The 51,829-nt window shown below is 62.9% G+C and carries 55 protein-coding genes, 1 tRNA gene and 1 pseudogene; 30 read left to right on the plus strand and 27 right to left on the minus strand.

Going from position 1 to position 51,829, the window contains the following annotated elements; genetic code table 11:
• From EN993_RS03175 to EN993_RS03195, 7 genes and pseudogenes are all read right to left on the minus strand, one after another.
• Positions 1-738: GntR family transcriptional regulator (locus EN993_RS03175; protein ID WP_164757524.1), on the minus strand; the 738-nt coding region annotated here is incomplete at its 3' end.
• Between the two features lie 139 nt (positions 739-877).
• The gene (locus EN993_RS03180; protein WP_127262354.1) at positions 878-1,594 is read right to left on the minus strand and encodes an E3 binding domain-containing protein; all 717 of its coding nucleotides are present in this window, start codon (positions 1,592-1,594) and stop codon (positions 878-880) included.
• Complete coding sequence (locus EN993_RS03185; RefSeq protein WP_127262355.1) at positions 1,591-2,601, minus strand: C-terminal binding protein; 1,011 nt, start codon at positions 2,599-2,601, stop codon at positions 1,591-1,593. The genes EN993_RS03180 and EN993_RS03185 overlap by 4 nt, the downstream gene beginning before the upstream one ends.
• A 31-nt stretch (positions 2,602-2,632) precedes the next feature.
• Positions 2,633-3,919, minus strand: a complete 1,287-nt coding sequence (locus tag EN993_RS37615; RefSeq protein WP_245468615.1) for a transketolase C-terminal domain-containing protein — start codon at positions 3,917-3,919, stop codon at positions 2,633-2,635.
• A 186-nt stretch (positions 3,920-4,105) separates the two neighbouring features.
• A pseudogene (locus tag EN993_RS37620) lies at positions 4,106-4,432 on the minus strand (thiamine pyrophosphate-dependent enzyme); the annotation flags it as partial.
• A complete protein-coding gene (locus EN993_RS37625; RefSeq protein WP_245468617.1) occupies positions 4,333-4,941 on the minus strand; it encodes a thiamine pyrophosphate-dependent dehydrogenase E1 component subunit alpha in 609 nt (202 codons plus the stop codon). The gene EN993_RS37625 and the pseudogene EN993_RS37620, both read right to left, overlap by 100 nt.
• Before the next feature lie 220 nt (positions 4,942-5,161).
• The gene (locus tag EN993_RS03195; RefSeq protein WP_127262356.1) at positions 5,162-6,382 is read right to left on the minus strand and encodes a mandelate racemase/muconate lactonizing enzyme family protein; all 1,221 of its coding nucleotides are present in this window, start codon (positions 6,380-6,382) and stop codon (positions 5,162-5,164) included.
• A 119-nt stretch (positions 6,383-6,501) separates the two neighbouring features.
• Here EN993_RS03195 and EN993_RS03200 point away from each other — a divergent pair, with 119 nt between their 5' ends.
• From EN993_RS03200 to EN993_RS03215, 4 genes are read left to right on the plus strand one after another with little or no spacing between them, the layout of a single operon-like run.
• A complete protein-coding gene (locus tag EN993_RS03200) occupies positions 6,502-7,296 on the plus strand; it encodes an SDR family oxidoreductase (RefSeq protein ID WP_127262357.1) in 795 nt (264 codons plus the stop codon).
• Positions 7,297-7,300: 4 nt separating this feature from the next.
• Positions 7,301-8,041 (plus strand): transketolase, encoded by a 741-nt coding sequence (locus EN993_RS03205; RefSeq protein ID WP_245468608.1) that lies wholly within the window; start codon positions 7,301-7,303, stop codon positions 8,039-8,041.
• Positions 7,975-8,886: a transketolase C-terminal domain-containing protein gene (locus EN993_RS03210; protein WP_245468610.1), complete on the plus strand. Its 912-nt coding sequence runs from the start codon at positions 7,975-7,977 to the stop codon at positions 8,884-8,886. The genes EN993_RS03205 and EN993_RS03210 overlap by 67 nt, the downstream gene beginning before the upstream one ends.
• A gap of 8 nt (positions 8,887-8,894) precedes the next feature.
• Entirely contained in the window at positions 8,895-10,067 is a 1,173-nt protein-coding gene (locus EN993_RS03215; protein WP_127262359.1) for a mandelate racemase/muconate lactonizing enzyme family protein, read from the plus strand.
• Here EN993_RS03215 and EN993_RS03220 read toward each other — a convergent pair whose 3' ends face one another.
• From EN993_RS03220 to EN993_RS03245, 6 genes are all read right to left on the minus strand, one after another.
• Positions 10,068-11,099 (minus strand): substrate-binding domain-containing protein, encoded by a 1,032-nt coding sequence (locus EN993_RS03220; RefSeq protein ID WP_245468611.1) that lies wholly within the window; start codon positions 11,097-11,099, stop codon positions 10,068-10,070.
• A 156-nt stretch (positions 11,100-11,255) separates the two neighbouring features.
• Entirely contained in the window at positions 11,256-11,852 is a 597-nt protein-coding gene (locus EN993_RS03225) for an SDR family oxidoreductase (RefSeq protein WP_245468613.1), read from the minus strand.
• Positions 11,849-12,628: an SDR family NAD(P)-dependent oxidoreductase gene (locus EN993_RS03230; RefSeq protein WP_127262362.1), complete on the minus strand. Its 780-nt coding sequence runs from the start codon at positions 12,626-12,628 to the stop codon at positions 11,849-11,851. The genes EN993_RS03225 and EN993_RS03230 overlap by 4 nt, the downstream gene beginning before the upstream one ends.
• An 84-nt stretch (positions 12,629-12,712) precedes the next feature.
• Positions 12,713-13,708 carry an ABC transporter permease gene (locus EN993_RS03235; protein WP_109667096.1) on the minus strand — a complete coding sequence of 332 codons (996 nt, stop codon included), beginning with the start codon at positions 13,706-13,708 and terminating at the stop codon, positions 12,713-12,715.
• 60 nt (positions 13,709-13,768) lie between these two features.
• Positions 13,769-15,313, minus strand: a complete 1,545-nt coding sequence (locus EN993_RS03240; protein ID WP_127262390.1) for a sugar ABC transporter ATP-binding protein — start codon at positions 15,311-15,313, stop codon at positions 13,769-13,771.
• Between the two features lie 115 nt (positions 15,314-15,428).
• A complete protein-coding gene (locus tag EN993_RS03245; protein WP_127262363.1) occupies positions 15,429-16,391 on the minus strand; it encodes a sugar-binding protein in 963 nt (320 codons plus the stop codon).
• Positions 16,392-16,972: 581 nt separating this feature from the next.
• On the opposite strand from EN993_RS03245, the gene EN993_RS03255 reads away from it, so the two are divergent.
• On the plus strand, positions 16,973-18,079 hold the full coding sequence (locus tag EN993_RS03255) for a LacI family DNA-binding transcriptional regulator (protein ID WP_206532341.1): 1,107 nt from the start codon (positions 16,973-16,975) through the stop codon (positions 18,077-18,079).
• Positions 18,080-18,379: 300 nt separating this feature from the next.
• Here EN993_RS03255 and EN993_RS03260 read toward each other — a convergent pair whose 3' ends face one another.
• The 7 genes from EN993_RS03260 to EN993_RS03295 all read right to left on the minus strand — a co-directional run bounded on the left by EN993_RS03260 (position 18,380) and on the right by EN993_RS03295 (position 27,393).
• Positions 18,380-20,704: an ATP-binding protein gene (locus tag EN993_RS03260; protein WP_127262364.1), complete on the minus strand. Its 2,325-nt coding sequence runs from the start codon at positions 20,702-20,704 to the stop codon at positions 18,380-18,382.
• Positions 20,705-20,706: 2 nt separating this feature from the next.
• Positions 20,707-22,155 (minus strand): metallophosphoesterase, encoded by a 1,449-nt coding sequence (locus tag EN993_RS03265; protein WP_127262365.1) that lies wholly within the window; start codon positions 22,153-22,155, stop codon positions 20,707-20,709.
• A 371-nt stretch (positions 22,156-22,526) separates the two neighbouring features.
• Positions 22,527-23,666, minus strand: a complete 1,140-nt coding sequence (locus EN993_RS03270) for a hypothetical protein (protein WP_127262366.1) — start codon at positions 23,664-23,666, stop codon at positions 22,527-22,529.
• Positions 23,667-23,819: 153 nt separating this feature from the next.
• Positions 23,820-24,221, minus strand: coding sequence for a hypothetical protein (locus EN993_RS03275; protein ID WP_127262367.1), 402 nt, complete (start codon positions 24,219-24,221; stop codon positions 23,820-23,822).
• A gap of 533 nt (positions 24,222-24,754) precedes the next feature.
• Positions 24,755-24,831, minus strand: a tRNA-Arg gene (locus EN993_RS03280).
• 132 nt (positions 24,832-24,963) lie between these two features.
• Positions 24,964-25,884 carry a DUF1003 domain-containing protein gene (locus EN993_RS03285; protein WP_127262368.1) on the minus strand — a complete coding sequence of 307 codons (921 nt, stop codon included), beginning with the start codon at positions 25,882-25,884 and terminating at the stop codon, positions 24,964-24,966.
• 618 nt (positions 25,885-26,502) lie between these two features.
• Entirely contained in the window at positions 26,503-27,393 is an 891-nt protein-coding gene (locus tag EN993_RS03295) for a D-alanyl-D-alanine carboxypeptidase family protein (protein ID WP_127262369.1), read from the minus strand.
• A 237-nt stretch (positions 27,394-27,630) separates the two neighbouring features.
• Between EN993_RS03295 and EN993_RS03300 the strand changes: the two genes are divergently transcribed.
• The 3 genes from EN993_RS03300 to EN993_RS03310 all read left to right on the plus strand — a co-directional run bounded on the left by EN993_RS03300 (position 27,631) and on the right by EN993_RS03310 (position 29,896).
• Positions 27,631-28,731: a hypothetical protein gene (locus EN993_RS03300; protein ID WP_127262370.1), complete on the plus strand. Its 1,101-nt coding sequence runs from the start codon at positions 27,631-27,633 to the stop codon at positions 28,729-28,731.
• A gap of 110 nt (positions 28,732-28,841) precedes the next feature.
• Positions 28,842-29,462 (plus strand): nucleoside triphosphate hydrolase, encoded by a 621-nt coding sequence (locus EN993_RS03305; RefSeq protein WP_127262371.1) that lies wholly within the window; start codon positions 28,842-28,844, stop codon positions 29,460-29,462.
• A gap of 86 nt (positions 29,463-29,548) precedes the next feature.
• Positions 29,549-29,896 (plus strand): hypothetical protein, encoded by a 348-nt coding sequence (locus tag EN993_RS03310; protein ID WP_127262372.1) that lies wholly within the window; start codon positions 29,549-29,551, stop codon positions 29,894-29,896.
• 27 nt (positions 29,897-29,923) lie between these two features.
• On the opposite strand, the gene EN993_RS03315 is transcribed toward EN993_RS03310, so the two are convergent.
• Complete coding sequence (locus EN993_RS03315) at positions 29,924-30,628, minus strand: glutathione S-transferase N-terminal domain-containing protein (protein ID WP_127262373.1); 705 nt, start codon at positions 30,626-30,628, stop codon at positions 29,924-29,926.
• Between the two features lie 358 nt (positions 30,629-30,986).
• Here EN993_RS03315 and EN993_RS03320 point away from each other — a divergent pair, with 358 nt between their 5' ends.
• Complete coding sequence (locus EN993_RS03320) at positions 30,987-31,889, plus strand: VOC family protein (RefSeq protein ID WP_127262374.1); 903 nt, start codon at positions 30,987-30,989, stop codon at positions 31,887-31,889.
• 33 nt (positions 31,890-31,922) lie between these two features.
• Positions 31,923-32,525, plus strand: a complete 603-nt coding sequence (locus EN993_RS03325) for a sulfotransferase family protein (RefSeq protein ID WP_127262375.1) — start codon at positions 31,923-31,925, stop codon at positions 32,523-32,525.
• A gap of 116 nt (positions 32,526-32,641) precedes the next feature.
• On the opposite strand, the gene EN993_RS03330 is transcribed toward EN993_RS03325, so the two are convergent.
• Complete coding sequence (locus EN993_RS03330) at positions 32,642-33,850, minus strand: beta-ketoacyl-[acyl-carrier-protein] synthase family protein (RefSeq protein ID WP_126067207.1); 1,209 nt, start codon at positions 33,848-33,850, stop codon at positions 32,642-32,644.
• On the minus strand, positions 33,851-34,111 hold the full coding sequence (locus EN993_RS03335; RefSeq protein WP_127262376.1) for an acyl carrier protein: 261 nt from the start codon (positions 34,109-34,111) through the stop codon (positions 33,851-33,853).
• A 215-nt stretch (positions 34,112-34,326) separates the two neighbouring features.
• On the opposite strand from EN993_RS03335, the gene EN993_RS03340 reads away from it, so the two are divergent.
• From EN993_RS03340 to EN993_RS03360, 5 genes are read left to right on the plus strand one after another with little or no spacing between them, the layout of a single operon-like run.
• Positions 34,327-35,160 carry an urease accessory protein UreD gene (locus EN993_RS03340; RefSeq protein WP_127262377.1) on the plus strand — a complete coding sequence of 278 codons (834 nt, stop codon included), beginning with the start codon at positions 34,327-34,329 and terminating at the stop codon, positions 35,158-35,160.
• Between the two features lie 28 nt (positions 35,161-35,188).
• Positions 35,189-35,491, plus strand: coding sequence for an urease subunit gamma (locus EN993_RS03345; RefSeq protein ID WP_023693076.1), 303 nt, complete (start codon positions 35,189-35,191; stop codon positions 35,489-35,491).
• Between the two features lie 10 nt (positions 35,492-35,501).
• Positions 35,502-35,789 carry a DUF1272 domain-containing protein gene (locus EN993_RS03350; RefSeq protein ID WP_127262378.1) on the plus strand — a complete coding sequence of 96 codons (288 nt, stop codon included), beginning with the start codon at positions 35,502-35,504 and terminating at the stop codon, positions 35,787-35,789.
• A 1-nt stretch (position 35,790) separates the two neighbouring features.
• Positions 35,791-36,384, plus strand: coding sequence for a HupE/UreJ family protein (locus EN993_RS03355; protein ID WP_127262379.1), 594 nt, complete (start codon positions 35,791-35,793; stop codon positions 36,382-36,384).
• 9 nt (positions 36,385-36,393) lie between these two features.
• A complete protein-coding gene (locus EN993_RS03360; RefSeq protein ID WP_127262380.1) occupies positions 36,394-36,699 on the plus strand; it encodes an urease subunit beta in 306 nt (101 codons plus the stop codon).
• A gap of 20 nt (positions 36,700-36,719) precedes the next feature.
• Here EN993_RS03360 and EN993_RS03365 read toward each other — a convergent pair whose 3' ends face one another.
• Positions 36,720-37,211, minus strand: a complete 492-nt coding sequence (locus EN993_RS03365) for a hypothetical protein (RefSeq protein WP_127262381.1) — start codon at positions 37,209-37,211, stop codon at positions 36,720-36,722.
• A gap of 129 nt (positions 37,212-37,340) precedes the next feature.
• Positions 37,341-37,724, minus strand: coding sequence for a hypothetical protein (locus EN993_RS03370; RefSeq protein WP_127262382.1), 384 nt, complete (start codon positions 37,722-37,724; stop codon positions 37,341-37,343).
• 179 nt (positions 37,725-37,903) lie between these two features.
• Between EN993_RS03370 and ureC the strand changes: the two genes are divergently transcribed.
• The 8 genes from ureC to EN993_RS03410 all read left to right on the plus strand — a co-directional run bounded on the left by ureC (position 37,904) and on the right by EN993_RS03410 (position 44,124).
• A complete protein-coding gene (gene ureC / locus EN993_RS03375; RefSeq protein ID WP_164757525.1) occupies positions 37,904-39,619 on the plus strand; it encodes an urease subunit alpha in 1,716 nt (571 codons plus the stop codon).
• A 92-nt stretch (positions 39,620-39,711) separates the two neighbouring features.
• Positions 39,712-40,305, plus strand: a complete 594-nt coding sequence (locus tag EN993_RS03380) for a hypothetical protein (RefSeq protein WP_109667140.1) — start codon at positions 39,712-39,714, stop codon at positions 40,303-40,305.
• Positions 40,306-40,349: 44 nt separating this feature from the next.
• The gene (locus tag EN993_RS03385; protein WP_127262384.1) at positions 40,350-40,955 is read left to right on the plus strand and encodes a glutathione S-transferase family protein; all 606 of its coding nucleotides are present in this window, start codon (positions 40,350-40,352) and stop codon (positions 40,953-40,955) included.
• A complete protein-coding gene (gene ureE, locus EN993_RS03390; protein WP_127262385.1) occupies positions 40,952-41,536 on the plus strand; it encodes an urease accessory protein UreE in 585 nt (194 codons plus the stop codon). Before EN993_RS03385 ends, ureE begins: the two co-directional genes overlap by 4 nt.
• Positions 41,529-42,200: an urease accessory protein UreF gene (locus EN993_RS03395; protein WP_164548548.1), complete on the plus strand. Its 672-nt coding sequence runs from the start codon at positions 41,529-41,531 to the stop codon at positions 42,198-42,200. The genes ureE and EN993_RS03395 overlap by 8 nt, the downstream gene beginning before the upstream one ends.
• Positions 42,197-42,637 (plus strand): DUF3995 domain-containing protein, encoded by a 441-nt coding sequence (locus EN993_RS03400; RefSeq protein ID WP_127262386.1) that lies wholly within the window; start codon positions 42,197-42,199, stop codon positions 42,635-42,637. Before EN993_RS03395 ends, EN993_RS03400 begins: the two co-directional genes overlap by 4 nt.
• On the plus strand, positions 42,634-43,275 hold the full coding sequence (gene ureG / locus EN993_RS03405; protein WP_127262387.1) for an urease accessory protein UreG: 642 nt from the start codon (positions 42,634-42,636) through the stop codon (positions 43,273-43,275). The genes EN993_RS03400 and ureG overlap by 4 nt, the downstream gene beginning before the upstream one ends.
• An 81-nt stretch (positions 43,276-43,356) precedes the next feature.
• On the plus strand, positions 43,357-44,124 hold the full coding sequence (locus EN993_RS03410) for a class II aldolase and adducin N-terminal domain-containing protein (protein WP_127262388.1): 768 nt from the start codon (positions 43,357-43,359) through the stop codon (positions 44,122-44,124).
• 4 nt (positions 44,125-44,128) lie between these two features.
• Here EN993_RS03410 and EN993_RS03415 read toward each other — a convergent pair whose 3' ends face one another.
• Positions 44,129-44,761 (minus strand): HAD family phosphatase, encoded by a 633-nt coding sequence (locus tag EN993_RS03415; RefSeq protein WP_109667154.1) that lies wholly within the window; start codon positions 44,759-44,761, stop codon positions 44,129-44,131.
• A 257-nt stretch (positions 44,762-45,018) separates the two neighbouring features.
• Here EN993_RS03415 and EN993_RS03420 point away from each other — a divergent pair, with 257 nt between their 5' ends.
• Positions 45,019-45,978: a sugar-binding transcriptional regulator gene (locus tag EN993_RS03420; protein WP_109667747.1), complete on the plus strand. Its 960-nt coding sequence runs from the start codon at positions 45,019-45,021 to the stop codon at positions 45,976-45,978.
• Between the two features lie 64 nt (positions 45,979-46,042).
• On the opposite strand, the gene EN993_RS03425 is transcribed toward EN993_RS03420, so the two are convergent.
• Positions 46,043-46,228 (minus strand): hypothetical protein, encoded by a 186-nt coding sequence (locus EN993_RS03425; protein WP_109667750.1) that lies wholly within the window; start codon positions 46,226-46,228, stop codon positions 46,043-46,045.
• Positions 46,229-46,338: 110 nt separating this feature from the next.
• Here EN993_RS03425 and gcvA point away from each other — a divergent pair, with 110 nt between their 5' ends.
• The 6 genes from gcvA to EN993_RS03455 form a co-directional block, all read left to right on the plus strand.
• Positions 46,339-47,244, plus strand: a complete 906-nt coding sequence (gene gcvA / locus EN993_RS03430; RefSeq protein WP_109667156.1) for a transcriptional regulator GcvA — start codon at positions 46,339-46,341, stop codon at positions 47,242-47,244.
• A 226-nt stretch (positions 47,245-47,470) separates the two neighbouring features.
• The gene (locus EN993_RS03435; RefSeq protein ID WP_109667159.1) at positions 47,471-48,781 is read left to right on the plus strand and encodes a sugar ABC transporter substrate-binding protein; all 1,311 of its coding nucleotides are present in this window, start codon (positions 47,471-47,473) and stop codon (positions 48,779-48,781) included.
• Positions 48,782-48,905: 124 nt separating this feature from the next.
• Positions 48,906-49,778, plus strand: coding sequence for a sugar ABC transporter permease (locus EN993_RS03440; RefSeq protein ID WP_109667161.1), 873 nt, complete (start codon positions 48,906-48,908; stop codon positions 49,776-49,778).
• An 11-nt stretch (positions 49,779-49,789) separates the two neighbouring features.
• Entirely contained in the window at positions 49,790-50,614 is an 825-nt protein-coding gene (locus tag EN993_RS03445; RefSeq protein WP_127262389.1) for a carbohydrate ABC transporter permease, read from the plus strand.
• 50 nt (positions 50,615-50,664) lie between these two features.
• Positions 50,665-51,663: an ABC transporter ATP-binding protein gene (locus tag EN993_RS03450; protein ID WP_109667165.1), complete on the plus strand. Its 999-nt coding sequence runs from the start codon at positions 50,665-50,667 to the stop codon at positions 51,661-51,663.
• A gap of 2 nt (positions 51,664-51,665) precedes the next feature.
• Positions 51,666-51,829, plus strand: a 164-nt coding sequence (locus tag EN993_RS03455) for an SDR family NAD(P)-dependent oxidoreductase (RefSeq protein ID WP_127262393.1), incomplete at its 3' end; no start/stop codon positions are given.

Here is a 51,829-nt window from a genome sequence, read left to right on the forward strand (position 1 = left end):
GCTGAAGAGATCGGCCGGATGCCGCGCGATGGTGAACTCGATGCTCTGCTGGTCGGCCGACTGATAGAGCATCTCCACGCTCAGGACCGCACTGCCAAGAGCGACGCCGAGGTCTTCCGCGATGGCCTCGTCGGCGATCTCGGCGCGGACCGTGACATGCGCGACGTCCAGCCGCAGGCCGAGATGCCGTTGCACCGAGCGAAAGATCAGCACGTCGGAAAAATCGTCCCGCTTCAGCTTCGCTCCGACAGCAGGCGGGAAATAGCTGGTGATCTGCGCCTTCTTCTGCTCGCCCACCGACAGGATGCCGCGCAGGCAGTAGCCCGCCTCGTCCTTGGCCATGCCGAAATGGCGCTGGAGCACGGGGGAAACCTCCTTGCGATAGGATTTCACCGTCAGTTGCGCGTCTTTGGTGAAGGCCGCCATATCGGCGAAGTTCTTGAATTTCCAGCTCAGATTGACGGACGGATTGCGCGCCGTGACCACAGCCGGCTTCGCCGACCGTTTTCTGATCAGCCCGTCGGCCTCGAGGTCTCGCAACGCTTGCCGCACCGTGATCAGGCTAACACCAAAGTGCTCGGCAATGGTCGCTTCCTTCGGCAGTTCGCCGCCGACGGGGAAGGTGCCGTTGCCGATCGGCTCGCGCAATATGTCGGCGAGCTGGCGATACAGCGGCCCGTTCGTGCGGCCGAGCGTGCGCCGGGGAAGACTGTCGATGGTAGGAACGGAGTTATCCATGAGCCTCGTCGCGCCTGTGTCAAAGCTTTTATAATAGCTTCTTCGCTTCGAGGCTATGCTTGTCGCCCAAAAGTGGTTCCGGTTTTGGGATGACGACATGCATAAGGCCAAAAGCCAAGGCTGACGACCATCAACCGTCCTAGACAAAGAGGCGGAGCGGGTGTTCGATCGCCGATTTCAGAGCGGCGAGCCACGCTGCGGCGATACCCTCGTCAACGCTTGCCGCGTCTGTGACGAGCAGGCATTCGGCATGATCACTTGCTGAACTTACCGAGACAGCCAGGCGCATGGCGCGGCCCGGCAACAGCGGCAGCATCAGTGGCCGGATGCTGCTCGCCGGCAGCAGGCGGATGGAAAGCAGCGCCGGCATTTCCGCGTCGTCGCGACTGTCGGCCAGGGCTGCAAGCCGCGTTGCGTGCAGCGACGTCAGGGGCAGCTCAGGGACGGTCGCAAACACCGCTTGCCGGCCTGCCAGTTCCATCGCCACCGAAGTCTCGCCGGCCTTGGCGGCATCCGGGATCTCACCGCATACACGACCCACCGCGCGCAACAGCACGTCGTCAAAGTCGAACGCCCTCCCTGTGCTCTCCAGCGCGGCCAGCAGGTCTCGCAGCGCGGTCAGTGCGACTGACGCCGCAAAGGCGGCAATGCGGGGAGTGGCAACGGAAGGGGCGACGATATCGGGCAAATTCACGGGCGCGGCGACTGGAACGAAGCCCAGCACGTCGGCGCCCAGGATGCGGCCACCCGGTCCGCTGCCACGAAGGGTTTCAAGCGGAAGAGCGCGCTCGCGCGCCAGGCGGCGTGCATAGGGCGAAACAGCCAGCCGCGGTGTCTGCGCCACCGCCATGTTCATTTCAGATACTCTGCATTGACGCAGTTGGTGAGCCGGCCCTCGGCGAGATAGGCGTGCACAACCTCGATCGATTTCAGCCTGAGGTCGCGCATCGAGGCCGGGCTGTAGAAGGCGGCGTGCGGCGTGACGATCAGCCGATTGGCAATCCACGGCTCGCGGGCACGCCAGGCGGCCAGAAGCGGATGGTCGAGATCGCCAGGTTCGTTCGGCAGCACGTCCAGTCCAGCTCCGATGACCGTGCCCTTGCGCATCGCGGCTTCCAGCGCGTCGAGATCGACGATCGGACCGCGCGCCGTGTTGATGAGGACAAGCCCGGGCTTGGCGGCGGCGAAAGCGGCCGCGCCAAGCAGCTTGCGGGTTTCCTCGCTCAACGGGGCGTGGACGCTGACCACATCCGCCCGCGCCATCAGTTCGGCCAGCGAATGGACCCGCTCGTAGCCAGTCGACAGGTCGACACCGGACAGAAGATGCGGATCGTAGAAGACCACCTTCATGTCGAAGGCGGCGGCGCGACGGGCGGTGGCCAGCCCGATGCGGCCAAGCCCGATAATGCCGAAAATGGCGCCCTTGTGCCGGCGCACCAGCGGCGCCTTGGAGAAATGCCAGCCATCGGCGCCGTTGCCGGAGAGCTCCGCGCCGTAGGCGGAGGTGCCGCGCGTCAGCGCCAGCATCAGGCCGATGGCGTGGTCGGCGACTTCGGTCGTGCCATAGTCCGGCACGTTGCAGGCCGGAATCTTGCGCGCACCCCAGCCCGCCGTGTCGATGTTGTCGAAGCCGACGCCGGAACGCACCGCGATCCGTGCCTTGGGAAAGGCGGTCGGGGCGGCTGCGACATTGTGGGTGGGCGAATAGTTGATGACGGCATCGACCGTCTCGCAGACAGCCAGGTCGAGTACGGCTGCTTTGTCGTTGGTCGACCGGGCGAGGATGAGTTCGATGTCGGGATAGTGCTCGCGCTCGAGTTCGGCTTCGTCGGCGGCTTGCCAGTTGGCGCACAAGATCTTCATGCTTGCCCTTCGGAATGTTTGGGAGAGAGGACTATTTCTTGATACCGCCGATGCGGCCGCCCATCGGCACGACGGCGCCGACCGGCTGGTCGATCGCGGCAAGCGTGCCGCTGATCGGCGCCTCGATCTCGACCACGGCCTTGTCGGTTTCGATCTCGGCGATCAGTTCGCCCTCCTTGACCGCATCGCCGACCGCCTTCAGCCATTTGACGACGGTGCCCTCGCTGACGGTGAGGTCGCCGAACGGCATCGTTATCGGCTCGTCGTCGCTGGCGGCAGGTGCGGTCGTTGGCGCCGGCGTGGCGGGTTGCGGCTTGGCCGGGACAGGCGCGAGATTAGCCGGCACAGCACTTTTCAGGCCGACCGTGTACCAGTGATCCGGCACCGGCGGCTTGCCTGATATGACGTCGCGCACACCCTGGACGATGCGCGCCGTGTCGACCAGCATGGCGCGCTCCAGCACCGGCGCGAAGGGATGCGAGGTCGGCGCCGTGTGCAGTCTTCCGGGCGGAGCGTCGAGCTCGTCAAAGGCGAGTTCGTTGATCGCTTGCGCGATCTCGCCGCCAAGCCCGCACATCGCCCAGGCTTCATCGACGATGAGCAGGCGATGGGTTTTCCGCACACTGGCGACGATGGTGTCGATGTCGAGCGGCATGATGGTGCGCGGGTCGATCACCTCGGCCTCGATGCCCTCAATGGCCAGCGCCTGCGCCGCCTCCAGCGCGCGCTGCACCATCTGCCCGGCGGCGACGATGGTGATGTCGGTGCCGGCCCGGGCGATACGCGCGACGCCGAACGGCACATAATGTTCGCCGGTGGGCACCTCGCCCTTGGACGCGAACAGCGCCTTGGGTTCGAGCATGATAACCGGGTCACCGGCCTTGAGCGCCGTCTTCATCAGGCCCTTGGCGTCGGCCGGGGTCGAGGGCACGCAAACGATGAGGCCCGGCATGTGGGCGAAGACCGGGTGATAGATGCCGCTATGATGCGGGCCGGAACTGCGCAGCGCTCCGGCGCCGACCCGCACAACCATCGGCGCGCTCATCAGGCCGCTGGTCATGTAGCGCAGCTTCGCCGCCTGCAAAAAAATCTGCCCGGCGGTCTCGAAGGCGAAGTCGGCGAACATCAGGTCCGAGACGGTGCGGGCGCCGGTGGCCGAGGCGCCGACGGCGGCCGCGGTAAAGCCCTGTTCTGAGATCGGCGTGTCGACCATCCGCTCGGCGCCGAACTCCTGCCACAGGTTCTTTGTGTGGGCGAAGCTGCCGCCGCGTTCGCCGGTGCCTTCGCCGAAATAGAGGATCGCCGGATCGGCGCGCATCTCCTCGGCAATGCCGTCGCGCACGGCTTCGAGCCAGCCTTGCACGCGCGTCTCGCTGACGGCACGCCAAGCCAAGGCGGCGGGCGGGTTGATCGGATCGGCAAAGACATGCAGACGCACGGTCGCCGGATCGGGCTCGGGCGAGTTGCGGGCGAAGGCCAGCGCCTCCTCGACGACCTTCTCGATCCGGCTTTCGATGGCCGCCAGCGCTTCAGCATCGGCGACGCCATAATCCTCGACCAGCTTCTTGCGGAACATGTCGATCGGATCGCGCTTGATCCAGGAGTCGAGTTCTTCCTGCGTCCGGTAGGTGCCGATGACCGGATCACCCTCATGGTGGCCGACGGTGCGGTAGGTCTTGGCCTCGATCAGCGTCGGACCCTTGCCGGCACGGGCGCGCTCGGTGGCTTCCTTCATCGCCAGCCAGACGGCGAAGACGTCGTTGCCGTCGACCGCCACGCCAGGCATGCCGTAGGAGGCGGCCTTGGTGGCGATCTCGGGATTGAGCGTGACGGAGTTGAGCGGCGTCGCCGTGGCGTAGAGATTGTTCTCGCAGACGAAGACAGCGGGGCCCGCTGCACAGCGGCGAAGTTGAGCGCTTCGTGGAAGCCGCCATGGTTGGCGGCGCCGTCGCCGAAGAAGGCGACGCCGATGTCGTCGCGTCCTTGCTGGCGCGCGCTCATGCCGATGCCGACGGCATGGCCGATGCCGGCAGCGACGATGCCGTTGGTGCCGAACAGGCCGACCGAGCGGTCATAGAGATGCATGGTGCCGCCGCGGCCGCCGCAGATGCCGTCGGTCTTGCCGAACAGTTCGGCCATCACCCGTCCCGGATTGGCGCCCTTGGCCAGCGCGTGACCGTGGCCACGATGGGTCGAGGTGACCCAGTCGGTCGGGCGCAGATGCGCGCAGACGCCAACGCCGGTCGCCTCCTCACCGATATAGAGATGCAGGAAGCCGGGCGTCTCACCCTTGCGGCAGGCGATCTGGGCAATGCTTTCGAAGCGGCGCAACAGCACCATGCGTTCGAACAAATCGAGCAGGACCTTCCGGTCGGGGAGGTTTGGCGCACCCCTGGAATCCTCGCGTGCGCGCGCCGCAGAAATTGCCACCAAAGCCTCCCTGAACCCGTCTGCGCCGGTCGGCTCAGCGCCGGCGGCGAGCTTGTGGATCGCCCGCTTCGGTTCATCATAGATTATAATAGCATAATGTCTACTGGCTCAGAAAAGAGCCTGATGACGGCTAGATTTTGGTGATGCGCACCGTCGCGTCAGGCCGCTGGAACAACTCCGGCCGCAGGCTGAGACCAAGCCCCGGCCCTTCGAGCGGCGCGACATGGCCGTCCTTGACCGGCGGAATGTCGGCGACAATCTCGGTGTACCAGCCGGTGAAATAGGCGCGCACCGCTTCCTGGTAGTTGACGTTCGGCAAGGTGGCCGAGAGTGCGCAGCTGGCGGCATAGACGATCGGCCCGGTGCAGTCATGCAGGGTCACCGGCAGTTCGCTGGCCTCGGCCATGTTGGCGATCTTGCGCGCTTCCGAGAGCCCGCCGCACCAGGCAAGATCGATCATGATCACGCTAGCCGCGCGCTTGTCGATCAACTGCTTGAACATCTGCCGCGAGGCAAGCCGCTCGCTGGCGGCGACGGGTATCGAGGTGTGGCGGGCGAGCTCGGCCATGGCGTCGAGCTCGTTGTAGCGGATCGGCTCCTCCAGCCAGGCGACATCGTAGGGCTTCAGCGCCTCGGCGATGCGCAGCGCTGGCGGCAACGTCCACAGCCCGTGCAGCTCGACCATGATCTCCATGTCGCGGCCAACGGCGTCGCGGATCTTCTGGAAAGGCTCCAGCGCCTTGTCGAGGTCGGCAAGCGAGATGCGGGTGCCATTCGAGGCCTCGGCGGCGATGTCGAATGGCCATATCTTCATCGCGCCGATGCCTTCCGACTTCAGGCTCCTGGCGAGGTCGCCGGCATTGTAGCGCCAGGCAAGCAGATCCTCATACGGACTTTCGTTCGAATCGCCCGCCTTGAGCGACCAGTCCTCGCCACGCTCGAACAGCGCGTTCTTCTTCGTGGCGCGGACATGTTTGTAGCCGGCGCAAGTGTTGTAGATCGGCACGGTTCTGTGCGTGCGCCCACCAAGCAACCGCCAGACCGGCTCGCGGAGCGCTTGGCCGTAGATGTCCCACAGCGCGATGTTGACGGCGGAGTTGCCACGCACCTCGGCCCCGGAATCGCGCGCGCCGACATAGACGCTGCCCAGCGTTCGGTCGTGCAGCTCTATGTCGCGCGGATCCTTGCCCAGGAGATAGGCGGCGACATTGTCGTGGATGTAGGAAGCGACCGGCCCCGGCGCCCAGAAGGTCTCGCCGGTGCCGATAAGGCCGGCATCGGTGTGGACGCGCAGCCAGAATAGGAACGGGAACTCCGCCAGCTGCAGCGTTTCGAGCGCGACGACTTTCATCTTTTTTCTCTCCATTCCAACCGACCGCACGGTCGATGGGACAATAGCACATCCCCGTTGACAGCCATTTATGGTACCGGTATCAATCCCGTCAAGATGGCCACCAGGAGGGTGTTCGCTTGCCTACCGAAAATCAAAATACGACGCCAAGGAGAGCGCTGGTCACCGGCGCCGCCGGCGGCCTCGGCCGTGAGGTGGCGATCCAGTTGGCCCGGCGCGGCTCTGTCGTCGCGGTCACCGACATCAATGGAGAAGGACTGGCCGAGACCGTCAGGCAGATCGGCGAAACCGGTATGGAAAGCGAAAGCATCATCAGCGATTTCACGCTGGAGGGCGCGCCGGAAGCGGCGGTGAGAAAAGTGGTCGCGCGCTGGGGTGGCATCGACATCCTGGTCAACAATGCCGGCTATGGCGTGATCGAGCCGTTCCTCGACGCCACCTACAAATCCTGGACCCGCACGCTGGCGCTCAATGTCACCGCCCTTGCCATGGCCTGCAAGGCGGCGGGCCGGGTGATGCGCGAGCAGCGCTCCGGGCGCATCGTCAACATCACCTCGCCGGGCTCGCGCATGGCACTGCCTGACTACACCGCCTACACCGCCAGCAAGGCCGGCGTCGATTCCATCACCCGTGCCGCCGCGGTGGCGCTGGCCCCCTATGGCGTGCTGGTCAACAGCCTGGCGCCCGGCATGATGGACACCGAGATGCAGCGTTCGACGGAGGCCGATCTGGCCCGCGCCAACGGCCGCAACGATCTGCAGACCTTTCTCGACGAGCGCACCCGCCGCATTCCGCTCGGCCGCCGCGCCGAGATTTCCGAGGTGGCCGAAGCGGTGGTGTGGCTCTGCCTCGATTCGCCCGCTTACATGACCGCCGAGCGGCTCAACATGTCGGGTGGGCTCGACAAGGACTGATCCGATGCAGCGAAACTCCCCTCCCGGCAGCGCCGATATCGGCGCGCTCGAACGCAAGGCAAGGCGGCTGCGTCGCCACATGCTGACCATGGCGCGCGGCCAGGGCCAGGGTTATATCGGCCAGGGTCTGGGTATCGCCGATGCGCTGGCGGCGCTGTATTTCCACGAACTGCGCTACGACCCGCACAATCCAGCCTGGCCCGATCGCGACCGCTTCCTGCTGTCGACCGGGCACTATTCCATCGCGCTGTGGGCGGCACTTGCCGAGGCCGGCATCATTCCGGTCGAGGAGCTTGTCACCTACGGCGCCGACAACAGCCGGCTGGAGATGTCGACGCTCGACACCACGCCCGGCGTCGAAATGATCGGTGGCTCGCTCGGCCACGGTCTGGGGCAAGGCGTCGGCCAGGCGCTGGGCTTGCGCGTCGACCGTTCCGACGCGCGCGTCTTCGTCGAGCTTTCCGATGGCGAGATGCAGGAGGGCTCGACCTGGGAAGCGGCGATGTCGGCCAGCCATTTCAGGCTCGACGGGCTGGTAGCGCTGATCGACTGCAACGGCATCCAGGCCGACGGACCTGTCGTGCTCGACATGGAACCTGTAGCCGACAAATGGCGCGCCTTCGGCTGGGAAACATTCGAGATCGACGGCAACGACATGACGGCGGTGGTCGGCACAGCGTGGAGGCACCGTTCGGCCGGGCGCTCGCAAAACTTGGCCAGAGTCAGCCCGATATTGTCGGGCTGACCGCTGATCTCGGCAAATATACCGACATCCTGCCGTTCCGCGACGCCTTCCCGGACCGCTTCTTCAATGTCGGCATGGCCGAGCAGAATCTCGTGGCCGTCGCCGCCGGGCTGGCGCGCACCGGCAAGGTGCCGTTCGCCACCACCTATGGCGTGTTCGCGACGCGGCGTGCCTATGATTTCGTCGCCATCGCGCTTGCCCACTCCAACCTCAACGTCAAGATCGTCGCCGGCCTGCCCGGCCTGACGACCGGCTATGGCGGCACCCATCAGGCGATCGAGGATCTGGCGCTGATGCGCATGATCCCCGGTCTCACCATCATCGATCCCTGCGACGCGACCGAGATCGAGGCCGCAACCAAGGCGATCGCCGAGCATCAGGGACCGGTCTATATGCGGCTGCTGCGCGGCAGCGTGCCTATCGTGTTCGAACCCGGCTACATCTTTGATATCGGCAAGGCACGTCACCTTCGCCACGGTTCGGATATCGGTATCATCTCTACCGGCTTCATGACCGAGCGGGCGCTGGACGCGGCGGACGCCTTGCGCAAACAGGGGACCTCCGTCGGCGTGTTGCATGTTCCGACCATAAAGCCGTTCGATGCCGAAGCGGTGGCCGAGTTTGCCGACTCAGTTGGCCGTATTGTCACGGCAGAAAACCATGTCGTGGTCGGTGGATTGGCGAGCCTTGTCGTCGAGACCTTGTTCGATGCCGGTATTGCGAAGAAGGTAACGCGCATCGGCCTGCCCGACCGCTACATCGAATGCGGCGCGGTGCCGACCTTGCAAGCGAAATATGGCCTGACGACCGAGGCCGTCATCGCGACGATCGCTGCGCTGAGTTAGGGTTCCGCATGAAGATCACCGAGATCGAGACCTTTGCCGTCGGCGCCGGCTGGAAGAACTGGCTATTCGTCAAAGTGCATACCGACAAGGGCATTCACGGTGTCGGCGAAGGCACGCTGAACGGCTTCATCAAGACCACCGAAGCCGGCGTGCATGAACTCAAGCATCTCGCCATCGGCCAGGACCCGCGTCGCATCAATGCGCTAGCCAAACGCATGCTGGACAGTGTTTCGCTCGACGGCGGCCATATCCACCGCACGGTGATCGCGGCGATCGAGGTCGCCTGCTGGGACATACTGGGCAAGAGCCTCGGCGTGCCTATCCACCAGCTACTCGGCGGCCAGGTGCGCGACAGCGTGCTCGGCTACGCCAATGGCTGGTACCGTACCGAGCGCACGCCGGAGGCTTTTCTCGAGGCCGCCAAGGCAGTGCTGGCCAAGGGCTTCAAGGCGTTCAAGCTCGATCCGTTCGGCACCGCGCAAGGTTTTATCGCGCGCGAGGAGCTGGAGCTGTCCTACGCCATCTGCCGGGCCTTGCGCGATGAACTGCCGAAGGACACGCTGATCCTGATCGACGTGCATGCGCGCTTCACCGAGATCGCCGCCCTGCAGGCGGCGCAAAAATTCGCCGATCTCGACATCTACTGGTGGGAGGAGCCGACCTCGCGCGACCGCCAGGAAACCGTGCACGAAGTGGCGCATCGATCGCCGATTCCGGTGGCGACCGGCGAGATGTACGACACGGTCGGCCAATTCTACACGCTGGCGGCAGGCGGTGGCGTCAACATCTTCCAGCCCGAGCCGATGTCGCTCGGCGGCATCACGCCGTCGATGCAGGTGGCCAATCTGGCGCTCGCCCATGGCAGCCATATCGCGCCACATCAGAGCGGCGGGCCGGTGGCAACGGCTGTGTGCCTGCAGCTGGCCGCGGCCGTGCCGAACTTCCTCATCCAGGAGCATTTCGACGCCTTCAACGACCCGTGGACGCGCGACCTCGTCACCTGGCATCCGACCGTCAGTCCGGACAATGGCCATCTGTCGCTGCCGCACGCGCCGGGGCTCGGCATCGATCTCAACATCGAAGCGATAAAGGAGCACCCCTACGATCCCCACGCCTATCTCAACGTCCATGCCGAAGGCTGGGAAAAGCGCCTCGGGCGACGGGAAGAGCGGAAGAACTGATCAGGCGCTGTCGCGGTCGACGATCTCGAAGCCGAGGCTGGTGATGGTCGGCACCTTGGTGTTGCCGCCGAGCCGTGCCAGCAATTGCCGCACGGCGCGCCGGCCCATCTCGTAGCGATTGACCTTGACCGTGGTCAGCGGCGGATAAAGCTGGGCTGCCAGATCCATGTCGCCATAGCCGGCGATCGCGATCCTGCCCGGCACCGCCCAGCGGCGGCGGTGGCATTCCTGTACGGCGCCGACGGCGAGTGTGTCGCTGGAAAAGAAGATGGCATCGATATCCCTGTGGCGGGAGGTCAACGTCACCAGCGCATCGGCACCGCCTTGGGCGGTGATCGGCACCTCGACCTCCATGTCGTCATGATTCTTGATACCGAGTTCGGTGAGTGCGGCGTGATAGCCGGTGCGGCGCTGCTGCAGGCGGTCATTGCCGTGGATGGGCGTCGAGACGAAGCCGATGCGCTTGTAGCCCTTGGCCGCCAGATGCATGGTCATGGCATAGGCGGTCTCGAAATTGGAGACGCCGACCACCATGTCGATCGGCTTGCGGCCCTTGATCTCGGATATCTCTACCACCGGTGCGCCGCTGCTCTTGAGAAGCGCGCGGGCGACCTCGCTTTGTACGAAGCTCTGCAGGATCATGCCGACCGGGCGCCAGCCGAGCAGATTGCGGATCGATTTCTCCTCGGCTTCCTGCGTGAACTCGCCCTGCACCAGGAGCATCGAATAGCCGCTCTCATGGCACTCGTCGGACATGCCTTGCACCTGCTCGGCGATGCCCGAATTGATCAACGGCGGCACCACGGTGCCGATCATGCGGCCATTGCCGCGCATGCTCGACGCCAGCCGGTTGGGCACGAAGCCGGCCTGCTCGATGGCTTCGAGCACCTTGGCGCGCGTCTCCGGCGACACCATGTCCGGATTGGAGAGCGCGCGCGACACCGTCATCGGCGCGACGCCGACGCGCTTGGCGATCTCGCGGACGCCAAGGCGCTGCGGCTTCTTCTCGCCCGCCGGCGGTCTATCGGTCATCACCATGCTCCAAGAGGGCGCGATCCAGCACTTCCTGCGGATCACGCGACATCAGCCATTCATAGCGGTTGCGAGGGGCGCTTTCCAGCGACGCGCCAAGCTGTCCCCGAGGCCCGATAATTCGCGAGGGGCTCGCCGGCGTCGAGCACCAACAATTTAGAAATTGCGCCCATAGCCTGCCATCCATCCACCGTCGACCCCCAGCATCTGGCCCGTCGTATAGGTGTTCAGGGGATCGCAGAAGAACAGCACGGCTGCAACGGCTTCCTCGATGCTGCCGGCGCGGCCGACAGGGGTGTGGCTGAGCATCGCCTTGTCGCCGGAAACCATGGTTTCATCCTCAACCGCGCCGACGCCGACGGCATTGACCAGCACCTTCGGGCCGAACTCCATGGCCAGCGTGCGCATGCCGGCGAGGATCGAGGCGTTGTCCATGGAAAAGCGCGGGTGGCGGCGCATCGGCATGCCGGCGGTGGCCGACACCAGGAAGACGATGCGGCCGCTGCCACGCTCGGTCATGGTCACGGCAGCCTTGCGCGCATCGGCGTAAAGCGATCGCGGATCTCCCGCCACCGTTCCCGGCCGCAGCGGACAGGACATCAGCAGGATATCGGCGTCGCGCGCATGTGAGCCCTCGACCAGCAGGCCGCCATTGGCCAGCAGCGCGGCAAGCGCTGCCTCGGCGATCAGGTTACTGTCGCCATCAAGGGCAATCGCTGCGCCATCAAGGTCGATTTCCATGGCTTTACTCACATCATGTATCCTGCCGTCCAGCCGCCATCGACGGCCAGCACCTGGCCGTTGATGTAGCTGGCGGCCGGCGAGGCCAGGAACAGCACGGTTTCCGCGATCTCCTCCGGCTGGGCCGGGCGGGCGAGCGGGACATGGGCAAGGAATTCCTGCGTGCGGCCGGCGAACTTGCCGTCGTCGCCATAGAACAGTTTTGCCGTCAGCGCCGTCATCACCGAGCCCGGCGCGATCGCGTTGGTCAGGATGCCCTTGGCTCCGAGTTCGATGGCCATCGATCGCGTCAGATGGATGATGCCGGCCTTGGCGGCGACGAAGGGGCTTTGCAGCCGCATGGCGGCAAGCCCGACGACCGAGGCGATGTTGACGATGCGCCCGCCCCTGCCGGCGGCGAGCATGGGCGCCAATGCCGCGCGGCTCATGATGTAGAGACCGTCGAGATCGATGCCGGTGATGCGATCCCATTCCTCGGGGGGAAATTCGTCAATGGTGACGCGATGCGCCAGCGTGTTGACGCCGGCATTGTTGATGAGGATGTCGAGCCGGCCGTGGCGCTCCATGATGGCGGCGATCGCACTGTCTACCGATGCGGCATCGCGGATGTCGACTGGGCAGGCGATCGCATCGCTCAAACCGGCCGCGATCTGGCTCGCACCATCGCTGTTGATGTCGGCGACGACGACCGCGGCGCCATTGTCGGACAGGCGTTTGGCGATGGAACTGCCGATCGCGCCCGCGGCTCCGGTGACCAGCGCTACCTTGCCTCGCAAATCGCAGCGCATGTCTCGTCCGCCCCCGACCAAGTTCGGGTTATGCTATTATAATAATCTCAAAGCGCGGACAAGCTGTCGTGTCGCGGCCGGCGGTTATTCCGCGGCCGCGCCGGCGGCGCTTTTGCGGGTGGCATCGACCATCAGCCGCCGTTCCCGGAACACCCCCCATTGCTGGTCGACCAGCACGCCGATGAGGATGACGCCGCCCATCACCGCGAAGTTGAGCGAAGACGGAATGCCGAGCAGGTTGACGAGGTTCTGCAGCTCCTGCAGCAGCACCGTGCCGAGGATGACGCCGATCAGCGAGCCCTCGCCGCCGCGCAGCGAGAAGCCGCCGAGCACGGCGGCTGCGATGGCGTAGAGTTCGTAGAACTGGCCGTGGCTGGCCGGCGAGATCGAGCGCGTGTACATGGCGAAATAGATCGCCGACAGCGCCGTCAGCACGCCGCAGATGACGTAAGCCGCCATGACGACGCGGCCGGTGCGGATGCCGGAGTATTTCGCCGCCTCCTCGTTCTTGCCGATGGCGTAGAGATAGCGGCCGAACACCGAGCGGTGCAGCACCACCCACATGACGATGGAAATGACGATCAGCGCGATGAAGCTGTTCGGCACGCCGTAGGAGCGCCCGGCGGTGAGGAATTCGAGGTCGGGAAAGTTCTGGCCGAAGGCGAAGCCTGCGGTGCCGTCAGCGGTGTAGAAGCGGGCGACGCCGCGATAGATCAAGAGGCCGCACAAAGTGACGACAAAGGGCTGCAGCTTGAGCCTTGTGATCAGCCAGCCATGCACCAGGCCGATGATGGCGCCGAGCACGAGGATCAGCACGAAGGCCAGCGGCCACGCCACCTCGCGCACGGCGATGAAGTCGATGAACAGCGTTCCCAGCAGCGCGACCACCGAGCCGACCGACAGTTCGATGCCGCCGGTGATGATGACGAAGGCCTGGCCGATCGACAGGATGCCGAACAAGCCGATCAGGTTCGAGGTGTTGGCGAGGTTGATCGGCAACAGGAAGCGCGGATTGATGATCGCCACGATGGCGCCGACCACCAGGATCAGGATCAGCAGGCCGAGATCTTTCTTGCTCATCGTCTTCTCCCCAATGCCTGCCCGGGCAGGTTCCGCGAGACCTGCGGCAAAAACAAAAAACTATTTCGGCTGCTTGCCCACCGCCAGCAGCAGCACGTTTTCCTGGCTGAACCCGTCCTTGTCGAGAATGCCCGAAATCTGGCCCTCATGCATGACGGCGATGCGGTCGGACACGCCGATCACCTCTTCCATGTCCGAGGAGATCATCAGCACGGCGACGCCGGCATCGGCCAATGCGCGCATCAGGCCATAGATTTCCGCCTTGGCGCCGATGTCGATGCCGCGCGTCGGCTCGTCGAGGATCATCACTTTCGGATTCATGGCCAGCCACTTGCCGAGCACGACCTTCTGCTGGTTGCCGCCCGACAGCGTGCCGGTGCGCGTCTGCACCGACGGCGCCTTGATGCCGAGATTGCTCTTCTGCTTCTCGGCGGTGGCGGTCTCGGCGCTTGCCGAAACCAGGGAGCGGCGCGCATGCGCCGGCAGATTGGGCAGCGAAATGTTCTGGGCGATCGACAGGTCGAGCAGGATGCCGGTCAGCTTGCGGTCTTCCGGCACCAGGAAGATGCCATGCGCGACGGCATCGGCCGCGGAAGCCAGCGCAAGCGGCTTGCCGTCGAGCTCGAGCGCGCCGCCAAGCTTCGAGTCGATACCGAAAAACACCCGCGCCAACTCGGTGCGGCCGGAGCCGACAAGGCCGGCAAGGCCGAGGATTTCGCCGCGCCTGACATCGAGATCGACCGGCCGGCCGGGATAGGCCGGCGTGCGGATGGCCTTGGCCGCAAGGGCGACAGCGCCGGGCGGACGCGCCGCCTCGGAGGCTTTTTCGCGCTCCTTCAGCATGCGGCCGATCATCAGCTTGACCATCTGGTCGTGGCCGATGTCGCGCTTTTGCAAAGTGCCGGCCAGCATGCCGTCGCGCAGCACGACGACGCGGTCGGCGACGCGCTCGACCTCGTGCAGGCGGTGCGAAATGAAGATGACGCTGATGCCGTCGGCCTTCAGCGCCTTGATGACGTCGAGCAATTTGTCGGTCTCGGCGAGCGGCAGGCTCGATGTCGGCTCGTCGAGGATGACCAGCCGTGCCTCGATCGACAGCGCCTTGGCGATCTCGACCATCTGCTGCTGGGCGAGCGACAGGGTCGCGACCTGCGTGTCGGCGGAGAAATTGGCACCGACGCGCTTCAGCAGCGGCGCCACCATGGTGCGCAGCTTTGCGCGGTCGACGAGCTTGAGCGGCCCGGCGCGCAACGGCTCCCGGCCAAAGAAGATGTTGGCGGCGACATCGAGATTGTCGAACAGGTTGAGTTCCTGGTGGACGAAGGCGATGCCCGACCCCAGGCTGCCTTCGACGGAGAGCCTGTCATGCGCGGTGCCGTCGACGGTGATCGTGCCGCTGTCCGGCGTGGTGACGCCGCCGAGGATCTTCATCAAGGTCGATTTGCCGGCGCCGTTTTCGCCGACGAGGCCGATGACCTCGCCCGGCCTGACCTCCATGGAGAAGCCGTCGAGCGCGACGACGCCCGGATAGGTCTTCCGCACGTTCTCAAGGCTGAGGAACGGGGCGGTCACGGATGCAGCAATGGATGTGTCGGAATAATTCATCATGCCTGACAGCGATTGGCGGGCCGATCTTTTGGCAGACTGACGATCCTCGCGGTGTTCGTCAATGCGAGCAGCCGGCCCAAGCGACGTTGAGCCGGCTGAACTGCATTATGTCTTAGTTTCCGGACATCGCCTTCAGATTGGCGGCATAGGCGTCGACGTCATCCTTGCCGATGATCTTGGTCGGGATGATGATGAGGTTGCCTGCCGGGATGCCCGACTTGTCGCCCTTGAGATAGGCAGCCATCAGCTTCATGCCCTGATAGGCCCATTCGAAGGGCTGCTGCACGACGGTGGCGGCAACGGTGCCTTCCTTGACGCCGCCCAACGTGATCGGATCGTCATCGAAACCGACGACGGTGATCGAGCCGAGCTTGCCGGCATCGCGCAGCGCTTCATAGATGCGCGGCGTGTTGTAGGAGTAGAAGCCGACCATGCAGGTGACGTCGGGGCTGGCGACCAGCGCGTCCTCGACGTTCTTCTTGGCGCGCGCCTGGTCGATGTCGTCGCCGCGCACGTCGATCAGCTCGATCTTGGTGCCGGCCAGGCCATCCTTCATGCCCTGGATGCGCTCCTTGGCATTGTCGGCGCCGAGCAGGCCGACGAAGCCGAGGCACTTGCCGCCATTGGGCATCGCCTTCTTGGCGATTTCGGCCGCCTGCTTGCCGGCATCGACATTGGACGAGCCGATATAGGCGACGCGCTTGGTCTGCGGGGCGTCGCTATCGGTGGTGAACAGCGCCGTTTCCGAGGCGATCTTGTTGAGGCCATCGGTGGAGGTCTTCGGATCGACGGCCGAGACCATGATGCCCTTGACGCCGGCGGTCACCAAATCGTCCATCAGCCGCTGCTGGATGGCGACCGAGGACTGCTCGGGATATTTGAGCTCGAGCGTGTAGTCCGGCAGCTCGCCCTGCGCCTTCTTGACGCCGGCTTCGGCGGCCTTCCAGAAATCGGAAGCGCCGTTGACGACGAAGGCCAGCGTCGGCTTGTCGTCGGCGCGCGCGATTGCCGTGGCCGACAGGCCAAGCAGCAGCGCGGTCGCGGCTACGGATGCATTTCGTATCAAGGATTTCATGTTCAACCTCCCGTTTGGCTCAGTCGTTGGACCGGCCGATCTTGCACTGACCTGATTTTGCCGTTTGCAGCTTGGACGCCCTCCTCCTCAAAGGGGTTCCCGGCACCGAAAGAATGGCGTCGTTCCAGCCACGACAGCGACCTTAGAGACTCATCCTTCATTCGTAAATAGTCCGATTTGTCAGACATATCACATATTCGACACAAGGCTCGCGGAGGTAAGATCCGCTCGCCATCGGGCTATTTCTCGTACACTCCCGCCGCTCCGGACCAACCGGGCCGGACGCGACGGATTGACGGTACAGCGCATTTTTGTATTAGTAAACAGTATTAGTTTCGAGGTGCATTCTGAAGACATGACCGTGGTTTCGCGGCCTATTCGCCGACGAGCCGCCCTCGACTGCGCCAAGGCGAGAGCCTTGCGGCATTTGCGTTTCAACCTGTGCGGAGGCGTATGGCGGATGGACCTTGGGTCACTAATAGTTATAAATGCCCTTTGACGATTTCCATCAATCGACGGCGTCACGCCATCTTGCCGGCATGGCCGGCTGCCGCTAGGACAGACTGGGATTTGGGGGTGCCATGAGCGAGACGACGGATCCGGCCAGCGACACGGCGAGGCGACGCAAGGCGCCGGCCAAGGGCGCCAAGGGCCGCGTCACCATGATCGACATTGCCAGGGCGGCCGGCTGCTCGCAGGCGACCGTTTCCTTCGTGCTCAACAATTCGCCAGGCATCAAGCTGTCGCAGCAGACCCGCGACCGGGTGATCGAAGCCGCGCGGACCCTTGGCTACACCGCGCCCGCTTTCGAGGCCCTTCACCCGCCGATCCCCGCCTTCGAAGGCCTGGACGGGGTGATCGGCTTTGCCGTCGACCAGCTCGCCACCAGCCCGGAAGCCGTGGTCGCCATCGAGGGCGCGCGGCAGGCCTCGTGGAATGCCGGCAATGTGCTTCTGGTGGCGCAGACGCTGGGCGATTCCGTCATGGAGCCGCGCGCCATTTCGGCACTCACCAAGCGGGGCATTTCGGCGCTGATCTACATGACCATCTTCACCCGCGAGATATCAGCGCCCGACTATCTCTACGGCCTCGACATCCCCGTGATCCTGCTCAACTGCTACACGGCGGACTATGCCTTCCCTGCCGTGGTGCCGAGCGAGATCGCCGGCGGCCAGAGCTCGACCCGCCACCTGATCAGCCACGGCCACCGCCGCATCGCCACCATCACCGGCGAGCCGTGGATGCAGGCCGCCCAGGACCGGCTGAAAGGCTACCGCCGCGCGCTCGCCACCGCCGACATCCCGTTCGATCCCGACCTGGTGGTCGAGGGCGACTGGTCGGCCAGCGCCGGCTACGCCGCGACCGTCAAGCTGCTGGCACTGAAGGACAGGCCCACCGCCATCTTCTGCCAGAACGACCGCACCGCGATCGGCTGCTACGAAGCGCTGAAGGAAGCCGGCCTGCACATCCCTGGGGATATTTCCGTCGTCGGCTACGACGACGAGGAAATCGCCCGGCATTTGTTCCCGCCGCTGACCACCTCGATCCTGCCGCACATGGCGATGGGCCAATGGGCGATCGAGCAGCTGGAGGCACCGGCGGCGCCTGGACGGGGGCGGTATCCGATCACGAAGCTGGAGTGCCCGCTGGTGGAACGGGAGAGTGTGCGGGTGATGGCGGGGGGCTGACGGCGTGCGGGCTCGGCTGGCCTACAAGGGGCTACCGTAACCAGTTGGCCGCTTCTCAAAACAGCGTGATCATTCCTCAAGTCACGTTGTCATGGCGAGGTAGCCATCTTGGAGCCACTCGTCCGCAATGGGCCTAATTCGGGCACGAGCGCACCTGCTGATGTGTTTTTCGGTACCCGTTTTGACGCGGGCACCGGCGCAGAAAGTTACCCCTCAATCCTCAAAATGCATTGACTAAGACAACGCCTCAGAAAGAGTATGTTGGCGTGATGTTTCGGCGCTTACTCACAACATAATGGTTTACATCGACTTGGCGGCACCTGTTCTGATAAGGTCTGCCTTTATCTCAAAGCGCTTCTTCTCACCGGGTTTTGGGATGAAACTAGCTTGTATCGATGGTGGCACTGGAATGTAAATGCGGTCTCTCAGCATGATCGTGCACGTTCGGTGGGAACCGCCCCCGGCGCTCTCACTGACAAAGTCCATTGTCTGCATATCGTAGTAAACGCCAAACTCGCCTGAGTGGTGGATGAAGATGAACAGCGCTTTCTGTCCGCCCCAAACAACCGAGGTGGAGTGCGGCTGCGTGAAGAAATCACCGAATTCGGTGAAAGTCCTTGGAGCAAGCGCGATAAAGCACCTGTAACCGCGCAGGTCCGGTTCAGAGGGATCAATGGTTATCAGCTTTGCGGGCGAGCCAATTTCGGTACGCAGTATCGAGGGCTCGGCGATCCATTGGGTATGAGGGTTAGCCGGGTCTTGAACGGCTCTCTCGTTTTCGATGAGATCCGGCACGACATCACGAACCGGCGACGCACCTTCCACGATCTGAACGCTTGTTTGCGCCGCGAACTTCGATTTGTCGATCAGCGTCTCAAGTGTAATCCTTCCTTCGTGGTAGTCCTTCATGATCGAAGGCAGTTCATCGAGTTCGTCGCTATCGTACTCGAATGTTTCCCTCTTTCTGCGCATCGCTTCGATAAAGGCTTCCGCTCCCTGGCGAGTGCTGCTTGGAACAATTTGCGAGATGTGTGGGAATATAACGTTCCGCGCGAAGTCCTTTGCCAAGCTTCGAAACGCGTCAAGATGTGTCTCGTACACCTGAAGGAGCGTGATCACCGCCGTGGCCGTGGAGTTGAGAATAACCAGCGTCTTCCCGCTCCTTTTACTTTGGTCCACCACCACAGCCACGCCATGGGAAATCTCTCCAAACGCCACCTCGACGTCGATGAAAAAATCCTCGGAGATGATTGATACTAGACGGTATGAAACCGCCCATTTTGAACTGGTTAGGTCAATGCCTTCTTGCAGATTAACGACGGTTGGCCTGTCCGGGATAGCTTCGATCACTGGATGTCGTCCGAGGTATCCCTCCTGACAATGCCGCCGAGGATTGTTTCGCGACAAGATTAGCAGGAATGAGTCCTCGGAGGAGAACGTTTTGATGACGGTTGGATCGCTGCCACCATATAAACGAACAGTGCGCTGGCTGGATAAAACGACTGCATCCTTCAAGGATACATCCTCTTGTCCCGAAACCTCTATGGCTAAATTGCCCGCGAGGTCGTAGCGCCCATTTGAGCAGATCCATTGCATGAATGGGGTGCTCTGATTGCACTGCTCGGTGTTTGACAGGCGCTCGGAAGCGAAATTGTCAATTTCCGTCATCATCGACTGTAGCAGTTGCACGCCGTCCGACGTGAGTGCTTCGCGACCCGCCGTGGGCTGCAGGACTTGCATGTCAATCACGCCGCCGAAGGCGTAGATAGAGTTTATTGGAGCCATCGCAAGGCCGAACCCGCTTCGGGCGGTGTGGATGGCCCCGTCACCGCTACGCAGCGCCAAATGGCCCTTCAATGGTTGACCGTTCCAAAACAGATCGGTCAGGACTAAGCGCATGATGGCGTTACCCGAGATTGCGATATCACCTGTCGCTTGGAGGTTGGGGCCCACGCGAACCGCTTCCAGCCGCTCGTAATAGTTCGTCGGAATGGCAGGCACGGCCTGTTCCAGCGGGACCTGACTGATGAGTTCTTCGTTGACGAAGATCGGAACATCAACGAGCCTGACGAACTCCCGCAGGTACCGTTTTGCTTCCACCAAATTTATGGATCCCGGCGACATAAGCTCAGCCGTGATGACCGTACCGGGTTGCCCGATAACCTCGAGGCGCTGCATCGTCACGCAGTCCTCCCGCAGCGATAAAGTTTCCCGCTTTGCACTCGACAGGGTTCGCTCCGAGGCACGGGCACTTTCGGTCTCGACGATGACGATTTTCGCGATCCCGAAATTCGCCATCGCTCCGATACCAAAGGTTCCAACAACGCCGGCGGCGCGAGCTTCCGGATTATTCTTGCTGCTGCTACCGGCGGTCCAAAAGTGGCGCCTCAACTCGTCACGCGACATACCGATACCGTTGTCGGCGATCTTTATCCTATCATGCTCGATGCTGACGTCGATTCGGGGGTGGAAATTCCTATCGATCTGCATTCTTTCCCGTATGGCGTCGAAAGCGTTTTGCACGTTCTCCCGGAGCAATGCGAATGGTGATTGATAGATTTGCTTGGCAAGGAGCTCGATGATCCGTGAGGTCTCGACGTCAAACGGAATGAGTGTTTCGTCCATAATCACCGCCCTCTCCCCATCAAAAGCATCTCTCGGCGGACCTTGAAGGTGTCCTTATGTTCCTCCCGCAGTTGGCCGCTAGCGATAACGGCGTCTAGGCATTCGAGGTCTTTCAACTGATAAGCGGCCTCGGCGGCGGCCAGCGCCTCGTCCGAGTAATTTGTTGGCCAGAAGTTGGCCCGTATCGCCTGCCAATCACCGGCTGCTTGAAGGGCAGATAGCAAAACCCTGCGTGGGTAGGTTCCTGGCGAAGGCTTGAGAGCCAAGAGTTCCGTTGTTGCCGGAGTGGCTAGTCGTCGCCTAACTGACTCCTCTACCGCGATGGTCAGGTGATTTAGTCGTCTTTGATCAGGTTTCGCTGGCTGGCCGGCGCCGTTAAGGTTCGGGGACCACGTCAGCGGAACCTCGCCATCGACAAACCGCCCTCTTTTCATCGCCGAGAATTGGTTGCCTTCCGCCATCTCGCGAATGTGCAGGGTCGCGCTCGTAAGGTCGGCGTCAAACCGGACCATATTGTACTGTCGGTTCGTCCCTCGTGGCAGATCAGTCCACCCCGCGCACAGGGAACCAGCGCTAACCACGCACATCGTGGATCCGCCACCAATACTAACGGACAGATCAGTACTCTCGGCCAGATGCTGATGGCCGTGAAACCCGATTTGAAAACCAAGCCCAGCCATTTCCGTGATGGTCTCGATATTCAGGTAGTCGTCCCTACTAGGAGGACCGTGAATACTGTGATGCCAAACCGCCGCAAGCAACGAGGCGTTCAACCCTAGCTTTCGAAGCTCCAAGCTGCAACGAGAGACAACGCCAGTAGCGAGCTCCGCTTCGAATCGCAGGTGGTCATTCCGGTGAGTGGACTCGAACGCCGCCACTACCATGGCATTGTTGAAAAGTCGAAACAGGTGAAAGCCGCGAGTCCGGTCAATCGGAGCAGGCAGATCGACTCCGGAATAGAATTTCTCTAATGCGTCCCAGTAAGCTCCGAGTCGGCGCTTGTATGCTTCTTGATCGCTTACCCGGTAGAGACGCTGCTCTTCCCACGACCATCTCAACTGCCCGTCGCGCGCTATCAGCGCTGGCTTCAATGGCTTGGGATATCTGTCATTGGTGACGGGTTCAACGGACGAAACGGAAGTGTTCCAGCAAATGTCGTGATTACCAGGCACGATTACTACGACTGAACGATCACCATTTAGAAGAGCGTCGCAAAGGCGCCCGATTAAATCGAAAGCGTCGGCGTACTGCTGCCTCATCTCGTGATCGAAGTTCGCTTCTCCCAAGCGAACACCTTGGATGAGGTCCCCGCTCACGATCAAGGCTTGGGGTCGCTCGTGATTGAGCGCGAAACGATCAATATCGTTGAGGAGAGAAGCCAACAATGTGTCATTGTCTAGCGGATCAGCTTTGGAGCGGTGAAGGTCGGACAAATGAAGCAGCGTCGGCATGAAGCAAATCCAAACGGCTTGATGGAAAGGATGACAAATTCAGTAAAGGACCATGTTTCGTCGGTTCTGGCTGCTTTACGAAAAAATTCTGTAGCCGAAATCCACAACTTATGAGGAGTTTCTAGCTGAGACTTCGACCCGCCTTTTTGGTCTGGCCTGGTGGGCCAACAACACGGATTTTGTGATTGAGGGACTAAAGGTGCGGACGTCATAGGGACTCTTGTTTGAGCACCGCATTGTGGCTACTTTCGGCGTCTGGACCGTATGACAAGAATGGCCGAATGGGGAACGCGTTGCGGTCGACCTGCGACGGCCATCTGAATGCCGCTTTCCCAACTCCCCCGCCCTGCATCAGTTACACGATCTCCACATCATGGGTTCATCACGCCTATGTCGCGCAGATGGTCGAGGACCTCGTCGGTGAGTCCATCCGCGAAATAGAAGCGCTCGCCTGGCACGTTGCCGAAGAACTTGTCAAACCGGCGCACCGTTTCAGTCGCCGCCGCTGCCGTGCCTCCGGTAATGACGGTTATCCGCGGCTTGTCGCGCAACGCCAGTTGCACCCGCTTGAGCAGGTACTTGAACTCGAAGTCGGCGCTGGGCATCGAGTAGCCGAAGAAGATCCAGTGGGTAGCGTCGCGCATGTGCCTCTCGGCCGTGCGCCAGCTGGCCGCATGCATCGGAAAGTCCAAGGCCTTGCGGTAACTGAAGGTCGCGAAGCGGGTGCCCAGGGCGTGATTGCCGCAATGCGGGCAGGCGGGACCGCGCACAGGGTTCGATTGCCGTAGACGCGTGCGATTCGCCACCGCTCTCCAATCCTGTTCGCGGAATAGGATCTGTGCAGCCTTGCTAACGCTACTGGGCGGCATCCAAAAAACGTCGCGACACGCATCGCAGTAGAGCCAATTCACCGAACCATGTGGCTTGGTGAGCATCACCCTCGTGCGACTGTTCGGCCGCCGAGTGCGCAGTTGCCCGTTAGTCTGGAAGTCCACGCCGGTCGCATCGCAGCCATAATCGATCCTGTCCAACCCTTGGGTTCGGGCAAGTCCTGCCTCGATTACCGTGTCCCAGTTCATGCTGAGGACGGCAGTCTGGCTCTCATCGAACTCTCGGAAGAACCTTTCGAGCTGTCGCCAATCAGCGTTCGGCGATCGCTGGGCCCTCGTGTAGTGCTGCGAGAGCATCAGGATCATGCGCACTAACATGGCGCGGCGCACCAGGCGTAGTTCGGAAGCCGAATAGTTGCCGAGGTGGTGACCGGTGTTGGCGGACAGATCCACCAGCGTGAACACGTCCTCGAGTTCCGGCCAATCCTCGGCCAAGGCGCTTTGTCCCTCGGCGAACGTTGCGTTGACAAAATCCTCGACGAACCGCACCAAGGCGTTGCTTGGCCCGGTCAAATTCAGCCTCGTCGTGTTGAGCAAGGCCGAGGTGAAAGCGCTAGCCAAGGGCAGCCCAGCGTTACGCGAGAAGCCGGCACCGACGACTAGCAGGTTCTCATGTTCCATCTTGGCCACCTCCGGCATCATCCCTCTTGATGCTGCTCGGCACCGTGACTTCGAACCTGACCGCTCACTAGGTCATCGCGCACGCTCGACACCTGCGCTCAACCGGGATCGTCGATATGCAGCACCATTTCTGCATCGACATTAGCTGGTACGTCATGAGCAATAGTCATCGATCGAGTCGCCAAGGCCTTCGCCCGTTAATTCGCAGAAGTGCTTCAGAGCGCCCTTGAGACTGAAGAAGGTGAATTCACTTCGGTGATGGAAAAGGCCGTCATGGATTGAAATGTGGGCCACTGCCCAATTCTTTATAGCTTCGCCGGCAAAATGAGTGAGTACGATCAGGTCATCGTCCTTGAGATTCCGGTCGACGACGAGGCTCGTGGAGAGCTGGTTGCGCGCGAAGACACTGCTGAAAGAGAGGCGCGATTCATAAAGAAGAAGGGCGTCGTCGGTGAATTCCTCCGGGCACGCCGGGAATTCGGTTGGAACCTTCCAGCGGACTTGGACCGCGAGTGGGGTCAGAGATGGGTAGAGTGTTTCTGACTGGTTGAGCATTCTTCAATCCTCGCGGCGTGAGCGCCTCAACGGACAGCCCTTGCCCAGAAACAACACTTGGTAAAGACTTTGACCGCTAAGGTCAGGTCGCCGCTGCACTAAATGCATATATTTCTAGCGACTGCTATACCTGATCTAGTTTTGCGTGCCCGCCACGCTCGGACTATGCGATTTGACGGTCGACGCTTGCACCGTCAACAACATGTTTCGCTTGCGGACGAGGATGCTCTGCTGAACGCAACCACTTTATAAATCTCGCTAGACTGGCCAAGGCTTGCCGGGTGGCAAGTTCCCTAACGTGGGCAGGTTGAAACTGGCCGTTGTCTAAAAGCATCGTCACGGCCATAAACGTAGCTATTGCCGCAATCGGTAGTTTGGTTTGACGGGAAACGGGCGCCTGACTGGATAGCGTCTGGCCTATAGCTAATCCGAATATCCTGCCGACTGCTTCCGTGGTGCTTCCGCGACGTCTTTCCCGACCTCTTCCCATCAAGAAATGGTCTTGCTAACTACATGTTTTTGCAGTACAAAAGTGGCGCACCCGACAGGATTCGAACCTGTGACCTCTGCCTTCGGAGGGCAGCGCTCTATCCAGCTGAGCTACGGGTGCTTCCCGGTAATCCGGAAAACGAACCAGCCGGTGAACCGGCAAGTCACGGCTTCTTAGCGGAACCAGGCGCGGGCTTCAACGGGCAATTGGAGGAATGGCGCAGCGACCTGGCTCGGGCGTCCAGGCTGCGGCCTATGAGGTTGCCGCCTCACTTTTCACTGTGCGCCTTCTCCGCACCGCCCGCTTCGGCTTCTTCGCACCCGCCAGTTCGTGCATGGCGTCCAGCTGCATCTGCTGCATTTCGGCCAGCCGCGTCCATTGGCGCGAGATGAGGTAGTCGAGCTTTTCGTGCAGATGGCGCACTTCCAGCTCGGCCTTGAGGTTGACGCGGTAGTCGTTGAAGGAGCGCAGGCGGTCCTTGGACTCCTGCCGCCGCTGGCTCATCATGATGATCGGCGCCTGGATGGCGGCGATGCAGGAGAGCAGCAGGTTGAGGAGGATGAAGGGGTAGGGATCGAAGGCGCTGCTCATGCCGGCGATCAGGTTGATGCCGATCCACACCAGCAGCACGCTGCCGAACGAGATCAGGAACCACCAGCTGCCGCCGAAGGCCGCCATGTTGTCGGAGACACGGTCGGCAAAGGTCCGGTGTTCCTCAAACTCCTCCTCTGAGTTTTCGGAAATGGTGTCTTGTCTGGCGATCGATTCGACCACCTGGCGGTCGAGCTCGGAGAATTCGCCGTGCTCCTGCTGCAGAAGCTCCTCCATGTAGCGCATGCGGTAGCGGCCGAGCTCGGCGCGGCTGATGCGGGCGCCGGTCGGCAGGTCCGGGTGATCGGCGTGGATGCGGTCGGCGAGGCTCGGGCGCAGCGTGTCGATGCGCACGAGATCGCGCTTGCGGAATTTGCGGCCCGATATCGCCGACGGTTTTTTCTTGGGCTTGCCGCGTGATGCGCCTGGAGCGGATGGTTCCGAGTCGGGCACATCGGGCGTTTCGAGCTGCTCGTCCGAGGTCTGGTCGGCCTCGTGCTCGCCAATGATCGGCGCCTCGAAATATTCGCCGCCATTGTCGTTCTCTGCCGCCTGCTCGGGCGTTTTCGGGACGGTGCTCATGGTGCGGGCTCCTGCTGTGGTGCTGCGATGGACGATAAGCAGAGGTGGCGGCGCATAGCCAGCGCGGGACACGGATTTCGCATGCCGGACAAGTGGTTTTGATCGGAGAGGCGATGTGGCTGGCGACGGCGCGGTGAGGCATTGGAGATCGTCGTCATCCGTGGGCGACGCTCCGTCGCGAAGACCATGGGGTCTGCGCTGCGTTGCTTCGCTCCTTGCTCCGAGTCTGTGGAAGGACGGCACCGGCAACAAAAAACCCGCCTTGCGGCGGGTCACTGGCGCAAATCAGCACCATACGCAAGTTTATAGCATAGTTGCCGTCATCGGGCAATTGTCGAGGTCGGCGCCGCCCCTCATCGCCCTGCCGGGCACTTCTCCCCGTATAGTGACGGGGAGAAGGGGGGTGGCCGCAACGACGGTGTCCTTCTTGCAACGTTGATGATTGGCGAAACCGGCGACGAGAGCGCCCCTCTCCCCGTCACTATACGGGGAGAGGATGCCGGCAGGCAGGTGAGGGGCGGCATCAACGCCCGAAAAGGGAGATGGTGCGAGTTCGAAATCTGAATCGATTGCCCTGGCAGCCGGGGCAAGCCAGGCGCGAACCGCCCTGCTTCCTCACTACTGCTCGGCGAACATCAGCTTGGTCTTGGTGCCATCCATGGTCGGCGACAAACTCCGCTGGATCAGCGCTTCGACATGGTCGTTGCGCTGGCGGGCTGAGTCGGCGCCCATCACCACGACGATCAGGTTGCGGCCGTCGGCATTGTAGGAGGTGACGATGTTGAAGCCCGACGCCCTGATGTAGCCGGTCTTGATGCCGTCGACGCCGCGCACGCGGCCGAGCATGTCGTTGTGGCCGCGCACAAGCCTGCCGCGGAACATGAAGTCGCTTTCGGAGAAATAGTGGAATTGCTGGGGAAAGCGCTGATGAAGCGCCATGCCGAGCACCGCCATGTCGCGCGCCGTCGTCATCTGGCTGTCGTCGGGCAGGCCCGAGGCGTTGCGGAAGGTGGTGCTGGTCATGCCGATCTGGCGCGCCTTGGATGTCATCATGGCGGCGAACTGATCCTCCGAGCCGCCGAGATATTCGCCGACCGCCACCGCCACGTCGTTGGCCGATTTGACGACGATGGCGCGGATCGCCGAATCGACGTCGATACTCTCGCCGCGCCGGAAGCGCATCTTGGTCGGCGGCTGCGAGGCGGCATGGTCCGACACCGGGATCTGCGTCTCTTTGGTGACGCGACCGGCCTCCAGCGCCTCGAACAGCAGATAGAGCGTCATCATCTTGGTCAGCGAGGCCGGGTAGCGCTGCGCCGTCGAATTGACCTCGAACAGCTGCTTGCCGGTCCTGGCGTCGACGACGATGGCGGCATATTTCTGCGCCGGCGCCGGCACAGCCAGCACGCTGTCGGGCGGCGTCGTGGTGGTGCAGCCGGCAAGCAGCACCAGCAGGGCGAGTGCCGCAAAAACTCTCTGGATGAGCGGAAGGGGACGCAGGTTGGACAAGGGCAGGTCTGTTCTGGGGTCGGCTGTTGCTGAGATGAGACGAAGCTAACGTAACGCGGCTGTTGCGTCCATTTGGTTAATGCCGGTCATACAAAGGAATGTCATGCCCTCGCTTGGGTTCCTCGCCCCACAAGGGGGAGGGTGAAGGCAACCCTTGATGCAAAATGCCTGCCGCAGTGCTTGCGTAACCGCCGCCGAACGGGTTCTGTTTGCGCCTGCAGAATCGGTGAGAACGCAATGACCATCAGCACGATCAAGGCCAGGGGTATTTCGGTTTCGCTCGACCTCACGGTCGGCCACATCGCCGACATGGTCGTCGACGGTGGCGGGCGGCAGCTGAAGCCGCTGCACCGCGCGCCCTGGGTCGATGCGAACGAGACGCTGCCGGACAATTTGCCGGAAGGCACGGTTCGGCTGTCGGGCGATTTTCTCTGCGCGCCGTTTTCACGCAGCGATGTCGAGGAAGCGCCGCTGCATGGCTGGCCGGCCAACAGCACCTGGGATGTCGTCGAGAGCGCTGCGACAGGCGATGGCTGGCGCGCGGTCTACCGCCTGCGGCACAAGGTGATGGGCGCGAGCGTCGACAAGATCCTGACGCTGCGCGACGACCATCCCTTCCTCTACCAGGAGCATGAGTTTTGCGGCGGCCATGGCGCCATTTCGGTCGCGCATCACCCGATGACGTCGATGACCGGCGGCGGCAGGCTGGCCTTTTCGCCAAAGCGGTTTGCCGCGACGCTGGACGATCCGCTGGAGCCGGATCCCGCACGCGGCCGCTTCATGCTCGCCTATCCGGCACGCTCCGCCGATCTCAGCCATTTTCCCGCCGCCGGCGGCGGCACGCTTGATCTCACGGAATACCGTATGGACGACCGCCGCGAGGATTTCATCACCCTGGTCGAGGCCGATCATGGCGGGCCGGGCTGGACCGCGCTTGCGCGACAGGCCGAAGAGGACCTGGTGCTGGTGCTGAAGAACCCCGCCGAGCTGCCGATCACCATGCTGTGGCTCAGCAATGGCGGGCGCGACTACGCACCCTGGAGCGGCCGCCACCTTGGCGTGCTTGGCATCGAGGACGGCCGCGCTGCCGTCGGCCATGCCGCCTCGATCGGCGACAACTGGCTGAAGCGCGAAGGGGTGGCGACCGCCTTTGCGCTGGGCGAAGGCCAAAGCGTTTCCTTTCGCCATGTCATCGGCGCCATGCCGCTGTCCGGCGGCGAGCCGCCGCAGGAGGTCACGACGGCGGATGGCCGCATGCGGCTGGCAGCCGGCGGCTCGTCCTGGGAGGTTCCCTTCGACAGCGATTTCCTGCGCATCGGCCAGCCCGCGGCCGCCTGATGGGATTGCGCGAGCGCAGGGTTTGAAATTTCCACGAACTGCCGCCAAGATGTGGCCGAAATCATCATGCGGAACATGGTGGATCTGAAGCTCCTGCCAGCGAGGCTGTCATGTCCGAAATCGCCCATCTCGCCGCCACCATCTTCAAGCGTGCCGGCAAGGCAAACCGCTTCATCGTCGCCATTGCCGGGCCGCCAGGCTCCGGCAAGTCGACGCTGTCGGCGCGGCTGCATGACCTGCTGCCCGAAGGTGCTTCTGAAGTCGTGCCGATGGACGGCTTCCACTATGACGACGCCGTGCTCGAGCGGCGCGGCCTGCGCGCGCGCAAGGGCGCGCCGGAAACCTTCGACTTTGCCGGTTTTGAGGCCCTGCTGAAACGTATCCGGGCCGGCGAACCCGACATCGCCATCCCGGTCTTCGACCGCAACATGGAGCTGTCGCGCGCCGCCGCCTCGATCGTCGCCACCGAGACCAAATTCATCCTGGTCGAGGGCAACTACCTGTTGCTCGACGAAGAGCCGTGGTCGCGGCTGGCGCCGCTGTTCGATTTCTCGATCTTCGTCGACGTGCCGCGCAACGAGCTCGAGCGCCGCCTGCTTGAGCGCTGGCACGGGCACGGCCGCTCCGATGCGGATGCGCGCGCCTGGATCGCTTCCAACGACATGCCCAACATCGAGCGCGTGCTCGCCCGCCGCAGTGCCGCCGATCTGGTGATCGGCCTTTCCGCTTGATTCTACGGATTGCGCAAGGGGAACCTTAAGACTTTCAGGCCGTTATCGCCGACAAGGCAATTCTGCCAAAAGAGGGAGTCCGTGCGATGGCACAGAAGGCAAGAAAGCCCGCGCCCGCCAAGGGCAAGGCAACCCAATCCAAGGCAGGCGCCGGCCCGGCGATCACCGCCCGTTCGAAGGACGCCAAGCCGGCCTTTGGCAAGGCGGCGCCGAAGAAAGTGGTGCCGACAGCAGCAAAAGCCGCGCCGAAAGCCGCAAAGCCCAAAAAGGCTGCTAGCGCTGACGCCTCGATCTCGGGCAGCGCCATGCGCACGGTCAAGGCTGCGGCCAATGTAGCGGCGGGCGCGGTCGTCATCGCCGCCAGGGGCACCGCATCGTTTGCAGCCTCCATGGTCGGCAAGGGCGGCTCGAAAGCCAAGGCGAAGGCAAAGTAGCCTTCTCCAAGGCCTAGCTGACTTGCGTCAGGCTTTGGCGGGTATGGTCAGGCCCTTCTGCACCGCTGGCCGCGCCAGACCGCGTTCCAGCCATGTTCCCACATTGGTGAAATCGTCGAAGCCGACGAGTTCGCGCGCTTCGTAGAAGCCGATCAGGTTGCGCACCCAGCCGAGCAGCGAGATATCGGCGATGGTGTAGTCATTGCCCATGATCCACTTGCGCCCCTTCAGCCTGATGTCGAGCACACCGAGCAGTCGCTTTGATTCATCGCGATAGCGCTCCAGCGGGCGCTTGTCGGCGATCTCGCGGCCGGCGAATTTGTGGAAGAAACCGACCTGGCCGAACATCGGCCCGACTGAGGCCATCTGGAAGAACACCCACTGGATGGTCTCGTAGCGGCGCGCGGCGTCGACGGGCATGAGCAGGCCGGTCTTTTCGGCGAGGTAGAGCAGGATGGCGCCGGATTCGAACAGGCCGATCGGCTTGCCGTCGGGACCGTTCGGATCGATGATCGCCGGTATCTTGCCGTTGGGATTGAGCGACAGGAATTCCGGCGTCCAGCTTTCGTTCTGGCCGATGTTGACCCAATGCGGCTCGTAGGGCAGGCCGAGCTCTTCCAGGGCAATCGATATCTTCACGCCGTTCGGCGTTGTCGCGGAATAGAGCTGGAGCTGGTCGGGATGCCTGGCCGGCCAGCGTGTTGCAATCGGAAAGGCGGACAGGTCAGCCATGGAAAACTCCTGAATGGGGATTTGGCGTCGAGCGGCGCGGTTTTGGCGGGTCCACGCAGAATTAGGGGCGCGGCCGATCCTGATCAATATGTCAGCAGCAGTTTCGCCGTGCACGGACAGTCGCAGGAATTTGTGGGTATGGCAGCACGCCTCTCGCGATGGCCATCAACGCGGCGGCAGTCGGCGCGTCAAACTACCCACGGACGGGTCCACCATGTCATGGATTGCCCGCCGGACATCCAAGTGACAACAGGGGCGGCAACGGCCGGCTACCCCTGGCGAGGTCGACCCGAATTATGCGCAAGACAGGCATATCTTTCGCGGCTAATGTTCCAGCGCCGCAGGGAGGCAACGGCCGATGACGAGGCAAGAAACTCTGGCCAACGCCACCCGTCTCGGGCCGGTCCATCTGCGCGTCGTCGACATTCCAGCCGCTTTGCCGGTCTGGCGTGACGTCGTCGGCCTCTCGACGCTGACCAGGGACAGCGGGATCGTCGAACTCGGCGTCGACGGCAAGACCCTTATCGTGTTGCACGCTGGAGCAACAACCGTCCTGCCGCCAAAGTCCCGCGATCTGTTTCATGTCGCCATTCATGTCACGACACGCAAGGAATTGGCCCGGGTCGCAGCCCGGCTGCGTGCCTCAGGCCTGAGGCACGGCGCCCAGGATCATCTGATCTCGGAATCCCTTTACGTTTCCGATCCATCAGGCAACGGGATCGAGATCTGCTTCGACACGCCCGGGCGCCTCGCCTCCAGGGAAGAGACGGCTGGCGGCGGTGTTTCGCTTGTCGCCAAGGACGGCACAAGGCATTCCGGCCTCGAACCTCTGGATATCGATCGATTGCTGCAGGAGCTTGGCACGGCGGACCGTGTCAAGGTTCCGCTGGCGGCGGACAGCTTCATCGGCCACATTCATATGCGTGCGCGGTCGCCCGAAACGTTGATGGCGTTCTACCTCGGCGTGCTTGGCTTCAAGCCACATATCCAGTCTGCAACGTTTGGCCTGTTCGACTGCGGCACCGGGGAACGCCCGCACATGGTGGCATTCAACATCTGGGCTCGCGACGAGTTGAAAGAGCCACCGCTCGGCGCGGCAGGTCTCGAGCATTTTACCATCGTGCTTCCTACCCAGGAAGACCTCTCGGCCATCGCGCGACGTCTCGACGATGCGCACATGCCCTCGCTGCAAATGAACGGGGCGCTGGACCTCTCCGATCCCGAGGGAAACCGCCTGCGGGTGGTGCTCGCAAGCGATTGACGTGACGGCTGTGGGCCTGAGCCAGGAGGGACAATGGTGATAAGGGTAATCGGAACGGGCTTTGGCCGGACAGGAACGGACTCGATGCGCGAGGCGCTGACGATCCTTGGCTTCGGTCCCTGTCACCACATGTTCGAAGTCATGGCCAATGACGACCAGAAGCGGCTTTGGCGTGCGCTGGCGAAGGGCGCGGCACCAGACTGGAACCAGCTGTTTGCGGGCTACGCGTCCTGCATCGACTGGCCCTCGGCGTACTATTGGCGTGACCTGATTGAGTTCTATCCCGACGCACGGGTCATCCTGACATACCGATCGCCGGAAAGCTGGTGGACAAGCTTTGAGAAAACGATCCTGGCAGGTATCAGCCAGAGCACGGATCAGGAATCGCTGGGTCTTGCCTTGATCTCCAGGCAGGTCTTCGACAGCCGGCCGCACGATCGCGCCAATGCCATGGCCGTCTACGAAGCCAATGTAAGGGCGGTCGTTGCGACAGTGCCGTCAGGTCGGCTGCTGGTCCACAATCTGGGAGACGGATGGGAGCCGCTCTGCCTGCATCTTGGCGTGCCAGTGCCGGACCAGCCCTATCCCAATCGGAATAACACCAAGGACTTTCAGTCGGCTCTTGCACAGAACTAATTTGATCGTCCTGCAAGGTCGCTTGGCGGACGTTCTGCACGCGACCGTTACGCCTCGTTCAACTAGCCGCAATATCAGGCAGATGTAACCACGGGTCCGGTCAGGATCGCCTGGGATCAGACAGCCTTGAAGGCCAGCACCGCATTGGTGCCGCCGAAAGCGAAGCCGTTGCTGATCGCGGTGCGCACCTTGCGCTCGCGCGCCACATTCGGCGTGACGTCGAGGTCGCAATCGGGATCGGCCTCGCGAAAATTGGCGGTCGGCGGCACGATGCCTTCGCGGATCGCATTCACGCAGGCGATCATCTCCAATGCACCCGATGCGCCGAGGCAATGGGCGTGCATCGACTTGGTCGACGACACGGAAAGCTTGTAGGCATGGTCGCCGAAGACGCGCTTGATCGCCGCCGTCTCGATCTGGTCGTTGGCCTTGGTGCCGGTGCCGTGGGCATTGAGATAGTCGACATCCTCGGGATTGAACCCGGCGTCGGCCAGGCAGGCGCGCATGGCGGCCGTTGGTCCGTCGATGGTCGGCGCGACGATGTCGGACGCGTCGGCGGAGAGGCCGGCGCCGGCAATTTCGGCAAGGATGGTGGCGCCGCGCGCCATGGCGTGCTCATAGGTCTCCAGCACCGCCATGCCGGCGCCCTCGCCGAGCGACAGGCCCTGGCGATCGGCCGAAAATGGCCGGCAGGTGTCGGGCGCCAGCACGCGCAAGGCTTCCCAGCCCTTCAGGATACCCCAGACCAGTGGCGCATCGGTGCCGCCGGCGACCATGACGTCGGCACGGCCGAGCCTGATCTGGTCGACGGCCGAGGTGATGGCGTGGTTGGACGACGAGCAGGCCGAGGTGACGCCGAAGACCGGGCCGCGCAGGCCGAGATTCATGCTGACGTGGCCGGAGGCCGCACTTGGCATCACCTTTGGCACGGTGAAGATGCCGGCGCGATTCTTGCCCTCGATCAGGATAGCCCGATAGCTTTCTTCGATCGCCTCCCAGCCGCAGACGCCGACACCAACGACGGTGCCCATCCGATAGGTGGTGGCCTCATTCGAAACCAGGCCGGACTGCTGCATGGCTTCCCTGGCTGCGATCGTCGCCAACAGGCTGAAGCGGTCCATCGACACGGTCTGCTTGCGGTCGATGCCGTGATCGGGAAGTGTCTTGATTTCGCAGCCGACCTTGACCTTCAGGTCATGCAGCTGCGGACTTGTGATCTGGCCGATGGCCGAGCGGCCGGCGCGCATCTCGTTCCAGATCGCAGGCGCGCTGGTGCCGAGCCCGCAAATGCCGCCCATGCCGGTGATGACAACGCGCTGCCGCATTCAGGTCAGGCTTTTTTTCGCGATCAGCGCGCGGACGGCTTCGACCATATCGCCGACATTCTTCAGATTGCTCCAGGCGTCGACCGTGTTCATCTCGATCTCGATGCCATACTCTTCCTCAAGATCGAAGATGATCTCCGTCAGTTCGAGCGAATGGATACCAAGCGAGGTCAATTCGGTGGTGGTGGTGATTTCTTCGCCGCCCGGCTCGGCATGAGCCTTGATCTTCGCGATGATATCCGTTGCCAGCTGGTCGGCCATTCGGTTTCTTCCCCACTATGTCACGTTTCCCGACGCCAACTGAGCAGCGCCCCTTTTTCTCCTGGTATCAAGCCGCCGTCGTCGTTTTATACCCCCGCCAAGCGCTGCATGACCGTACCAAGGTGGTTCCCTCTATAGAAACCGAAACGTTGTCAAGCAACAAGCTATATCGAACTCCAGGTCGACAAAGCCGCCGGAGTGCTTAACGTGCAGGCATGGATACGGTTGAACATGGCGGGATTTCGACGCAGCGCGTTGCGGGCGTGGCGCGGCTTTCCTGCGCTCTCAGTGAGGGTCGCACGCGCCTGCGGCGCCTCTATCAGGACGGTGCCGCCAAGATAAGGATGCCTTCTGTCTCGGCCGATCCGCTCGAAGCGGTGCTGATCAACACCGCCGGCGGGATGACCGGCGGCGACCGTATCGCCTGGGACGTCGATGTCGGCGCGGCTGCTTCGGCGTCGATCACGACCCAGGCCTGCGAGAAGATCTACCGAGCGGCATCCGACCGTGCCGAAGTGCGGGTCAATCTGTCGGTCGGCGAAAACGGCCGCATCGCCTGGCTGCCGCAGGAAACCATCGTTTTCGACCGGGCAGCCTTTGTCCGCACGCTCGACGTCGAGCTTGCCGTCGGCGCCGAGGCGCTGGTGCTGGAAGCCGCCGTCTTCGGCCGCCTGGCGATGGGCGAACGCGCCACGCAGGGGCATTTCCACGACCGCTGGCGTGTGCGCCAGGATGGCTCCCTCATTCATGCCGAGGATTTCCGCATCGGACCCGATATCGCCGCCACGCTCGACCGCCCGGCGGTAGCCGGTGGCGCGACCGCGATGGCGACGCTGCTTTTGGTGTCGCCGCGGGCCGAAGCCCTGCTCGATCCGGTTCTGGCGATCGTCGGCGACCACGGCAGCGCCAGTGTCTGGAGCGTGCAGAAATCTGGCAAGCTTCTTGCGAGGCTCTACGCTGGGGATGGCTACCAGCTGCGCCAACGGCTGGTTCCACTCGTCGAATTGCTCAACGGAAGAGCGGGGTTGCCCAAATTATGGTCACTGTAGGCCTGTCGCTACCAGCTTGGGAAAACGCATGAACCTGACGCCGAGGGAAAAGGACAAGCTGCTGATCGCCATGGCGGCGATCGTGGCGCGCAAGCGGCTTGAACGCGGCGTCAAGCTCAACCATCCGGAGGCGATCGCGCTGATCACCGACTTCGTCGTCGAGGGTGCCCGCGACGGCCGCCCGGTCGCCGAACTGATGGAGGCCGGCGCCCACGTCGTGACCCGCGCGCAAGTCATGGAAGGCATCGCCGAGATGATCCACGACGTGCAGGTCGAGGCGACGTTCCCCGACGGCACCAAGCTGGTGACCGTGCACGAACCGATCCGGTGAGGAGAGAAGAATGCTTGAGCTGCGCCCCAACTGCGAATGCTGCGATAAGGACCTGCCGCCGGAGGCGGCGGACGCATTGATCTGCACCTTCGAGTGCACCTTTTGCATCGACTGCGTGGAACAGGTGTTGGGCGGCGTCTGCCCCAATTGCGGCGGCAATTTTTCGGCGCGGCCGATCCGGCCGGCGGCGATGCTGAAGAAATATCCGGCGTCGACCAGGCGCGTTCTCAAGGCCGAAGGCTGCGGCCCCCCGCAAGGCCGCGTGAACAGCACGACCGGCCCAACGAAAGGCAAATAGAATGATCCCTGCCAAACGCCTATGCCTGTCGGCGATCCTCCTGCTGGCCGCTTCCATACCGGCCTATGCCCATGTCGGCATCGGCATCGGCACCACCTCCTCCTTCGCGGCCGGCTTCATGCACCCGCTCTCCGGCCTCGATCACATGACGGTGATGATCGCCGTCGGACTGTGGGCCGCGCTCAAGGGCGGCAAGGCGATTCTTGCCTGGCCGGCGGCCTTTGTCGGCGTCATGCTGGTCGGCGGTGTGCTCGGCATGCTGCATATGCCGCTGCCCTTCGTCGAGCCGGGCATACTGGCATCGGTCGTGGCGCTCGGACTGCTGGTGGCGCTGGCGGTCGATCTGCCGGTCTCGGCCGGCGTCGCCATCATTGGCCTGTTCGCGCTGTTCCACGGCCACGCCCACGGCACCGAAGTGCCGGAGAATGCCGGCGGGCTTGAATACATGGCCGGCTTTGCCATCGCCACAGCGGCTCTCCATGCCACCGGCATCGCCGCCGGGCTCGGTCTTGGTATCCGGTTCCGTGGCCTGGCCCGCGCCGCGGGTGCCGCCTGCGCTGCGGTTGGTCTCGGCCTCGTCTTCGGCGTTCTGTGAGGGGTGGCGATGATCCCCGGCGAAGTCATTACGGTGAGCGGCGACATCGAGCTGAACAAGGGCCTGCCGACCGTCACCCTGAAAGTCGCCAACAGCGGCGACCGGCCGATTCAGGTCGGCAGCCACTACCATTTTTTCGAGACCAATAAGGGGCTGAAGTTCGACCGCGAGCGTGCCAGAGGCATGCGCCTCGACATCGCCGCCGGCACGGCCATGCGCTTCGAGCCAGGACAGGAGCGCGACGTCACGCTGGTGCCGCTTGGCGGCAAGCGCGAGGTCTACGGATTTCAGCAGAAGGTGATGGGCAAGCTGTGAGATCTCCCAGCGTGCTCAGCTCAGTTCGACGGCTTGGCCGCAGCGTAGATGACGATCTTTCCGGGATCGCCGAATTCGACGGCGAGAATATCCTGCGCAAGCACGCGCCGCGATTCGATGGCGTTGAACAGCAGCGCGTTGGCCTCGATCTCCTTGCGCAGCTCCGCGATGTCGTCCTGATGCTGTCTGACCTTGCTCTCGATCGCTGGCGGCGGGCCGCCTTCAATGCGCGCGGCGTCCGTGAGGAACACGATATCCACCTTGTCAAGCTTGGACGTCTTGCGCACCGTGCCGATGTTTTCACGCGTCCGGTCGATTGCCGTGTTGACGTTTCCGGCTTCGGCGGTGGTCTTGGCTTCTTCCTGCTTGACCTGCGAGCCGATGATGCGGTTGACGGTCTCCGTGCTTTCCAGCCCTTGCGCCTTCGGTCCGGCAGCAGAACCTGCCACCGCCAGGAATGCCATGGCGGTGGCCGCCTGCAGCCGTCTTTTGGGAGAAAAGGTGGTCGCCATCGCTCGCTCCTGAGAGACGTCGTTTCGGGGCGCGGTTTAGCGCGAAAGAAGCAAAACGATTCCCGTCCGGCGAAGGTTCCTTTGCCGATGCGGCCGGCGGGCTGGATACCGGCCCGCCGCGCCGCTTTGTCAGCTCGCCTTCTTGGTGATCAGGGTCAGTGCGCCATTGGGTTGCATGCTGGCGGCGACGACTTGCGCCGAACTGAGCCCCTTGGCCTCCAGCGCCGACTTCACCTTGGGCGTGGCGTCGATCGAGCTACGCAGTTTCTTCAAGCCGTCATCGCCACGCTGGGCAATCACCTGGTTGACCTGTGTCTGGGTGTCCTTTGGCAGCTCGGTGATGTCGACGATGTTGACGCTCTGGATCGTCGGCACGGCCGACTGGGCGCTAGGGGCGGCTGGAGCAGGCGCGGTCGGCGCCGGAGCGGGCTGTTGCGCGGGCTGCTGTTGGGCACTGGCGGCACCCGCCAGCATCAGGCTGGCGGCGGCGGCAAGAACTATCGTTTTGCGCATGGATTTTCCTTTCCATCGATTGGCAAACGGTCGGTTTGGGGTGACGCCCCAAGCTCAACCGCCAAATGGGATCAGAAGGTGTCGCCGAGCGGGTCATTCCATGACCATTGGATGGCGGCAATGTGCAGCCGGGCTTCAATCAAACCGCATTTTGGCAAACCGCATTTCGGGAGCAATCGCTGATGGCCAGAATTACCCGCGCCGCCTACGCGCAGATGTATGGCCCGACGGTCGGCGACAGAGTGCGGCTTGCCGACACCGAGCTGTTCATCGAGGTGGAGAAGGATCTCACCATCCATGGCGAGGAGGTGAAATTCGGCGGCGGCAAGGTGATCCGCGACGGCATGGGCCAGAGCCAGGTTTCCAGAGCGCAAGGCGCTGTCGACTCCGTGATCACCAACGCGCTGGTGGTCGACGCCAGCGCCGGCATCTTCAAGGCCGATATCGGTCTGCGAGATGGGCGCATCGCTGCGATCGGGAAGGCCGGCAATCCTGATACTCAAGATGGCGTCACCATCATCATCGGCCCCGGCACCGAGATCATCGCCGGCGAAGGCAAGATCCTGACCGCCGGCGGCTTCGACGCGCATATCCACTTCATCTGCCCGCAGCAGATCGAGGAAGCGCTGATGAGCGGCATCACCACCATGCTCGGCGGCGGCACCGGCCCGGCGCACGGCACGCTGGCGACCACCTGCACGCCGGGGCCATGGCACATGGCCCGCATGATCCAGTCCTTCGATGCCTTCCCTATGAACATCGGCCTGTCGGGCAAGGGCAATGCTTCGCTGCCTGCAGCACTCGAGGAAATGGTGCTGGGCGGCGCCTGTTCGCTGAAGCTGCACGAGGACTGGGGCACGACGCCGGCGGCGATCGACTGCTGCCTGTCGGTCGCCGACGACTACGACGTGCAGGTGATGATCCACACCGACACGCTGAACGAGTCCGGCTTCGTCGAAAACACTGTGGCGGCGATCAAGGGCCGCACCATCCACGCCTTCCACACCGAGGGCGCCGGCGGCGGCCATGCGCCTGACATCATCAAGATCTGCGGGCTGCCCAACGTCATCCCGTCCTCGACCAATCCGACGCGGCCCTACACGGTCAACACGCTGGCCGAGCATCTCGACATGCTGATGGTCTGCCATCATCTGTCGCCGTCAATCCCCGAAGACATCGCCTTTGCCGAAAGCCGCATCCGCAAGGAGACCATCGCGGCGGAAGACATCCTGCATGACATCGGTGCCTTCTCGATCATCTCGTCGGACAGCCAGGCCATGGGCCGCGTCGGTGAAGTTGCGATCCGCACCTGGCAAACCGCCGACAAGATGAAGCGCCAGCGCGGCTCGCTGCCGCAGGAAACCGGCAACAACGACAATTTCCGCGTCCGCCGCTACATCGCCAAATACACGATCAATCCGGCCATCGCGCATGGGCTGTCGAAGGACATCGGCTCGATCGCGGTCGGCAAACGCGCCGACCTGGTTCTGTGGAACCCGGCCTTCTTCGGCGTCAAGCCGGACATGGTGCTGATCGGCGGCATGATCGCCGCCGCCCCGATGGGCGACCCCAACGCCTCGATCCCGACGCCACAGCCAATGCACTACCGGCCGATGTTCGGCGCCTATGGCAAGGCCAGGACCAACTCATCGGTGACCTTTGTTTCGAAGGCAGCGCTCGAATCCGGCCTGCACGGCAGGCTGGGTGTCGACAAGCAGTTCGTCGCCGTCGAAAACACCCGCGGCGGCATCGGCAAGCATTCGATGGTGCTCAACGACGCCACGCCGCATGTCGAGGTCGACCCGGAAACCTACGAGGTCCGCGCCGACGGTGAATTGCTCACCTGCGAGCCGGCGACGGTGCTGCCGATGGCACAGCGGTATTTTCTGTTCTGAAGCGGCGATCCGACCGGGCGAGCATTATCCGTTGCAGCCCTTGGTGGGAGGCAGCAATATGCGGCCAACCAACAGCTGCATTGTGATCAAGCATGGCCACCGAAATCGCTTCCGCCCACGACATCTTCCCGCATATCCGCATCGTCATGGGCATGGTGATCGGGCTTGGCGTCGCCCGCCTGCTGTCGGGGGTGGCGCGCATCGTCCAGCATCCCGGCCAGTACAAGCTCTATACCGTGCATCTGGCCTGGGTCGTCTCGGTGCTCCTGATGCTGGTGCATTTCTGGTGGTGGGAGTTCGGCCTCTACGCCATCGAGACCTGGACCTTCGGCAAATACCTGTTCATCATTTTCTATGCGATCACGCTGTTCCTGCTCTGCGCGCTTTTGTTTCCCGATTCGATGCTGGACTACACGAGCTACGAGGATTTCTTCTATTCGCGCCGGGCCTGGTTCTTCGGCCTGCTGGCGGCGACCTACCTGCTCGACGTGGTCGACACGCTGCTGAAAGGACCGGAGCATTTCGCCCGCTTCGGCAACGAGTACCTGTTCCGCACGCCGGTCTTCGTCGCGCTCTGCATCGCCGCGATCCTGGTGCGCGATCGCCGCTTCCACATCGCCTTTGTCACGGCGGCGCTCATCTATCAGATATCGTTCATCCTGCGGCTCTTCGACACCATCGTCTGAGCGAACGCGATGGTCTAGGTTGTTCGGGAAAGGCAGGTTTGCGCATGTACAAAGCCGTTGGATCGCGTGGATCCCGGGTCAGCCGCGTTCTCTGGATGCTCGAGGAACTCGGGCAACCCTATGAATTCGTCGAGGTGAAGCTGCGCTCGCCGGAAGCCTACACACTCAACCCTTCGGGCAAGGTGCCGATCCTGATCGACGGCGAGCTGACGGTGACGGATTCGGCGGCGATCTGCGTCTATCTCGCCGACAAGCACGCGGACAAGGGCATGGGCGCCAATCCGGGCCTTGCCGGCCGCGCCGAGATGGATTCCTGGATGCATTTTGCCCAGAGCGAGTTTGAGGCGCCGCTGTGGAACAAGCTGCGCCACCGCTTCCTGCTGCCGAAGGAAATGCGGGTCGATGTCGGTCCTGCGGCGACCTATGACTTCGTCTCGGAGCTTAAGGCGCTAGATCGCCGGCTGGGCGACAAAACGTTTGCGCTGGGCGAGCGGTTTTCGGCAGTCGACGTGCTGTTGGGCGACATGGGCAACTGGGCCCGCGCCGGAAAATTCCCGATCGAGTCCGAGCGCGTCAACGCCTATTTCGACCGCGTGCTGGCGCGGCCCGCTCGCGCACGAGCGCAGGCTAACGGAGGCTCCATGAAATGAAGCTCAACCTCAACACCGACTTCACCAAATTCCCGCGCGCCATCTCGGTGCTGACCCCGGGCAACGCCGGAACCACCCTGCCGTCCGGCCGTGCCGTGCTCGCCCATGACGAGCGGCATCTGCGTCGCCGGGCCATCGAACTTGCCGACGGCAGCAAGGTGCTGGTCGATCTGCCCGAACCCGTCGCCTTGAATGATGGCGACCGGCTGGTGCTGGAGGATGGCGGCCATATCGAGATCATCGCGGCGCCGGAAGATGTCTACGACATCCGGGCTCGCGACAGCGTGCATCTGGCCGAGCTCGCCTGGCACATCGGCAACCGTCATCTTGCGGCGAGCATCGAAGCCGGGCGCATCCTCATCCTGCGCGACCATGTCATCAAGGCGATGCTGGAGGGGCTCGGCGCGACGGTGATCGACGTTTCCGAGCCGTTCAAGCCGGTGCGCGGCGCCTATTCCGGGCAAAGCCACGATCACGGCCATGCGCATGCCCATAACCACGCCGAAGCGCACAGCCATTCTCATAGCGAATCGCATTCCCATTCGCACAGTCATGCTGGCCACCACCACGACCATGACTGACCAGCCCTCGCACATCGCCCTGCTGCGGCTGATGGCGTGGTTGTCGCCTTCCTTTCCGGTCGGGGGCTTTTCCTACAGCCATGGCCTCGAGCGCGCGGTGCATGACGGGCTGGTTGCCGATGCCGAGAGTCTCGCCGGCTGGCTGGAAACGCTGGTCGAGATGGGTTCGGGCTGGAACGACGCCGTGCTGTTCGCTGAGAGCTGGCGCCGCGCACGCCACACTGGCGATCTCGATGAAATAACGGCACTCGCCGAGGCGCTGGCCGGCTCGCGCGAACGCCACACCGAGACCATGCTGCAAGGCGCCGCCTTCCTCAAAGCGGCAGCGGCCTGGTCAAATCCGGTGCTGGAGCGCTTGCCGGCCGAATGCGCCTATTGCGTTGCCGTCGGCGCCATTGCCGGCGGCAATTCAATTGCGCTTCAGAATGCGCTGTCCGCCTTCCTGCAGACCTTCTTTTCCAACCTCGTCCAGGCTGCGATCCGGCTTGGTGTCGTCGGACAGAGCGGCGCGACCATGTTGTTAGCCGGCTTCGAGCCATTGGCCCTGGCGACCGCAGCCCGCGCCGCGCGCTCGACACTGGATGATCTCGGCGGCTGCGCGTTCGTTTCCGATGTCATGGCGATGAAGCACGAAACCCAGTATTCGCGATTGTTCCGCTCATGATCCTTCTCGCCTTCTCGCTTTCGACCATCCTGCTGCTGATCACCGCCCTGCATGTCTATTGGGGCCTTGGCGGCATCTGGCCAGGCCAGGATGCGGCCTCCTGCGCTCGTGCCGTTGTCGGTTTTCGCGGCGTCGAGGAGATGCCGACGCCGTTCGCCAGTTTCGCCGTTGCCGCCTGTCTCGGCCTGGCGACGCTGTGGCCGCTGGCGCTCATCGGCTTCTTTGCTTCGCCCTTTCCCAAGGAGGGTCTCGCCGCCACTTCGCTGCTCATCGGGCTGGTGTTCCTGGGACGCGGCATAGCCGGTTTCACGCCATGGTGGCGGCGGCTGACGCCGGAACAGCCTTTCGCGCGGCTCGACCTGCGCTACTATTCGCCGCTGTGCCTGTTGATCGGGCTCGGCTTTGCCATCCTCGCCATCACAGAGTTTCCCGCATGACACAGACAAATGGCCCGCTGCGCGTCGGCATCGGTGGTCCGGTCGGTTCGGGCAAAACGACTCTGACCGAAAAACTGTGCAAGGCGCTGCGCGACGAGTTTTCTATCGCGGTCGTCACCAACGACATCTACACCAAGGAAGACGCCATGATGCTGGCACGGCTGCAGGCGCTGCCCGAGGATCGCATCATGGGTGTCGAGACCGGCGGCTGCCCGCACACCGCGATCCGCGAGGATGCCTCGATCAATCTGCAGGCGATCGCCGAGATGAACAGGAAATTCCCGGATCTCGACATCGTCTTCATCGAATCCGGCGGCGACAACCTCGCCGCCACCTTCTCGCCCGATCTCGCCGACCTGACGCTCTATGTCATCTCGGTTTGCCAGGGCGAGGAGATCCCGCGCAAGGGCGGGCCAGCGATCACCCGCTCCGATTTCCTGGTGATCAACAAGAGCGATCTCGCTCCTTACGTGAACGTCAACCTCGATGTCATGGAGAGTGACGCCGGTCGCATGCGCGGCAAGCGGCCGTTCGGCTTCACCGATCTGTCGCGCGGCAAAGGGCTGCAGGAGGTGATCGATTTCATCGTCGAGCATGGCGGCCTGCGAGCCGGCGCTGCTGCCAGCACGGTTGCATGAGATAGCCATCCCTGCACCAACCAAAACCGGTTGCGGGCATGGGCTGGTCACGGCATTCTTGCCAAAACCGGAGGAATTTCGATGAGCATCGCCCGCCTGCAAAAGGAAACGCTGACCAACCTGCCCTTCTATGAGGAGCGCGTCGATCTTGCCGCTGCCTTCCGCTGGACGGCGCGGCTCAACATGCACGAGGCTGTCGCCAATCATTTCTCGCTAGCCGTCAATGACGACGGCACGCAGTTCCTGATGAATCCCAACCAGGTGCATTTCTCGCGCATCAAGGCGAGCGACCTTTTAATGATCGATGCCAACGACCCGGATACGCTCTCAGGCCCGGACGCGCCCGATCCGACGGCGTGGGGACTGCACGGCGCCATCCATCGCAATGTCCGCCACGCGCGCTGCGTCATGCATGTCCATTCGATCCACGCCACGGTGCTGGCATCGCTCGCCGACTCTCGCCTGCCGCCGATCGACCAGAATTCGGCGATGTTCTTCAACCGCCATGTCGTCGATGCGCATTATGGCGGACTGGCCTTCGAGGAGGAGGGCGAGCGCTGCTCGCAGCTTCTCGTCGATCCCAAGGTCAAGGTGATGGTGATGGGCAATCACGGCGTGCTGGTCATCGGCGATACGGTCGCCGATGCCTTCAACCGCATGTTCTATTTCGAGCGCGCCGCCGAGACCTACATCAAGGCGCTATGGACCGGGCGCCCGCTGCGCACGCTGTCCGATACTATCGCCGAAAAGGCGGCAAGCGAGATGGACGACTATCCCGGCCAGGCCGAACGCCATCTCAGCGAGCTGAAGGCGATCCTCGACGAGCAGGAACCGGTCTACCGGAATTGATGGCCTACAGGCCTAGTTCTGCCCGGAGCTGATCGGCGCTGTTGATGACGACGGCGCCGGGCGGGCCTTCCATCGGCGCTTCCGGCCAGAAAATCGTCTTCATTCCCGCCGCCAGCCCCGCCATGGCGCCCGGCCAGCTGTCGTCGATGGCCACGGCCTGCGCGGGATCGACATCGGCTAGATAGGCGGCGCGCAGGAACGGCTCGGCATGCGGCTTGCCTTCGCGCACGTCGTTACGGCTGATCGTCTTCATGCCGGGGTAGGTCAGGCCGACCATGCTCAGATTGGCGTCGACGATCATCCGGTCCGAATTCGAGACCACGGCCTGCGCCACGCCCCTTTCGCGCAGCTCATTGAAGATCTCGATCGCACCGGGACGCGGCTGCAAGCGCTCGACCAGCGGCAGATAGTGCTCGTATTTGCGCACGATCCAGTCGTCGAAGGGCAGATCCAGGCCGAACTCGTCGCGCATCATCTCGTAGACCGGCCAGGCGGCAACGCCCAGCACGCGCTCATGCAGATCATCAGGCGGCACGAGGCCGACATTGCGCATCGCGGCCACCAAGGCTGCCTCGTGCAGCGGTTCGCTGTCGACCAGCGTGCCATCCATATCCCAGAAAACCGCTTTCGGTGTCATGCAGCGCTCCTTTTTGCGATCCCTTAAAGGGTTTGAGCCGGGAGATAAACCTTCGGGATCGAAGAACCGGCCGCCTACCGGGACCGCAACCGCGCTTCTTTGCCTGACACCGACATCTTGGAAGAAGGAAATTTGGCCCCGCCTGCGCCGGCGGGCGGCAAGCAATTGCCCTGGAGATTGACAATTGCGCAGCGGGCCGTTCCCTGCGAAAGTGGGCGTGGGCCGCTCTCATGACCGGCGGTTTCGGGAGGCAGGACGTGAATACCCGGCAGGATGGTGGCAGCAACAGGCTGGACGACGCGGCGCGCGCCGGCTGGCTTTATTATGTTGCCGGCAACACACAGGACCAGATTGCCGCCACGCTCGGCATCTCGCGGCAGACAGCGCAGCGGCTGGTATCACTGGCGGTGTCCGAGGGCCTGATCAAGGTTCGCGTCGATCATCCGATCGCCAACTGCCTTGATCTGGCGGCACGGCTGAGATCGCGCTTCGCGCTCGATCTGGTCGAAGTGGTGCCGAGCGATCCGAATTCATCCTCTACGACGATCGGCATCGCCGAGGCGGCTGCCGCCGAGATCGAGCGGCGGCTGCGGTCACCGACCCCGATCGTCATGGCGATCGGCACCGGGCGCACGCTGAAGGCGGCGATCGAGCAGCTGCCGCCGATGGAATGTCCGCAGCACAAGGTGGTGTCGTTGACCGGCAACATCTCGCCGGACGGCTCGGCCGCCTTCTACAACGTCATCTTCACCATGGCCGACAGGGTCAAGGCGCGCTCCTTTCCGATGCCGCTGCCGGTCATCGCCTCATCGCCGGAGGAGCGCGAGATGCTGCTCAACCAGCCGATGATCCAGCCGACGCTGGCGCTGGCGGCCGAGGCCGACGTCACCTTCATCGGCATTGGCGATCTCGGCCCCAAGGCGCCGCTCTATGAGGACGGCTTCATTTCGGAGAGCGAATTGAAGGCGCTGCAGAAGGCCGGCGGCATTGCCGAGATCGTCGGCTGGGTGTTCGACCGCGAAGGCCGCATGATCGAGGGCATTACCAACGACCGGGTGTCGTCGGCTTCGCTGCCGTCGCGCGAAAAATCGCTGGTCATCGCATTGGCGATGGGCGAACGAAAGCTGCCGGGCATACTGGCGGCCGCCAACCGGCGGCTGATCAATGGCCTCATCACCGATGAGCGGACCGCCGCTGCCCTGCTGGCCAGCGTCTGACGGGGTCGCCTTTGTTTGTGGGGCATGGCAGCTTAGCAACAGATTTGCGATAAAGTCAGCCGAGCTATCTGTGCCGGCCGAAAGGGTCGTTGCCATCGAGGAAGCCGAGGTCGCGCTGCAGATGCGGCGACAGATCCCTGACGTCCAGATGTGCCCTCCTTTTTATCGCGAACCAGCCAAATCCGTCCGTGAGCCACGAAATCCAACGATGATCCGGGGTGGGAGTGCATTTTTGCTGCGCCATGGTCATGATCGTCAACCTCCGCTATCCTGAACCCGAATGATGGGTTGATGCTGTATGTCGGTCTTGCCGGCCGCCTTAGCCAATCGAACATTGATCATGGCCCATAAGGAGGCCTTATGCCTGACCTCAGCTCGCGACAGGTTTCGCAACTCCCCCCGTTGCAGGCGATCAGGGTGTTCGACGCGGTGGCGCGGCATCTTTCCTTCACCAAGGCCGCCGGCGAACTCGGCATGACGCAGGCAGCGGTCAGCTATCAGATCAAGGTGCTGGAAGAGCGCGTCGGCTCACCGCTGTTCCTGCGCCGGCCGCGCCAGATCGCGTTGACCGAGGCCGGACAACGTCTGGCGCCCGCTGTCGGCGAAGCCTTTGCCATTCTTGGCCAGGCCTATGCCGCGGCGCGCGCCGGCGCCGACGGGTTGCTGTGCGTCACCACCGTGCTGACCTTTGCCTCGAACTGGCTGGCGCACCGGCTGGGATCGTTCCAGATCGCTCATCCCGCACTTGCCGTGCGGCTCGAGACGTCGAGCCGCCTGACAGACTTTGCCCGCGAGGATACCGATATCGCCATCCGCTCGGGCGGCGGCAAATGGCCTGGCCTGGAGGCACACAAGCTGCTCGATGCCGATTTCACGCCGATGCTGAGCCCGAAGCTCGCGGCAAGCATCGGTGGCGTCAACGAACCGGCCGATCTCCTGCGGCTGCCGATCCTCGATCCCGGCGACATCTGGTGGACGGAGTGGTTTTCGGCGGCCGGCGTGCACTCGCACGATCTTGCCAGACGACCCGGCAGCAGCATGGGCGCGCAGGCTTATGAGGCCAATGCGGCAATCGCTGGCCATGGCGTGGCGATCCTGACCAGGGCGCTGTTCAAGGCGGAACTCGCCGACGGCCGCCTGATCCAGCCTTTCGACCTGGTCGGCGACGACGGCCACGCCTACTGGCTGGTCTATCCCCAGGCGCGCCGCACCGTGCCGAAGATCCGTGCCTTCCGCGACTGGCTGCTGGCCGAGATCGCCTGCTGACGGCAAGCCGTCCGGTACCGCACCAAGTCCGCAAACCCTTCCGCTATCGTCACCTGATGTCCCGGCGACGGGCGAGGCTCACGCTGGCAATTTCCACACGTTCCCGGTCCGAGGCGTCACCGAGTGCTGCGCTGCAGCATCGAATCCGACTTGACATAATTCATGCCAAGTGAGTAATTGCCCAAAGCCAAGGCAAATGCTCATCTTGGTTCAAGGGAGGAATTTGATGAAACTTCGCACGCTCACCCTGGGTCTGTTGTCGGCCAGCGCTCTTGCGTTTGCCGCACACGCCGAATCCATCACCATCGCCACCGTCAACAATGGCGATATGGTCCGCATGCAAAAGCTGACGGAAGACTTCACCAAGGCGAACCCCGACATCCAGCTCAACTGGGTTACGCTTGAAGAGAACGTGCTGCGCGAGCGCGTCACCACCGATATCGCCACCAAGGGTGGCCAGTATGACGTGATGACCATCGGCACGTATGAAGTTCCGATCTGGGCCAAGCAGAGCTGGCTCCTGCCGCTCGACAAGCTCGGCGACGACTATGACGCCAAAGACATCATCCCGGCCATCGCCGGCGGCCTTTCGGTCGACGGCAAGCTTTATGCCGCGCCGTTCTACGGCGAAAGCTCGTTCGTCATGTACCGCAAGGACCTGATGGACAAGGCCGGGCTGAAGATGCCCGATGCGCCGACCTGGGACTTCATCAAGCAGGCCGCCGACAAGATGACCGATCGCGCCAATGGCGTGAACGGTGTGTGCCTGCGCGGCAAGGCCGGCTGGGGCGAGAACATGGCCTTCCTGACCGCCATGTCGAACTCCTTCGGCGCCCGCTGGTTCGACGAGAACTGGAAGCCGCAGTTCGACCAGCCGGAATGGAAGAACACGCTGCAGTTCTATGTCGACCTGATGAAGGCCGACGGCCCCGAGGGCGCGTCCTCCAACGGCTTCAACGAAAACCTGGCGCTGTTCCAGCAGGGCAAATGCGGCATGTGGATCGACGCCACCGTCGCTGCGTCCTTCGTTTCGGACCCGAAGAACTCGACCGTCGCCGACAAGGTCGGCTATGCCTTGGCGCCGGACAATGGCCTGGGCAAGCGCGGCAACTGGCTGTGGGCTTGGTCGCTGGCGATCCCCGCCGGCACGCAGAAGGCTGATGCCGCCGAGAAGTTCGTCTCCTGGGCGACCAGCAAGCACTATGCGGAACTGGTCGCGTCGAAGGAAGGCTGGGCCAACGCTCCTCCCGGAACGCGCACCTCGCTCTACGCCAATGCCGAGTACCAGAAGGCGGCTCCGTTCGCCAAGATGACGCTGGACTCCATCAATGCCGCCGATCCGACGCATCCGACCGTCAAGCCGGTGCCCTATGTCGGCGTCCAGTTCGTCGCCATCCCTGAGTTCCAGGGCCTTGGCACCACCGTCGGCCAGCTCTTCTCGGCAGCTCTTGCCGGCCAGTCGAGCGTCGACGATGCCCTGAAACAGGCCCAGGACGCTGCCACTGCGGCAATGACCGAAGGCGGATACATCAAGTAAGGCTCCTCCCGGTGCCGAATGCCGGTCGCCTCCTTGACCGGCAACGGCCGCCCGAGTTCCCAGTTCGGGCGGCCGCCTTTAACGCCTTTTGAAAATTCAGTCTGACCAGTGAAGGGTGACCGTCATGGCTACTCAGCAGACCCGTTCGCTTGCCCGTTTCATGATGGCGCCATCCGTGGTGCTGCTGTTCGTCTGGATGATTGTGCCGCTGGTCATCACCATCTGGTTCTCCTTCCAGCAGTACAATCCGCTCAATCCGATCCGCGACGGCTTCGTCGGCTTCTCGAATTACGCGCTGTTTTATTCCAACCCGGCCTTCCTGCAATCGATCCTCAACACGCTAACCCTGGTGATCAGCGTGCTTTTGATCACGGTGATCGGCGGCATCCTTCTGGCGCTTCTGATCGACCAGCCGATGTGGGGCCAGGGCATAGTCCGCATTCTCGTCATTTCGCCGTTCTTCGTCATGCCGCCGGTGGCTGCATTGGTCTGGAAGAACATGATCATGCATCCGCAATATGGAGTGTTCGCCGATATAGCGCGCTTCTTCGGGGCTCAGCCGATCGACTGGTTCGGGCAGCATCCGATGCTGGCGATCATCATCATCGTCGCCTGGCAGTGGCTGCCTTTCGCCACACTGATCCTTTTGACCGCATTGCAGTCGCTCGACGGTGAGCAGAAGGAAGCCGCCGAGATGGACGGCGCCGGCTTCATCAGCCGCTTCATCTATCTGACGCTGCCGCACATGTCGCGCGCCATCACGGTCGTCATCCTGATCCAGACGATCTTCCTTTTGTCGGTCTATGCCGAGATCCTCGTCACCACCAATGGCGGCCCGGGATACGCTTCCACCAACCTGCCCTTCCTCGTCTACCAGAAGGCGTTGCTGGAGTTCAAAATCGGCCAGGCATCCGCCGGCGGTGTGATCGCCGTCATTCTCGCCAACATCGTTGCCTTCTTCGCCATGCGCGCCGTCGGCAAGAACCTAGACAAGTAAGGGAGGATACGATGGCACGCTCAGTCACCACCCAGCACAAGACGATCGCGACAGTTGCCGCCTGGATCGTCGCCCTGCTCATCTTCTTCCCGATCCTCTATACGATCATCACCTCGTTCAAGTCGGAGCAGGAAGCCATCCAGGGTTTCAGCATCATCCCATCGGGGACATTCGAGAGCTATTCCGAGGTTCAGGCGCAGAGCGGCTACTTCAAGTTCTTCTTCAACTCGGTGCTGCTCTCGGTCGGCTCGACCATCCTGGCCTTGCTGGTCGCCATACCGGCGACATGGTCGATGGCCTTCTCGCCGACCAAGCGAACCAAGGACATATTGATGTGGATGCTGTCCACCAAGATGATGCCCGCGGTTGCCGTGCTGTTCCCGATCTACCTGATCTTCCGCGACACAGGACTGCTCGACAGCCGCATCGGCCTGATGATCATGCTGATGCTGATCAACCTGCCGATCGTGGTGTGGATGCTCTACACCTACTTCCGCGAAATACCGGGCGAGATCCTGGAAGCGGCCCGCATGGACGGCGCTTCGCTGTGGAACGAGATCGTCTATGTGCTGACGCCGATGGCGGTGCCGGGCATCGCCTCGACAATGCTGCTCAACATCATCCTGGCCTGGAACGAGGCGTTCTGGACAATCCGGCTGACGACCACGGAAGCCGCACCCTTGACCGCCTTCATCAGCTCGTTCTCAAGCCCGCAAGGCCTGTTCTGGGCCAAGCTTTCGGCCGCCTCGACACTGGCCATCGCGCCGATCCTGATCATGGGCTGGTTCAGCCAGAAGCAGCTGGTGCGCGGCCTGACATTCGGTGCGGTGAAGTAACGGAATTTGCCTGAAGCAATCGGCGAAAATAACCCCTCGGGGAGGAAACCATGGGAAACATCACGCTCAAGAACGTCTCCAAATCCTTCGGAGCGACGTCCATCATCCCCGGTCTCGACCTGGTGATCGAGAATGGCGAGTTCGTCGTCTTCGTCGGCCCGTCGGGTTGCGGCAAGTCAACGCTGCTGCGCCTGATCGCCGGCCTCGAGGACACCAGCGGCGGCTCCATCAACATCGACGGCCGCGACGTCACCGGCGAGGCACCGGCCAAGCGCAAGCTGGCCATGGTGTTCCAGTCCTACGCGCTCTATCCGCACATGACGGTGGCCAAGAACATCGGCTTCCCGCTGAAGATGGCCGGCGAAGACAAGGCGACCATCGACAGAAAGGTGGGAGACGCGGCGCGCGTGCTCAACCTGACCAACTACCTCGAACGCCGGCCCGGCCAACTCTCCGGCGGCCAGCGGCAGCGCGTCGCCATCGGCCGCGCCATTGTGCGTCAGCCGACCGCCTTCCTGTTCGATGAACCGCTGTCCAACCTCGATGCGGCACTGCGCGGCACCATGCGGCTGGAGATCAGCGAGCTGCACCATCAGCTCAAGACGACCATGATCTACGTCACCCACGACCAGGTCGAAGCCATGACCATGGCCGACAAGATCGTCGTGCTGAACGCCGGCAACATCGAGCAGGTCGGCTCGCCGATGGAGCTCTACAAAACGCCGAAGAACCTGTTCGTCGCCGGCTTCATCGGCTCGCCGAAGATGAACCTGATCGAAGGCGCGCCGGCTGCCAAATACAGCGCCAAGACCATCGGCATCCGTCCCGAGCACCTGGAGATCTCGACCACGGCGGGCGAGTGGAAAGCCACCGTCGGCGTTGCCGAACATCTCGGCTCCGACACCTTCCTGCATGTCCAGGCCGATGGCGTCGGTCCGCTGACGGTGCGCGCCGACGGCGAACTCGCCGTCCATCATGGCGACACCATCTATCTGACGCCCGACAAGGCCAAGCTGCATCGCTTCGGTGCCGACGGAAAGGCAATGTGAGCATGCGACTGGCTGGCAAATCCGCGCTGATCACAGGTTCGGCCCGAGGCATCGGCAGAGCTTTCGCCGAAGCCTATGCCGGCGAAGGCGCCACCGTCGCCATCGCCGACATCAATCTCGAGGCTACGCAGAAGACGGCAGCCGAGATTGGCGGTAAGGCCTATGC

The sequence above is a fragment of the Mesorhizobium sp. M7D.F.Ca.US.004.01.2.1 genome (genome assembly GCF_003997785.1).
GTDB lineage: Bacteria > Pseudomonadota > Alphaproteobacteria > Rhizobiales > Rhizobiaceae > Mesorhizobium > Mesorhizobium loti.

Bases quoted from the DNA above. Each gene is read 5' to 3' on its own strand.
- EN993_RS03180 (WP_127262354.1), bottom strand. From the start codon at position 1,594: ATGAACATGGCGGTGGCGCAGACACCGCGGCTGGCTGTTTCGCCCTAT.
- EN993_RS03185 (WP_127262355.1), bottom strand. From the start codon at position 2,601: ATGAAGATCTTGTGCGCCAACTGGCAAGCCGCCGACGAAGCCGAACTC.
- EN993_RS37615 (WP_245468615.1), bottom strand. From the start codon at position 3,919: ATGCGCGCCGATCCGGCGATCCTCTATTTCGGCGAAGGCACCGGCGAA.
- EN993_RS37625 (WP_245468617.1), bottom strand. From the start codon at position 4,941: ATGGTGCTGTTGCGCCGCTTCGAAAGCATTGCCCAGATCGCCTGCCGC.
- EN993_RS03195 (WP_127262356.1), bottom strand. From the start codon at position 6,382: ATGAAAGTCGTCGCGCTCGAAACGCTGCAGCTGGCGGAGTTCCCGTTC.
- EN993_RS03205 (WP_245468608.1), top strand. From the start codon at position 7,301: ATGCAGCGAAACTCCCCTCCCGGCAGCGCCGATATCGGCGCGCTCGAA.
- EN993_RS03215 (WP_127262359.1), top strand. From the start codon at position 8,895: ATGAAGATCACCGAGATCGAGACCTTTGCCGTCGGCGCCGGCTGGAAG.
- EN993_RS03220 (WP_245468611.1), bottom strand. From the start codon at position 11,099: ATGACCGATAGACCGCCGGCGGGCGAGAAGAAGCCGCAGCGCCTTGGC.
- EN993_RS03230 (WP_127262362.1), bottom strand. From the start codon at position 12,628: ATGCGCTGCGATTTGCGAGGCAAGGTAGCGCTGGTCACCGGAGCCGCG.
- EN993_RS03235 (WP_109667096.1), bottom strand. From the start codon at position 13,708: ATGAGCAAGAAAGATCTCGGCCTGCTGATCCTGATCCTGGTGGTCGGC.
- EN993_RS03240 (WP_127262390.1), bottom strand. From the start codon at position 15,313: ATGAATTATTCCGACACATCCATTGCTGCATCCGTGACCGCCCCGTTC.
- EN993_RS03245 (WP_127262363.1), bottom strand. From the start codon at position 16,391: ATGAAATCCTTGATACGAAATGCATCCGTAGCCGCGACCGCGCTGCTG.
- EN993_RS03255 (WP_206532341.1), top strand. From the start codon at position 16,973: ATGAGCGAGACGACGGATCCGGCCAGCGACACGGCGAGGCGACGCAAG.
- EN993_RS03260 (WP_127262364.1), bottom strand. From the start codon at position 20,704: ATGGACGAAACACTCATTCCGTTTGACGTCGAGACCTCACGGATCATC.
- EN993_RS03265 (WP_127262365.1), bottom strand. From the start codon at position 22,155: ATGCCGACGCTGCTTCATTTGTCCGACCTTCACCGCTCCAAAGCTGAT.
- EN993_RS03270 (WP_127262366.1), bottom strand. From the start codon at position 23,666: ATGGAACATGAGAACCTGCTAGTCGTCGGTGCCGGCTTCTCGCGTAAC.
- EN993_RS03275 (WP_127262367.1), bottom strand. From the start codon at position 24,221: ATGCTCAACCAGTCAGAAACACTCTACCCATCTCTGACCCCACTCGCG.
- EN993_RS03285 (WP_127262368.1), bottom strand. From the start codon at position 25,884: ATGAGCACCGTCCCGAAAACGCCCGAGCAGGCGGCAGAGAACGACAAT.
- EN993_RS03300 (WP_127262370.1), top strand. From the start codon at position 27,631: ATGACCATCAGCACGATCAAGGCCAGGGGTATTTCGGTTTCGCTCGAC.
- EN993_RS03305 (WP_127262371.1), top strand. From the start codon at position 28,842: ATGTCCGAAATCGCCCATCTCGCCGCCACCATCTTCAAGCGTGCCGGC.
- EN993_RS03310 (WP_127262372.1), top strand. From the start codon at position 29,549: ATGGCACAGAAGGCAAGAAAGCCCGCGCCCGCCAAGGGCAAGGCAACC.
- EN993_RS03315 (WP_127262373.1), bottom strand. From the start codon at position 30,628: ATGGCTGACCTGTCCGCCTTTCCGATTGCAACACGCTGGCCGGCCAGG.
- EN993_RS03320 (WP_127262374.1), top strand. From the start codon at position 30,987: ATGACGAGGCAAGAAACTCTGGCCAACGCCACCCGTCTCGGGCCGGTC.
- EN993_RS03325 (WP_127262375.1), top strand. From the start codon at position 31,923: ATGGTGATAAGGGTAATCGGAACGGGCTTTGGCCGGACAGGAACGGAC.
- EN993_RS03330 (WP_126067207.1), bottom strand. From the start codon at position 33,850: ATGCGGCAGCGCGTTGTCATCACCGGCATGGGCGGCATTTGCGGGCTC.
- EN993_RS03335 (WP_127262376.1), bottom strand. From the start codon at position 34,111: ATGGCCGACCAGCTGGCAACGGATATCATCGCGAAGATCAAGGCTCAT.
- EN993_RS03340 (WP_127262377.1), top strand. From the start codon at position 34,327: ATGGATACGGTTGAACATGGCGGGATTTCGACGCAGCGCGTTGCGGGC.
- EN993_RS03345 (WP_023693076.1), top strand. From the start codon at position 35,189: ATGAACCTGACGCCGAGGGAAAAGGACAAGCTGCTGATCGCCATGGCG.
- EN993_RS03350 (WP_127262378.1), top strand. From the start codon at position 35,502: ATGCTTGAGCTGCGCCCCAACTGCGAATGCTGCGATAAGGACCTGCCG.
- EN993_RS03355 (WP_127262379.1), top strand. From the start codon at position 35,791: ATGATCCCTGCCAAACGCCTATGCCTGTCGGCGATCCTCCTGCTGGCC.
- EN993_RS03360 (WP_127262380.1), top strand. From the start codon at position 36,394: ATGATCCCCGGCGAAGTCATTACGGTGAGCGGCGACATCGAGCTGAAC.
- EN993_RS03365 (WP_127262381.1), bottom strand. From the start codon at position 37,211: ATGGCGACCACCTTTTCTCCCAAAAGACGGCTGCAGGCGGCCACCGCC.
- EN993_RS03370 (WP_127262382.1), bottom strand. From the start codon at position 37,724: ATGCGCAAAACGATAGTTCTTGCCGCCGCCGCCAGCCTGATGCTGGCG.
- EN993_RS03380 (WP_109667140.1), top strand. From the start codon at position 39,712: ATGGCCACCGAAATCGCTTCCGCCCACGACATCTTCCCGCATATCCGC.
- EN993_RS03385 (WP_127262384.1), top strand. From the start codon at position 40,350: ATGTACAAAGCCGTTGGATCGCGTGGATCCCGGGTCAGCCGCGTTCTC.
- ureE (WP_127262385.1), top strand. From the start codon at position 40,952: ATGAAGCTCAACCTCAACACCGACTTCACCAAATTCCCGCGCGCCATC.
- EN993_RS03395 (WP_164548548.1), top strand. From the start codon at position 41,529: ATGACTGACCAGCCCTCGCACATCGCCCTGCTGCGGCTGATGGCGTGG.
- EN993_RS03400 (WP_127262386.1), top strand. From the start codon at position 42,197: ATGATCCTTCTCGCCTTCTCGCTTTCGACCATCCTGCTGCTGATCACC.
- ureG (WP_127262387.1), top strand. From the start codon at position 42,634: ATGACACAGACAAATGGCCCGCTGCGCGTCGGCATCGGTGGTCCGGTC.
- EN993_RS03410 (WP_127262388.1), top strand. From the start codon at position 43,357: ATGAGCATCGCCCGCCTGCAAAAGGAAACGCTGACCAACCTGCCCTTC.
- EN993_RS03415 (WP_109667154.1), bottom strand. From the start codon at position 44,761: ATGACACCGAAAGCGGTTTTCTGGGATATGGATGGCACGCTGGTCGAC.
- EN993_RS03425 (WP_109667750.1), bottom strand. From the start codon at position 46,228: ATGACCATGGCGCAGCAAAAATGCACTCCCACCCCGGATCATCGTTGG.
- gcvA (WP_109667156.1), top strand. From the start codon at position 46,339: ATGCCTGACCTCAGCTCGCGACAGGTTTCGCAACTCCCCCCGTTGCAG.
- EN993_RS03435 (WP_109667159.1), top strand. From the start codon at position 47,471: ATGAAACTTCGCACGCTCACCCTGGGTCTGTTGTCGGCCAGCGCTCTT.
- EN993_RS03440 (WP_109667161.1), top strand. From the start codon at position 48,906: ATGGCTACTCAGCAGACCCGTTCGCTTGCCCGTTTCATGATGGCGCCA.
- EN993_RS03445 (WP_127262389.1), top strand. From the start codon at position 49,790: ATGGCACGCTCAGTCACCACCCAGCACAAGACGATCGCGACAGTTGCC.
- EN993_RS03450 (WP_109667165.1), top strand. From the start codon at position 50,665: ATGGGAAACATCACGCTCAAGAACGTCTCCAAATCCTTCGGAGCGACG.